This is a genomic window from Paraburkholderia diazotrophica (assembly GCF_900108945.1).
GTDB lineage: Bacteria > Pseudomonadota > Gammaproteobacteria > Burkholderiales > Burkholderiaceae > Paraburkholderia > Paraburkholderia diazotrophica.
This window is the reverse complement of sequence record NZ_FNYE01000020.1, coordinates 56,043-111,642: the sequence shown is the minus strand read 5'-3', so window position 1 is coordinate 111,642 and position 55,600 is coordinate 56,043. Positions and strand designations below refer to the sequence as shown.

Sequence of the window (55,600 nt, the reverse complement as noted above, 5' to 3'; positions counted from 1 at the left end):
TCTTTGCACGGCAGCGACACGACCCGGAGTATGTTGTCGTCCGTAATCTTCCGCCGGGCGAGCAGGGTGCGGCGGTCGCATGAACGACGGTCACACGCAAATAATAAGGAGCAGCCAATGCAGATCATCGAATGGCATCGGGTTTGTGCCTGTGAGGACATCGACGAAGAAGATGTGCGCGAGTTCCAGCATGAAGGGAACCTCTATGCGGTTTATCACACCCCGACGGGCTTCTACGCGACGGCCGGCGTGTGTACGCACGAGACCGCCCGGCTCGCGGATGGTTTTGTTTTCGGCGATGTAATCGAATGTCCGATGCACATGGGGCGGTTCGATATCCCGAGCGGCAAGGCGCAGGGCGCGCCCGTGTGCGTAAATCTCACGGTCCATCCCGTAAAGACCGACAACGGAGCCGTATTCATCGGATTGGAAGGCCGCCGATCGCACGAGAGGTGAGGTACTAGTCGCGGCGCGTAAGATGGAGGCAATGTGCATCAACGACAATCTGACGACCAGACTATCAGTTTCCATCCGCTACGATCATAGGTCCGAACGGCGTAGATCGTAGTCGACAAGTATCCAAGCTGCGTGAAATCACGATTCACTCGCAGAGCCAGGCTGCTTAATGGGAGCCGAAACGACGGTGAACGTCTTACGTTCACGGAAATATAACCACCCGTGCCGTAACGCATAGATTCAACCGCGTCGAGTGCCTGTTTCTTCGCATCGTCCACGGTGAGGGTGCGCTGTTGGGCCAGGGAGTGGTAGCGGCTAACAACATGGTAAGCCTGGTCGATCAAAGAGGTCAGCTGATTGCGACGATCGGCGATCATCGATTCCCGGTTCTGCCATGCGCCAAAGGCGCCGATCAGGAACAGGCCCACCCAGAGGACGGCAATCATTGAGCCGAGCTTCTTGTTCAAAGTCATAGTATCGGAGTGTCCACTCGGCCTGGTTCGTATATTGCCTACCCAGACGGCAGGGTCGCCGCAAGCTAGGTTTCTACGCAGATTCGAATCTGCTTTAAGCCTTTACGCACTGGCCATCCGATTCGAAAACCTCTCGAGCCCGCCTGATGGCCGCGTCGAAATCATTCTCGGTAGCAAGGTGTCTATGGTCGACGGTCACCAACCACCCTCGGGCCGATGGACACCACCGTAGTCGACGGTCCTCGTACATGAGACAGAACCACCGCCACAGACCAGCGTCCTCGCGGTCTGCACAACGTGCCGCGGCTGCTCGCAGCTCGACGTTCATGCGAACTCCTACGATTGCTTGATTAGCGCCGGAAGTCAGCTTCGCACAATGCGCGACTATGCTATCGGGCGCCAACATCGCCAGGCGGTGAAACAGGCGGAATCCTGATTCCACCCATTGCCTGCGGCCTAGACCTTCAAGACGCCGCGGGCGACCTGATCCCGCTCAAGCGACTCAAACAGCGCTTTGAAATTTCCTTCACCAAAGCCTTCATCGCCAGCGCGTTGAATGAACTCGAAGAAGACAGGCCCAAATAGCGGCTGAGAGAATATCTGCAGCAGCAACCGCTTTTGGCCGCCTTGTGTCGTGCCGTCGAGCAGGATGCCGCGTGCCTGAAGTTCAGGCACCGGCTGGCTGTGGGCTGGCAAGCGCGTTTCGATCGCCTCGTAGTAGTAATCGTTCGGCGCGGTCATTAGGGGAACGCCAGCCATTTGCAGACTGTCAACGGTCGAGATGAGGTCATCGGTCAGCAGCGCCACGTGCTGGATCCCCTCGCCGTTGAACTGCATGAGAAACTCTTCGATCTGGCCGCCGCCCTTCGCCGATTCTTCATTCAGCGGGATACGGATCTTCCCGTCGGGCGCGGTCATCGCCTTGGACGTAAGGCCGGTGTACTCGCCCGAAATATCGAAATAGCGAATCTCGCGGAAGTTGAAGAGCGTCTCGTAGAACTTCGCCCAATGTGCCATCCGGCCGCGATAAACATTGTGCGTGAGGTGATCAATGAGCTTAAGGCCGTGTCCTTTCGGGCGACGCTCGACATCCGGGAGAAACTCAAAATCAATGTCGTAGATGGATTGACCGTCTTCGAATCGATCAATCAGATAGAGCGGCGCTCCTCCGATGCCTCTGATTGCGGGAAGTCGCAGTTCCATCGGTCCTGTCGGCGTCTCAAGTGGTTGTGCACCGAGTTCCAGCGCACGCTCATACGCCTTGTGCGAGTCTTTCACCCGAAATGCAAGGCCACAGGCGGACGCGCCATGTTCTGCCGAAAAGTACGCAGCCGGGCTCTTTGGCTCGCGGTTGACGATGAAATTAATGTCTCCCTGCCGATACAGCAGTACGTCTTTTGAACGATGCTTTGCCACTAGCACAAAGCCGAGTTTTTCGAACATAGGTTCAAGCACGCTGGGCGATGGCGACGCGAACTCAACGAATTCGAACCCCATAAGGCCCATTGGATTATCGAAGAGGTCTGTCATTGTGATTCTCCATTTTGAGGGTCAACGTTTATGCGATTTCAGGCGTCAGTTCGGGTACGACGGTGAACAGATCCCCGACGAGACCATAGTCCGCGACGCTGAAGATGGGCGCCTCTTCGTCCTTGTTGATCGCGACGATGACCTTCGAGTCCCTCATGCCCGCGAGGTGCTGGATCGCACCTGAGATGCCCACCGCGATATACAGCTGCGGCGCGACGATCTTGCCCGTCTGGCCGACCTGATAGTCGTTGGGCACGTAGCCCGCATCCACGGCTGCGCGCGATGCACCCATTGCTGCACCGAGCTTGTCCGCGAGCGGCTCGAGAATCTTCGTGTAGTTCTCGCCGCTGCCGAGACCCCGGCCGCCCGACACAATGATGTTCGCCGACGTCAGTTCCGGACGGTCCAGCTTCGTCACTTCACGGCTCACGAACTGCGAGATGCCTGCGTCGGCCGCCGCTTCGATCTTCTCGACCGACGCGCTGCCGCCTTCCGCTGCGACCGGGTCGATGCCCGTCGCACGCACCGTGATGACCTTGACCGGATCAGCCGATTGCACGATCGCAATCGCGTTGCCTGCATAGATTGGGCGCTCGAACGTATCGGCGGAATCGACAGCCGTGATGTCGCTGATCTGCGCGACGTCGAGCTTCGCGGCGATGCGCGGCGCGATGTTCTTGCCGTAGGCCGTCGCGGGCGCGAGGATGTGCGAGTAGTCCTTCGCCGGGTCTTGCACAATCGTCAGCACCGTCGCCTCGACGTTTTCTGCGAGACCCGCTTCGAGTTGCGGCGCATCGGCGAGCAGCACCTTTGCGGCGCCTGCAATCTTCGCAGCGGCGTCCGCAGCCGCCTGTGCGTTGTGGCCAGCAACCAGCACGTGAATGTCGCCACCGATCTTCTGTGCGGCGGCCACCGTGTTCAGCGTCGCGGCCCTGAGCGCCACGTTGTCGTGTTCAGCAATTACCAGAATCGTCATTTCATTCGTCTCCGTGTGCCCGTAAAAATCAAAGCACCTTGGCTTCCGTCTTGAGCTTCTCGACCAGCGTCTTCACGTCCGGCACCTTGACGCCGGCGGAACGCTTCGGCGGCTCGCTCACTTTCAGCGTCTTCAGACGCGGCGTCACATCGACGCCCAGCTCTTCGGGCTTCACGGTTTCCAGCGGCTTCTTCTTCGCCTTCATGATGTTTGGCAGCGTCACATAGCGCGGCTCGTTCAGGCGCAGATCCGTCGTCACGACAGCGGGTAGCGTGAGAGACAGCGTTTCCGCACCGCCATCCACTTCACGCGACACCGTCGCCTTGCCATCAGCCACGACGACCTTCGACGCAAACGTCGCCTGCGGCAGGCCCGCCAGCGCAGCCAGCATCTGACCGGTCTGGTTGGAATCGTCGTCGATCGCCTGCTTGCCGAGAATCACCAGCTGCGGCTGCTCCTTGTCGACCAGCGCCTTCAGCAGCTTGGCGACGGCCAGCGGCTGCAGGTCTTCATTCGATTCGATCAGGATCGCGCGATCCGCGCCGATCGCCAGCGCCGTGCGCAGCGTTTCCTGGCACTGCGCGACGCCTGCCGACACCGCGATCACTTCCGTCGCGACGCCCGCTTCCTTCAGGCGCACGGCCTCTTCGACGGCGATTTCGTCGAACGGATTCATCGACATCTTCACATTGGCAATGTCGACGCCCGTGTTGTCCGACTTCACGCGGACCTTCACGTTGTAGTCAATCACTCTCTTGACAGCGACGATAATCTTCACGGCATTTCCCAAAAGTCACAGAATCCGGCCCGCATTCAGCACGCCCGCCGGGTCGAGCAAGTTTTTCACCTCTCGCATCAACGCGATTTCGTCCGCAGAACGACTTTGATGCAGGAAGTCCCGCTTGATGACTCCGATACCATGCTCGGCGGAAATTGAACCTCCCGCCTTTCCAACTGCGCGATACACGAGGTCTTCGACGCGATGCAAATCGTCGGAAGTCTCGTGCGGACCCGACAGCACATGTAAATTTCCGTCGCCTATGTGTCCAAAGAAAAGGTGGCGTTGGTTCGGGAACTGCTGTGCTAATGCATCGCGTGTTGAGCTTACAAATCGGTCCATTGCTGCCATCGGAACCCCCACGTCAAACGCGGCATGTGGCTTAAGATGAGACAACAGTTCGGCGACCGTCTCTCGATAGGCCCAGAGTCGCTGTGCATCATCCATCGACTGCGCGACCACTGCATCGGCCACAAGGCCGCTCTCAAGTACATCAGCCAGGAAGTTCTCGAGCAGAGCACGCTCGTTGGCTTCGTCGGTGCCCAGCGTTTCTATCAGTACATAGACCGGCGCGGACGCGGCAAAGGGCGGACGCAAAGCGTGAATCTCTTGCGCGGCAACCATGAAGTCCTCCCACATGACCTCGAATGCGGAGAGACTCGGCAATCTCGCGCGGCCTTCACGGATGAGCCGCGTCGCTGCATCGAATGACGGTAACGCGCAGAGGGCTGTACACGCATACGTTGGCTTGGGGGACAGCTTCACTACGAGTCTGGTGATCACCCCCAGCGTTCCCTCGCTACCGATGAAGAGATGCTTAAGGTCTACGCCAGTGGTGTTCTTGGTCACGCGGTTCATCATGCTCAGCAGGCGTCCATCAGGTAACGCTACTTCGAGGCCCAATACCATGTCGCGCATAGTGCCGAACCGGATCACCCGGTTCCCGCCCGCGTTGACGGCTGCGTTGCCGCCGACCTGGCATGAGCCGCGAGCCCCGAGATCAAGCGGGAAGTACCAGTCTTTCTCTTCTACCCGTCGTTGCAATTCTTCGAGGACGACACCCGCCTGGACGGTAGCAGTGCCACCAACGTTGTCGATGTCCTCGATCGCATTGAGCCTGGACAGGGAGAGAGCAATTTCGCCATCACGCGGCGTGGCGCCGCCGGCCAATCCTGTCAAACCACCTTGCACAACGACTTGATGGCGAAAACGGGCACAGATTTCAAGTGTTGCTGCCACTTGTTGAGGCGTGCGTGGGAAGACAACGATGCAGGGCGTGCTGCGGGTTGCTTCGCTCCAGTCACCGGCGTGGTTAGATGCGATCGACGGATCGCGGACGACACCCGCGTCGCCAAGTATTTCCGTGAGTGCCGAGAAGAAAGGGTCGACGGATTGATTACGGATCGCGCTCATTGCTTGATTCAGGTGGTGGATTGTTGACTGCGTTCGGTGCTATGCGGCAGGGCGAAGACGACCACAGCCGACAGCAGGAGAAACGCGGCGATAACGTAGAGAGCGAAGTTCGTACTGCCGGTGCGATCTACGATCCAGCCGATCATGTAGGGACTAACGAAGCCGGCGAGGTTGGCGATCGAATTGATGAGTGCGATTCCCGCGGCGGCCGCGACCCCGCCTAGTAGCGAAGTCGGAATGCGCCAAAACACCGGGGCAAGGCACTGCAAACCCATACATGCCACTGTCAATGCGCCGAAAGAGAACGCCTGCTGGTGACTGAACAACGCGCTTGCTACGAGCCCCAGCGCAGCGGCAGCACAAGGCAAAAGGTAATGCCACCGATGTTCGCCGCTTCGGTCGGCGCTACGTCCGACCGCCAGCATTGCGACGATGCCGAAAACGTATGGAACTGCGGACAGCAGACCAACATGCATAGTGGAGGAAACGCCCATGTGCTTGATGATCGAAGGTAGCCAGAACCCGAAGCCGTACTGTCCCATCGCTGCGCCGAAGTACGCCAGCGCCAGGACCCATACAGCCGGGCGGCGTACCGCGGCGGCAACCGACACCGCCTGCTTGCTCTTTGCTTCCGCTTCGATATTCGCAATCAGTCGGGAACGTGCTTCCTCGTTCAGCCATTTTGCATTGCGGATTCCATCGTCGAGGTAGAAGAGCGCCGCGATGCCGACGATTAGAGATGGCACGCATTCGAGCAGAAACAGCCATTGCCACCCCGAGAGTCCGGCCTCCCCGTGAAACGTGGACAGAATCCATCCTGAAAGAATGCCACCGCTGACGCCAGCGATCGGGATGGCTGTCATGAATGTCGCGATGACGCGGCTCCGACGCTTCGCCGGATACCAGTACGTGAGATAGAGGATGATTCCGGGAAAGAAGCCAGCCTCAGCGGCGCCGATCAGGAACCGGATCACGTAAAAGGCCGTCGTCGAGTGCACGAACGCCATCATGCCCGTGAGCACAGCCCAGGAAATCATGATCCGGGCGATCCAGCGGCGCGCGCCCACCCGATGCATGATCAGGTTGCTCGGCACCTCGCAAATGAAGTAGGCGAGGAAGAAGATGCCGGCTCCGAAGCCATAAATTTGCTCGCTCCAGCCCAATTCCGAAACCATCTGGAGTTTCGCGAACGCGATGTTCACGCGATCAAGGAACGCGATGACGAAACACAGGCAGAGGAACGGTACTAGCCGCCAGGTCACTTTTACATATGCGCGCTCTTCGAGTTCGTCCTCCTGCTGCAGATGCGCGGTAAGTTGGTGCGCCACAGTGTGCCTCCTGAGTTGGAATGTCAATCGTTGTGGCTTGAGTTTGCGGGTGGGCATTGAATAAAACAAACGATGTTTTCTGGGCTATTATTGAGAAATGCTGTTTAATGCCAGAACACATGAGCAATCCCCGATTTACCCCGCGGCAGCTCGCTGCGTTTTTGACCGTTGCTGACGTTCGCAACTTCGGGAAAGCAGGGGAGCGTCTGAATCTCTCGCCCTCTGCAGTGAGTTTGCTAATCTCGGAACTCGAAACCGGCGTAGGTTTTCGGCTCTTCGACCGGACAACGCGAAGCGTCGCGCTTTCGCCGGCCGGGCGGGAATTCGTCGTGCACGCGAAGAGCGTGCTAAGGAATATAGAGTTGGCTCAGGCGGCGGCGGATGACATACGGAACCGGGCGGCTGGAATAGTTCGAATTGCGGCTTCGCTCGTGATCGCGACCACGATGTTGCCGGCTGCAATAAGAGCCTACGCGAAGACTCATCCAAAAGTGGTCATCAGGATTCGGGATGCTGCCGTAGATAACCTCGTTGATATGGTAGCCAATGCAGACGTCGATCTGGCTATCGGTCCAGATCAGTCTGTCGGTGATGAGGTGACACGCGTTGGGCTGTTCAAAAGTCCATGGGTGCTCTGGTGCCCGCCTGAGCATCCGTTCGCGAAGCGTGCACGTATTACATGGGCGGACTTACGAAAGCAACCGTTGGTTGCGGCAGGCCGGGACTATGAACGTAACGTGTCGCTTATGCAGGCTGGCGCAGCCGACGACGAACGTATTGCACCGATGGACGTGGTAGACAACATCACTACCGCTCTTGGCATGGCAGCCGCAGGCTTGGCATTGACACTTGCCCCGGGTTACGTTGGTTTGCTGGCGAGGCCGCTCGGTCTTGCTATGCGCCGGATCGTAGAACCGGAAGTGATGCGCGAGGTTTGCCTCTATCATTCGTCGAACCGCGCGGTCTCGCCAGCAGCAGAAGGGTTCCGTGAGCACCTTGTGGAGCGGCTGGGCGGCAAGGATACACTCGGAATGCAAGGGCGGCGAGCGGGTTTCTGACTGGGGCGAACGGGCGCGGAGTTCGTCCACCTTGCTGCCACGAAACACGGCATGCCACCTCGCAACGCAGCCGCAGAACGGCTGCTTACGGAGTGCGGACGACGAATAAATGCCGGCGCGAGCGAATGACGCTTTTGGCCGCTTCCTCATCAAAAGAACAGTTTATGCGGTGATGCCACCGCATGCGGAGTATGAGTTGACGCCGCTCGGTCGTCCGCTCACGGAGCCGGTAATCGCATTGGGAACCTGGGCCAGCGACCCCATTCGCGATATTGATGTCGCCAGAGAAGCGTTCGATGCGCAGGAGCGCATCCAAGGCGATTCGCCGGTCCCATTTAAGTAAACGTGCTTCGGCAGATTTATCCATATCAGTCATAGTCGGCAACTGCCAACGAAGAAATCGCCGCCCTGGACTGCCTCGATTGTTTTTAATCCCCTGGCTTGTTGCGTAACAGGCGCGCCCATTCTGTCAGCGCCAGGAAAATCGGTTTCAGCGCACGGGCATGATCTGTCAGCGCATATTCCACTCTAGGCGGAATCTCCGCATAGGAAGTCCGGCTGACCAGCCTATCCGCTTCAAGCGCACGGAGTTGCGCCGTAAGCATGTGCTGGGTGATACCTGGCAGCGCCTTGCGTATCTGGCCGAACCGTAGCGGCCCGTCCAGTAACACCCACAGTATTTCAACCTTCCATTTGCCGATGATTGTACCGATGGCTTGGCGAAATTCGTCCAGTTCTGCTTTCGTCGGCGCGCAGCGCTGCACCCTTGGGGGATTGGTATGGGATTCCATACCGGTATTGTTTTTCATCCTACTTGTTCAATTTCATGGAGCAGTCGATATTCATACTATCAAGACATTTGTATTGCATGCTATGAACTTGAGAACAATCGTCGTGCTGGGGGCAACAGGACAGCAGGGCGGCGCGGTAGCCCGCTCACTCATCGCCGATGGCCGCTGGAAGGTTCGTGCCCTGTCACGCAATCCCGACTCTGATACAGCACGCCGACTGGCTGCCAGCGGCATGGAAGTCGTCGCCGCAGACATGGACAACCCCGCTTCGTTGCGAGCCGCCTTCGCTGGTGCGTATGGCGTGTTTTCCGTGCAGGGAACCGACCAAGGGGGCGAGGTCGAAAGCCGGCGCGGCATCGCCGTGGCTGATGCGGCACGAGCTGCCGAAGTTACGCACTTCATCTACTCGTCCGTCGGCGGTGCCGACCGGCGTTCGGGCGTGCCGCATTTCGACAGCAAATGGCGTGTCGAGGAGCACATTCTTCACCTTGACCTGCCCACTAGCATCGTTCGTCCCGTCTTCTTTATGGAGAACTTCATAAAGTCGTCCCTGCGCGTGGTGCTGCTGGCCCTGCTGCGTAGTTATGTCTCTGCGAGCAAGCCGGTGCAAATGATTGCCACGGCCGACATTGGCAAATGGGTGGCGCACGCTTTCACTCACCCCGAAGTGTTCATCGGCAAGGCCGAGGAAATCGCGGGCGACGAATTGACCCATTCAGAGATCGTCGCGGCTTTCAAACGCCACGGCTGGACGGCCGGACTTCCATTTCCCGTTCCCCGACTGCTATTGCGGCCGCTTCCCTATGACATTCGCAGGATGTTCGAGTGGTTCGGCGAAGCCGGCTATACGGCCGATATTCCTGCGCTGAAGGTAAGGCATCCCGATCTGCTGACCTTGGACGCTTGGCTAGAAGAACAGGATGGCGCGCAAGCGAAGTCGTGACGCGCCAGTTTCGGGAAAGGATCAAACCATGCACAAGAACGTATTCACGCCTGAAAACGCCGCGTTGCTGCTGATCGACCACCAGATTGGCACGATGTCCTGGACGCGCTCGCACGATGTCGAGGAAATAAAAAAGAACGCCGTGCTGCTGGCGAAGGTCGCCACGGCTACCGGACTTCCGCTGGTATTCACCTCCAGTATGGAGGAACGCGCCCAGGGGCCGTTGCTCACTGAACTGGAAGAAGCAGCGCCGGAGGCGTTCGCCAATCGGGTCAAGCGCGCTGGCATCGTAAACGCCATGCATGACCCGAACTTCAACAATGCAGTCAAGGCAACCGGCCGCGAGAAGGTGTTCGTAGCAGGGATCTCTACCGAGATCTGCGTGGTGTTCCCGGTTCTGCAGCTGCTCGACGAAGGCTACGAGGTCCAGGTAGTGACCGATGCTTCGGCTTCGTCTACCAAGCTTGGCAACGACGCCGCCCTGCGCCGATTGGAGCAGGCCGGTGCCGTCATCACGTCGACGCCGCAGGTCGTCTCCGGATTGGCGGTGGATTGGACGACGCCGAAGGGACAGGCGCTCAGCAAGCTGCTGAATCCCGGAGTCCAAGTCAAACAGTGGGAAAAAAAGGAGAAGACAAGCTTGCTGATGGGATGACGCCTGCGTGACCCAAATATCGGATCGCCGCGCAGCCCGAGTCCGCGCGCCAACCCGTCATCCGTTCGCTACGCTGACGAGCCGATGGCTGAAATCGCCCGTCCAGCGCTTGACGGTGCCCGTGTCGATGTCGAACAGATCGAGCACGCGCCCGAGCGTGTGATCGATCATGGATTCGAGACTGTCCGGCCGTGCGTAAAACGCGGGCACGGGCGGATAGATAATCGCGCCTGCTTCCGTTACGGACGTCATATTGCGCAAATGTCCGAGATGCAGCGGTGTTTCGCGCGCCATCAGAACGACCCGCTTACGCTCCTTCAGCATGACGTCCGCGGCGCGCGACAACAAAGAGCCTGTGTTGCCCGTCGCGATCTCCGCAAGCGTCTTCATCGAGCAAGGCGCGACGATCATGCCGTCCACACGAAACGAACCGCTCGAAATGGCGGCGCCGATATCGGCATTCGGATAGTGCTCGTGAGCGAGCGCCTGTACGTCGGCCGTGCGCAAATCCGTCTCGTACGCGAGTGTCATCTGCGCTGAGCGGCTCATGACGAGATGCGATTCGACGTTCAGCTCGCGCAGCATCTCGAGTAGCCGCACGCCATAGATGACGCCCGAGGCGCCGCTGATTCCCACCACGATACGTTTGCGTCGTTCCATGTCCATCGTCTCTCGTTGAACCGAAGTGCCCGCGATGCATTGCTTCGCGTCGCGATGAATCGGATATCACGCGTCCGCATGAAGAATCCTTACGCACCTCAGATGGCATACGGCTACGTGAAGGTTGCATGACGCAGGCGGGACGCTTCAAACGAAATCTGTTCATGCGTGGCATGAAGTCTTTTCATCGTCTGCACGCGGATGTGGCGCGCGACGCCACGCCGTGCCGCGGATGAAATCCGTTCATGACGCACATGAGAAATCACCGTTTGCGAGGGAGGGCGTTCTGGCTCAGTCTGCGCTCACAGTCACGCATGTCAGGCCGCGAGACTCGACGAGCAACGTCTGCCGAACAGCAGCATCTGTCTGCCGCCGTGCTGCCCGGACACGTCATATCGAAGCGACGTGGCTCGACTCACACCAATGCAATCCGACAGGCGAATCCGTGAGGCTGGCCGGTTTGCGATGCATTCCCTTTGATCATTCACCGGACAACCATGAAAAACTTCCCTTCCTTCCAGACACATTTGCAGGCCTTGGAAGAAAAAGGCCTCGTCGTCCACGTACATCGCGAGATCAACAAGGACACCGAGCTTCATCCGCTCGTGCGTTGGCAGTTGCGCGGCGGCATTCCCGAATCGGATCGCAAGGCGTTCGTATTCCATAACGTCGTCGACAGCAAGGGACGCCGGTATGAGCTGCCCGTCGTCGTGGGCGCGCTGTCGATCAACCGGGAGGTGTACTCGATCGGCATGGGCGTGTCCGTCGACGCGATCGGCAAAAAGTGGCAGCAGGCGAAGGGCAATCCGATCGCGCCCGTCGTCGTCGACGAAGCGCCGTGCCAGGAGGTGTGCTTCATCGGCGACGATCTCGATGTCGATGGACAAGGGCTCGAACACTTGCCGATTCCCATTTCCACGCCGGGTTTCGACAATGCGCCGTATACGACCTGTTCACAGTACATCTCGGTCGACCCGGAAAACGGCATTCAGAACATGGGCACATATCGCGGGCAGATCAAGGGCAAGCGTCGGGTCGGCTGCAACCCTTCTATCGAAATGGGCCAGGGCATCTATCAGCATTGGCTCAAGTACAAGGCGATGGGCAAACCGATGCCCGCCGCGCTCGTGATCGGCGGGCATCCTGCCGTGTCGTTCTGTTCGGTGCAGAAACTGCCTATCGATGTGGACGAGCTCGGCGTTGCGGGTGCGATTCTGGGCGAGCCGCTGCGCGTCGTGAAGTGCAAGACGAACGATCTGCTCGTGCCCGCCGACGCTGAGATCGTCATCGAAGGCTTCGTGCCGACGGATACGCTAGAACCGGAAGGTCCGTTCGGCGAGTCGCACGGGCATGTGAACCTTCAGGAATTCAACCCGTATATGAACGTCACGGCGATCACGCGCCGCAAGAATGCCCATCTTGTGTCGATCATCAGCCAGGTCACGCCGAGCGAAAGCTCGCTGGTCAAGAAGGTGGCATTCGAGCCGCTGTTCCTCGATCACCTGAGGAACTCGCTGCGTATCGCGAGCGTTGAGAAGGTCGTGATGCACGAACCGCTCACGAATCTGCGCAAGCTCGTGATCGTCGTATTCAGCGAGAAGGCGACCGAAACGGAGATCTGGCGCGCACTGATGGGCGCCGCATCGCTGCAGCCGGCCGTCGGCAAGCTCGTCGTCGCCGTCAGCAACGACATCAACCCCGAGAACAGCGACGCCATCTTCTGGTCGATGAGCTACCGGATGAATGCAATCAAGGACGTGCAGATCCTGCACGGCCGCGACACGGGGCATGGTCCGCGAACGTCGGGTGCGCAGCGCGGCGACGACGCAGTGGACGGCGTGATCCTGATGAACGCGACGCGCAAGGAAAAACTGCCGCCGCTGTCGTTGCCGACGAGGCCCTACATGGAGAACGCCAAGGTCATCTGGGAAGAGCTCGGCTTGCCGGCGCTGCGTCCCGAATGGCCGTGGTACGGCGTCTCGATGGGCGACTGGGACGAGCGCAACGAAGCGATGGCGCAACGCGCGGTGAACAGCGAGTACTTCAAGACGGGTGAGGAGCAGACGCGTCAGCGTGTCGGTCCCGAATGGATCAACAAGGACTCGGACTGGTACTTCGCGGAGAAGAAGGACATGTAAGCGGCCGTCGAAAGCGGCCACACCACAGCAGCAACGGAGCGTCTCACGCGATGGTTCACGGTTTGCCGTCTGCAAGCGGCAGAACGCTGGACCGCGGTTCAAGTGGGACGCTCTCGCACATCCACGGTAGACGACGCGGGAAGCGTCCGGTCCCGCACGTTCTCCCACATGAATAAAACGACATTGATGGAGGAGATATGCACGAAAAAGAAGGAACAGTTTCCATAGCGCGCGTGAGCAGCCTCAGGCGTTCGCTGACGGCGTTGACCTTGCTAGGCCTTTCGGGCGGCGCGGTTCATGCCCAGAGCAGCGTCACGTTGTACGGTTCTCTCGACGGCGGTTTGCGCAATCTCGTGAACGGAACCAAAGCGGGCGGCGCGGCGCTGTCGATGGCTTCGAACGGCGTCTATAACTCGAACCGCTGGGGCTTCGAGGGGAAGGAGGACATCGGCGGCGGCTACTACGTGCGCTTCAATCTCGAAGCGGGCTATGTGCTCTCGACGGGTGCGAACAACAACACGAACAACCAGCTTTTCCAGCGGACGTCGACGGTGGGATTCGGCGGTCCGTTCGGACAGGTCGACATGGGCCGTCAGTTCACGCTGCAGCACTTTCTGATCAAGGACTTCGAGCCGTTCGACTTCCATTACCTGAGCATCACCGAATCGACGGCGGTTTCGGGCGGCAACACGGGACGCGACGACAACGACATCAACTATCGCGGCATCTTCGGCCCGTGGGTGATTCGCGGCGAGTACGCGCTCGGGGGTGTGCCTGGGAACGCCGCGCATGGCTCGACGCTGGCGGGCGGCCTGAACTATCGCACGAAGCTGATCAAGCTGGGCGCAGGCTACACGCATAAATCCAATCCGCTATCGGCGACGTCGAGCCAGTACTTCGGCAACGACCAGTACACGGCAGGCGGCACGGTGACAGTGGGCCCGGTCGACGTGATGGCGGGGTATTCCCTCAATCTGCAGGACGTGCCGGCCAACGTGCACAGCATGACACGCAATCAGTATCTGTGGGGCGGCGTGCGGTATCAGATGTCGCCCTTCTTCAACGTCACGGCGGCGTATTACGACAACAAGAACAAGACGAACGGCGTCGATGGCCGCAAGGATGTCGCGATCCTCGGGATCACTTATCTGCTGTCGAAACGGACTGAGCTGTATGCGGATATCGACTATACGCATTTCACGGGCGTATACGTGACGAATGCGACGCTCAGTCCGTCGCAGCACGAGAAGCAGACGGGCGTATCGTTCGGCATCAACCACTGGTTCTAGTCGTGCGCAGGCGCGTCGGAGCGGTTTTATCCGCTCTGCGACGCGCCTGACTGTTTGTGTGGGTGTTTTGCGTCCTGATGCTGGCATCCGCATTGGCGAGGATGTTTCGCGGATGCCAGCCGACCTGAAAAACTGAAGGCGTTGCAGACGACGGCAGGATATCAATGATCGTCCAGCGACCCTTGAGCATTGAAGTGTGCACGAATCGTCTTCGTGTAGTGAAGGAAGGCCGGCGTCGCCATCACCTCCAGCGGCCTCGGACGAGGCAGATCGATATCGTAGATGGCCGCGATCGAGCCGGGCCGCTCCGACATCACGAGCACCCGATCCGACAGAAACACCGCTTCGGGAATGCTATGCGTGATCAGCAGCACGGTCTTCTTCGATTCGAGCCAGATACGCTGCAATTCCATGTTCATGTTTTCGCGCGTCATCGCATCGAGCGCGCCGAATGGCTCGTCCATCAACAGCACCGAGGGGTCATGCAGCAGCGCGCGGCAGATCGAAACCCGCTGCTGCATGCCGCCCGAAAGTTGCCACGGGTACTTCTCCTCGAATCCCGTCAGCCCCGCCATGCCGATCAGGTTCATCGCCTTCTCGCGTGCTTCGCGTTTCGGCATATGGCGCATTTCGGCTTGCAGAAGGATGTTGTCGAGCACATTGCGCCATGCGAGCAGCACGGCGCTCTGAAACACAATGCCGACGTTCTTCTGCGGCCCGCGAATCGGCTGTCCCGACAGCATCATCGTTCCGGACGAAATCCCTTCGAGCCCCGCGACCATCTTCAGTAAGGTGCTCTTGCCGCATCCGGACGGTCCAACGATCGCCACGAATTCCTGCTCGCGGATGTCGAAATCGAGTGGCCTGAGCGCCTGCATCATGCCTTGGGCGCTGCGGTAGCTCTTGGTTACGCCGCGCAACTCGATCAGCGGTTTCGACGGCGCGTGAGCGGGCGATCGGTAGTGCTTTTCATCAAGCTTCAGTACAGTGGTCATAGCGGTGCCGGATTCAGATGAACGGATAGAGAAGGGCGCGGTGTTTCAAGCGCTGCTCAGGGCACGAATGCGCTCGTGTAGTACTTTGCGGGCACATTCGCCGACGGATCGAGCTTGCTGTATTGCACGATCGCGGCAACGGAATCGTCGATGTTCTTCGTGCTGACATGGAAAATGGGCGCCTGCCCGGTTTCAGGCGTGCGATAGAACGGTATCGTCGCCTTGAGCGTGCGGATCATCGTGTCGCGCGAGCCGGCTGCAGGCAGCGTCTTCAGCAACGCGTCGACGGCGGCGGCCGGATCTTTCTCGCTCTCGTTCACGGCCTTTGCGGTCGCGCGCATGAAGCGTTTGAGCAGGTCGGCGTTGTCCTTGATCATGTCGTCGCGCGCGATGATGCTCAGCGTCGCGACGTTGACCTTGTAGTCGGCGAACAGAATCGCGCGCGCGGGCTTCTTCGTGGCCTGCTCGACGGAGATCAGCGGAATGGTCGCGAAGCCGACGAGCAGATCGGCCTGGCCGGTGATGACGGCGTTGATGGTTGTCTGCGGATTGCCGGTGATGGTCTTGAAGTCCGAATCCTTGAGACCGACCTTGTTCATGAACATCGTCCATAGCTGCGACGATGCATCGCCCGGCGCGACGGCCACGGTTTTGCCCTTGATGTCCTGCGGCGTCTTGATGTTCTTCTCTGCAAGACCGACCACGGAGGTCGGATTCTCCTGCATCAGCACGCCGATCGCCTTGACGGGTGCGCCCATCGCGGCGACCTTCACCATCGTGCTGAAATCGGCGTAGCCAATGTCGACGTTATGCGTCGCGACAGCCTGCACGGTCGGCCCCGAACCGTGTCCTTCCATCAGCTTCAGATCGATTCCCTCGGCGTCGTAATAGCCTTTCGCCTTGCCGAGATAGAACGGTGCCACGGCGCCGTTGACCGTGTAGTTGAGCATCATCGTCAGCGAATCTTTTGCATGGCTCGCTGTGCTGCCACAACAACAGATGGCAGCGATACTCAGCGCGGCCGCCAGGCGCGATAACCTTCTGGACTTCATGTCGTCCCCTGCGTGGTTTTAATTGGGTAGTCGATGCGCGCGGCGCATCATCGCGCACGTCACGCGCGACCGAGTGCGCGTGCGCGGTGCGATGCATGCCACGGAATCGCAATGCGTTCCAGCATGTCGATCACGACGAAAAGCAGCGCGCCGATTACCGACAGCACCACGAGCGCGGAGAAGATCAGCGGCTGGTCGAAGTTGCCGTTGGCACGCTGCAAAACGAAGCCAAGTCCCGAGTTCGCACCGACGAACTCGCCGACCACGGCGCCCACCACGGCCAGCGTGATCGACACCTTCATGCTGGAGAAGATCGACGGCAACGCGTGCGGCAGGCTGATCTTGACGAACGTCTTCAGCGGTGAACTGCCCATCGACTTCGCGAGATCGATCAGGTCTTTTTCTACTGACTTGAAGCCCATCACCGTCGATACGACGACGGGAAAGAAGCCGAGCAGGAACGCGACCAGCACGCGCGGAAAGAGTCCGAAGCCGAACCAGACCACGAAGAGCGGCGCGATCGCGACTTTCGGAATGCTCTGCGAGAACACGACGAGTGGATACAGATAGCTTTCGATCAGCGGCGACGCGGCAACCAGCATCGCAATCGGCACACCGATCAGCACCGACAGCGCAAAGCCACCGAGCGTCGCGTAGAGCGTCGGCAGCGACTCCTGAAGCAGCATCGACCATTGCACGGCGATCTGACGCATGATCGCTTCGGGTGTCGGTACGAGGTAAGGCGGAATCTTGAAGATGCGGATCACGAGATCCCACGCGACGAGCATCGCTACGATCAGCAGCAGCGGACGGACCCACTGCGAGTTCAGCATTTTCCTGGTGAAGTTCACGGCATTCGACCTTTCTGGTTGAGCGGCTGGAAACGGACCGCAGGTTCGGCGAGAGGCCTCGCGTGTCGCGGCAGCGCGTGCGAGCGGGAAGCGGCGGCGCAGGCAGGCGCGGCGCGTGCACACGGAACGGCACGCTCTGGCAGCAAGATTGAAGGCGAGCCAGGCGACGGGCAAACGCTAATTGTTCATGCCGCATATGAGAGAAATTCATCCGCCATCGCACACGCCGGATGCGCGCGCAACGTTGCGCATGGCGTAGAACGCCCGTTCGCGGCCAATGAATAGTTTTCATGCGTTGCATGAAAGATCGTCGTTTGCCGCACCACCGGCTAGCCAGCAATATCCGTCTGCGGACTCGGAGAGCCGAGCTCGAATCCATTTCCGACAGCATTCGATAGCACCTCATTGGATAGAACCTGATAGCCAGCGGAGCACGCAATGAATCAACCGGGCAGTCCCGATGTCGTTTCGTCCCACGTCACCGCGCGAGACGGCACGCGCATCGGCTACAACCTCTACGGCGGAAAAGAGAACGCAGTACGCGTCGTTCTCTTGCATTCGCTCGCGATGGACCGTCACTTCTGGACTCCCGTCGTCGAGCGGCTGATGCCGCGCGCTTCCGTTCTTGCAATCGATGCGCGCGGCCACGGTGCATCGGACAAGCCGGCCGGACCCTACACGGTGTCGCTGTTTGCGCAGGACGTGTACGACGTGGTGCGCGCGACGGACTTTCGCAATGTGCTGATCGCGGGCGCGTCGATGGGCGGCTGCGTTGCACTCGAGTTCGCCGCAACCTTTCCCGATGCGATCGCCGCGGGTCTGATCGATACGACCGCGTGGTACGGCGAGACCGCGCCGCAAGACTGGAACGCCCGCGCTGAGAAGGCTGAAGCGGGCGGCCTCGCGCCGCTCGTCGAATTCCAGACGACGCGCTGGTTCAGCGATGCGTTTCGCGCCGAACATCCCGACGTCGTGCAGCGTTGCGTCGATACGTTCCTGCGCAACGAGGTCGCGCCGTTTGCGGCGACGGGCCGCATGCTCGGCTCGTTCGACGGACGCGCGCTGATGCGTCAAGTGAAGGTGCCGAGCTGCGTGATCGTCGGCGAAGAAGACTACGCGGCGACGCCCGCGATGGCGCGCGCACTGCACGAAGGCATCGCCGCTTCGACGTTCGTGGAGATTCCGAAAGCGCGGCACCTCACGCCGCTGGAGACCCCGGATATCGTGGCCCGCGAGCTGCATGCGCTGCTCGATCGCGCGGGTTGCGCGCGTTAGGCCCATTCAGAAACAAGGAGTGCATCAGATGATTCCGTTTGAGCTCGCCAGGCCACGGTCGCTCGAAGAGGCGATTGCGCTGCTCGATCCGGAAGATCCGGATATTCGCCCGATGGGCGGCGGCACGGCGGTGATGTTGATGATGAAGGCGGGTGTGCTGCGGCCGACGCGCCTCGTCAGCCTGTGCGATGTCGAGCCGCAGTATGCGCAGATTCGCGTCGGCGCAAGCGGAGAGCTGCATATCGGCGGGCTTACGCGTCTCGCGACACTCGAACATTCGCCGCTCGTGAAGAAAGGCTGGCCGCTGCTGTCGCGCACGTTGCGCACGCTGTCGAACGTGCGCGTACGCAACGTCGCGACGATCGGCGGCAACCTCGGCCATGCCGATCCGCACATGGACATGCCGCCCGTGCTCACGTCGCTCGGCGCAAGCGTGACGATCACCGGGCCGAGGGGCGAGCGGACAGTGCCCGTCGAAGAACTTTGCACAGGCTATTACGAAACGGTGCTGGACCGCGACGAACTGATCTCCGAAGTAATCGTGCCGCCGCAAGCAGGACGTCCTGCCGCCTACATGAAGGTCACGACGCGCGCGGCGCACGACTGGCCCGCGCTAGGTGTCGCTGTCGTGCTGGATATGAAAGGTCCGCAGATCGGCAGCGCGAGCGTGATCGTCGGCGCGGCCACGGATCGTCCGACTCGGCTTACGCAAGCCGAAGCGCTGCTGCGCGGCGCCTCGCCCGACGATACAGCACTCCTGCGCGACGCGGGCGAAGCCGGTGCGGCGCAGCTCGATATCGTCGGCGACCCTCACGGCTCGGCGAGCTACAAGAAACAACTGCTGAAGGTCTATCTGGGCCGCGCGGTACGCACGGCGATCGCTGCCGCTGATGGACGCGCCGCCCCATTCGAGGGTCATGCCTGATGAAAATCGAAACGACGCTGGAAGAACAGCCAGCACAAAAACAGGTGGGCCGCGCATTGAACCGGCTGGAAGCGCGCTCGAAGGTGACGGGCCGCGCGGAGTACATCCACAACCTCGTGCTGCCACGCATGCTGTACGGCAAGATCTTTCGCAGCACGGTGGCGCACGGCAGGATCATCAGCATCGACGCGAGCGCCGCGCGCGAGCTGGAAGGCGTGTTCGCCGTCTATACGGGTGAGGATGTCAGGACGGTGATTCCCGAGCCGTATTTCGGGCCGGCTTTTCACGATCAGCCGATTCTCGCGCTGGAGAAAGTGCGCTATATCGGCGAGCCGGTGGCCGTCGTGCTCGCTGCCGATCCGCACGTCGCCGAAGAAGCGACGCATCTGATCATCGCAGAGTATGAAGAACTGCCCGCCGTGTTCAACGAAGTCGAGGCCGCGCAATCGGACATCCTCGTGCACGAATTTCTGCGCCCGGCGGGTACGTTTCCCGACCTCAAGCATCTGGCGGGACGCAAGGGCACCAATGTCGCGCTCGACTTCCAGTTGCGGCGCGGCGACGTCGATGCCGCCTTCGAAAATGCGGCACATGTGTTCGAGGACACCTTCACGACGCAGCAGGTCATGCACACGCCGCTCGAACCGATGGTGTCGCTAGCGGAGCCCGACCTCGGCTCGGGAACGTTGACGGTGCACACGGCGTCGCAGAGTCCATCGTTCGTGCGCATCGAGATTGCGCGCCTGCTCGGCTGGGACGAAAACCGAGTGCGGGTGAAGTCGGCATTGCTCGGCGGCGGATTCGGCGCGAAGCTTTACATCAAGCTCGAAGCGCTCGTCGTCGCGCTCGCGTTGCTGTCGCGGCGCGCGGTAAAAGTGTCGCTGACGATGGAAGAGCAGTTCTTCACGATCACCAAGCACGCCACCACGTTCCGCATGAAGACGGCCGTGAACGAAGAAGGCCGCATCACCGCGCGCAAGTGCGAAGTGTGGTGGAACGGCGGCGCCTATGCGGATATCGGGCCGCGCGTCACGCAGAAATCCGGCTTCACCGCTTCAGGTCCGTACGATATCGAGAACGTGTGGATCGATTCGTATCAGGTCTACACGAATCTCCCGCCCGCTGGCGCATTTCGCGGCTTCGGCATTCCGCAAATGGTGTGGGCGTACGAGAGTCATGCGGACATGATCTCCCGCGCGCTGAGCATCGATCCGCTCGAATTCCGCAGGCGCAATATTTTGCGCGAAGGCCGTCCGCACGCGACAGGCACGCCTATGCACGACGCCGCGATCGACCTCGTGCTCGAACGCGTCGCGCAGCGAATGAACTGGACAGCGCCGTTCGAGCGAGGCACGGGCACCCTGCGGCGTGGACGCGGCATCGGCATTGGCTTCAAGGCGCTGGTCGCGCCGACCACTTCCGTCGCGATGGTGAGCATTGCGGGCGACGGCAGTTGCACGGTGTATTCGAGCACGGTCGACATGGGCCAGGCGTCGGAGACCGCGATCGCGCTGATGGCGGGCGACGTGCTCGGCATTCCCGCGGAGCGCATCAAGGTGATGCGCCCCGACACGGACGTGACGCCTTATGACATGGCGACGCTCGGCTCGCGCTCCACGTTTCATATGGGCCACGCCGTGCGTCTCGCTGCCGAGGACGCGAACCGCAAGCTACTGGAGCTCGCGAACGAGCTGGGCGTGCCGCCTGTGCCCGCGATCCGCGCGAGCGAACTGCTGCGCCGCAAGTACGGCATGCAGGCGGGCAATATCGTCGGCATCGGCAGTTTCATTCCCAGTTACAAGTCGCCCGAGCACGAGACCGGGCAGTCGGAAAACATCACGCCGAACTGGATGGTGGGCGGCTGCGGTGTCGAAGTCGAAGTGGATACGGAGACGGGCCACTTCAGGCTGCTGCGCTTCGAGAACGTCGTGGATTGCGGCACGCCGATCAATCCGAAGGTCGTCGATACGCAGATTTCCGGCGCGGCGATCATGCAGCTCGGCATCACGCTGTTCGAGCGGATGGAGTTCGACGAAGTCGGGCAATTGCGCAATGCGTCGTTTGCCGAGTACAAGATTCCGGGTATCCACGACATTCCGTCCGCGATCGGCCGCGAAACGGTGGACTCCGTGCAGAGCAACGGACCGTTCGGCGCAAAGGGCGTTGGCGAAAGTGCGACGTTCGGCGTCGCGTCGGCGATTGCCGATGCAATCGAAGATGCTGTCGGCGTGCGACTCAAGTCGCTGCCGTTGACGCCCGAGAGTGTCTACCGTGCACTGTGCGCCGCGCGCAATGAACCGTTATCCGAGGAATAGATCCATGAGCGCCACTTCCATCACGATTCATTTCACGCTGAACGGCGAACACGTGAGCGCCGAGATCGAGCCGCATCATACGATCCTCGAAGTGCTGCGCCAGCAGTTCGCGCTCTACGGCGCACGCGAAAGCTGCGGACAGGGCCTGTGCGGCTGCTGCACGGTGATCGTCAATGGCGAGAGCGTGTCGGGCTGCCTGTACCTCGCGGCGATGGCCGACGGCGGCGAAGTCACCACGGTCGAACATCTCGACGCGAGCGGCGAACTCGACGTCGTGCAGCGGGCCTTCATTGAATGCGGCGCGTTCCAGTGCGGCTTCTGCACATCGGGCTTCATCCTGATGAGCCGCCAGTTGCTCGACCGCAACCCCGATCCGACGGAAGCCGAAATCAGGCATTTCCTGTCGGGTAACCTCTGCCGTTGCGCCGCGTACCCCGAGATCATCGAGGCTGTGAAGCTCGCTGCGAGGATGCGCAGGTCGGAGGGCGCTGTGCCCGCGTAAATTCCAGGCGGCACGTGCGTCGGAAAAAGAACGTGCGACAACAAGGAGACAGTCGATGCAGCAACCTCTGGAGGAGAGGTCCGGCATGCGCGTGCAGTCACGCGACGCCGATGCGGACGTCGTGTGGTATCGCGCGATCAGCCGCAAGCAGTGGAGCGCGCTCGCCGCATCCAATCTCGGCTGGTTCTTCGACGGCTACGAGACCTATGCGCTCGTTCTCACCGTGGGCGTCGCGCTCGGGCAATTGCTGGAGCCGTCGGCGCATGCGCAGATTCCGTTCTACGCAGGGCTCGTGATCGCGCTGACGCTGCTGGGCTGGGGCTTAGGCGGTCTGGTCGGCGGCATATTGACCGACTATGTCGGCCGCAAGCGGATGATGATGCTCGCCATACTGGCGTACTCGCTCACGACAGGACTGAGCGCGTTGTCGTGGGACTGGGCGTCGTTCGCGGCGCTGCGCTTCGTCGTCGGTCTCGCGATGGGTTCGGAGTGGGCAACGGGCACGGCAATGACAGCCGAAATCTGGCCCGACCGTCATCGCGGCAAAGGCGCGGGGCTCATGCAATGCGGGCTCGGCACGGGCTTCTTCGTCGCGTCGCTTATCTGGCTCTTCGTAAGCGGAATGGGCGAGCACGCGTGGCGCTATATGTATGTGATCGGCGTGCTGCCTGGGCTCGCGACGTTGTGGATGCGCGCAGGCATCCCCGAATCGGAGCAATGGCAGCGCGTGAACGCGCGGCGCAAGGCGACGCTCGAGCGCAAGAAGGCGGGCGCGGTGCTCGACGACGGTGAACAGGCGCTCGCCCGCTTCACGCTGACCGAACTGCTCGCCGATCCAAAGCTACGCCGCCGCACGTGGATCGCGATACTGATGTCGCTCAGCACGACGCTGGGCTGGTGGGGCATCTCGACGTGGGTGCCGCCGTATATCGGCGCTGTCGCGGCGCGCGCCGGCCTGCATGCAGCGCAATGGGCGAGCTTCGCGGGGATGGCCTACAACGTCGGCGCGATCGCCGGTTATATCGGCCTCGGCTTTCTCGCCGATGCCTACGGCCGCAAGCGCGTCACCGCTCTGTTTTTCGCGGCGGCCTTCATCATTACACCCGTGCTTTTCATGTGGACTCACGATGTCGCGTTGCTGCTCGCGGTCGCGTGCGTGTCGGGCTTCTTCAGTCTCGGCCAGTACACGTGGATGCCGACGTGGCTACCCGAACTCTATCCCACGCGCGTGCGCGGAACTGCCATCGCACTGTGCTTCAACGTCCCGCGTTTTCTCGCGTGGACGGGGCCGCTCGTCGCCGGCACGCTGATCGCCCGCTTCGGCGGATATGGTCATGCGGCCGTCACGGTCGGCTTCATCTATCTCGGCGGTCTCGTGCTCGTGCCGTGGCTGCCGGAAACGCGCGGCAAACCCTTACCCGAACAGGTCTAACCATGAACTTCATCTTCACCGCGAAGGCGCCGTCCCCCGGTGGTCATTACTCGCAGGCCGTGCAGGCAGGCGGATTCACATTCGTCTCGGGCATGCTTCCCGGGCCCGGTGTCGCCACAGACGGCGCCGACAACTTCGAACGCCAGGTGCGCGCGACGCTCGCACACTGTACCAACGTGCTCGCGGAAGCAGGCTGCGAACTGACGGATGTCGTGCAGTGCACCGCGTATATCGTCGACGTGAAGAACTGGCCGGAATTCAACCGCCTGTACGCGGAGCACTTCGGCGCGCACAAGCCCGCGCGCGCGGTCGTACCCGTTCCGGAACTGCATCATGGCTTTCTCGTCGAGTTGCAGATGGTGGCGTACCGCGCCGCCTGAGCTCGCGGCTTCAGGAGGAGACGATGGACAGCATCGACGTGAACGTGCTGCATCACGCCGTCGACTGGCTCAAGGCGGGACGCCATGTCGTGCTGGTGACGGTGACGCGCACATGGGGTTCGAGCCCGCGCCCCGTCGGCGCGCTGCTCGCCATGCGCGACGACGGCGTGGTGAGCGGCTCGGTCTCCGGCGGCTGTATCGAAGACGATCTGATGGCGCGAGCCCGCGCGCAACTTGTTGCGGGCGAGCGGCCCGAAGTCGCGACCTACGGCGTCAGCGCCGAGGAAGCCCGCCGTTTTGGTCTGCCATGCGGCGGCACGATGCAACTCGTGCTCGAACCGCTGGCTGGCGATGCATCGCTGACGGCAATGATGGAACTGCTCGATCAGATCGCGGACGGCAATCTGATTGCGCGCGAACTGGATCTGGCAACCGGCCGCACGCGGCTGCGGGGAGCATCGCCTGACGAGCAGTTGCGCTTCGACGGCAAGACGCTGGTGAGCGTGCATGGTCCGCGCTATCGGCTGCTGATCATCGGTGCGGGCGATCTGTCGCGCTTCCTGGCCGTCATCGCGAGCGGTCTCGGTTATCAGGTGACCGTTTGCGATCCGCGCGAGGAATACGCCGACGCATGGGCGGTGCCGGGCGTGCGCGTCGTGCGGGCGATGCCCGACGATACGGTGCTGGACATGCGCCTCGACGGGCACAGCGCCGTCGTTGCGTTGACCCACGACCCGAAGCTCGACGATCTCGCGCTGATCGATGCGCTGCAGACCGACGCGTTCTATGTGGCGGCCATCGGCTCGCGCCGCAACAGCGACGCGCGGCGCGAACGGCTGAGGCTCTTCGATCTGAGCGACGCGCAGCTCGTGCGGCTTCATGGACCCGCGGGCATCTATATCGGCAGCAGGACACCGCCGGAAATCGCAGTGTCGATTGCCGCGGAAATGACGGCCGCGAAGAATGGCGTGAGACTGCCGCACGCGCTGGAGGTGGCACAGGGAAAGCGCGAGCAGGAACCGGGTGCGGTGTGCACGGCGGCGCTGGCCGCGTGAATTGCGAAAAGGCGGAGCGCGTCTACTCGCACTGCCGTTCGGACATGTTGCGCCGCGAATTGACGATCTGCCACCACTGCTGACGCAACGCATCGCGCAAGATCTTGCCGCGAGCGCTGCGCGGCAGCGACTGGATCGAGAAGATATCCTTGGGCACCTTTTCGCGCGCGAGGTGCTCACGGCAATGCGCGAGCAACGCTTCGGTGTCCGGCGCGGTGCCCGGCTGCGGGACCACGAAGCACACGGTTTCCTGTCCGTACAGCGGGTCCGGCACGCCCAATGCCGCGACGTCCTGAATCTGCGGATGCGAGCGCATCACCTCTTCGATTTCCTGCGGAACGATCTTGACGCCGCCGCGAATGATGAGATCGTCCATGCGTGCCGCCATCCGCACGAAGCCTTGTGCGTCGCGCGCGGCGATATCGCGCGTGAACAGCGGCGTGCCGCGTATAGGCAGCAGCGAGCCGTCCTGTTGCAGCATGCCCAGCGCGAGCTTTGCGCCGTCGACCACGACCTGGCCTTCGACATCGGGGGCGCACGACACGCCTTCAGGGTCGACGATATCGAATGTGATGTGCGCCGCCGGGTAGCCGACCGTGCCTACCTTGCGGCGATGCAGGCGGTTGCCGCACATCCATCCCGCTTCCGACGATCCATACAGATTCAGGATGCGGATGCCGTACAGCTGTTCGAATCGCCGCCATTGAACGGGCGAGAGCGGCGCCGTGCTGCATGTCATGGCGCGCAACGATGCGAACGTGCCGGCGGGCACGTCGAGCGGCGCTTCGAGCAGCATGTTGAGCACCGTCGGCACGCCAGCACACACCGTGATCCGATGATCGCGAATCCAGTCGACGAAGCGGCTGCGCGAGAAGCGCCGCGCGATGCACAGCGTCGAGCCCAGTTGCAGGAACGGAATGAAGCTCAGTATCTGCGCCGAATACCAGTCGAACGAACGGTACTCGAGCATGCGGTCGTCGCGATTCAGGCCGAGCAGATCGATGCTGTCGAGTCCGTTGAGCCAGTAGCACCCGTGGTCGTACACGACAATTTTCGGCACGCCCGTCGTGCCCGATGTGGCGCACATCGACGCGATATCGCTGGGCTCGGATATCGTCGCGCCGTCGGGCAGCGGCTGTGCGTCGTCGTGTTGTACGTCGGGTTCCGCGGCGAGGGCAATCGCGTCTCTGCCGGGGTTCGCGTTCATGCGATCCCCGAACGCCCATGAAGTAAAGCGGACGACAGATGCATTCACACCCGCTGCGGCCGAATCGGGCGCGTCTTCGGGAATCACGACGAGCTTCGGCTGGATCGTGTCGAGCAGCTTGCGCGCCGTTTCATTGCCGACGAAGAGCACGTCGAGCGGACACACGATCGCACCAAGACGCCATGCGCCGAGCCACAGCAGCAGTTTGTCGGGGGCCTCGCAATCGGCGAGCACGATACGCGCGCCTTTGGCGATGCCGCGCCGCGCGAATTGCCGGGCGATTGCGTCGACGCAATTCGCAAGCTGTTCGAAGGTCATGCTGACGCGACGGTCGACATCCACGATCGCGGGCTTGTTGGGGGTTTCCCGCCGGTGCTGTTCGATCAGAGCCGTAACGGAGCGCCAGGTCGGCTCGGCTACGGGATGTCGGGCACGCGTCGACATGAACTCAGCAAGGCTCCGGCACCGAGGGCGCCGTGACGCGACGTGCCGCCGCTGTGCGATCGGCGTCACCGTTTTCGCCGAGGCGCGCGAGCGCCCATTCGCGGAACAGTTCGACCTTTTTCGTGCGTGCCTTGTCGTTGGGTGACGAGACGAAATACGCGGAATTGGAAGGCACACGCACATCGAACGGCGCGACGAGCTTGCCGCTTGCCAGATCGCCGTTGACGAGCGGCGTGCGGCCGATCGCGATGCCGACGCCGTCGATAGCCGCAGCGAGCGATGTCAGTTGCAGGTGAAACACCGACTCGCCCGCGAACTCGACGGGCTCGCGCACGGCGGCTTCGAGCCACGCCGGCCAGTCGTCCTGATACATCGAATAGAAGTAGGTGCGAATCTGCCGCATGCGCGCGAGACCTTCCGCGACCGAGCCGAACTTGCCCGCTTCTGCGAGGATGGCGGGCGAGCACACGGGGAAGAACTCCTCGCCGTGTAGACGGTCCGAGCGCGCCGATGCCCAGCGTCCGGAACCGTAACGGATCGCGACGTCGTAGCTGTTGCGGTCGAACTCGTTGAACGTCGAGCTGGTGGCGATATGCACTGTGATGTCCGGGTACGCGCGCTGGAATTCGGGCAGCGCGGGAATCAGGCATTTGACCGCGTACGTGGGCAGACAGGTGACCGTGAGGACCGTGCTCGGCTTTTTCTTGCGCGCATGTGCGGTCGCGAGGGACAACAGATTGATTGCCTCGTGCACGGAATCCAGATACTCGCGTGCCGCAGGGGTCAACGTCAGGACATTGCGGCGTCGCACGAACAGCTTCACCTCGAGGCGTTCCTCGAGCGTCTTGATCTGATGACTGATCGCCGTTTGAGTCAGCTCAAGTTCCTGTGCTGCACGGGTGAAGCTGAGATGTCGCGATGCCGCCTCGAACGCGAGCAAGCTCTGCAGAGAGGGTATGTAGGGTCTCATCTGGATGTCAGCGCAACGCAAGTCACCTGGTAACGGATTGTAGCGGGTTTCATTCACGCGCTCCGAGGCTCTGCGCGGTGATGCAAGTCCACGCGGCGGGCAAGGTCGAAAGCCGGCGGATGCACGGATGATCGACCCGTTATGACCCTCGCGGAAATGAAACTTTTTCATGCCGGACATGAGAAAAGTTAGTTTGCGCGTGCCGAAAGCGCTCGGGCACTCTTGGTCCGGTCGAACGAAGCGTCCTCCATCGGCGCACATGAATCAATTGTTACAAACCCGGAACATCGAATGTTCAACGGCACGGCAATGGTCAGCTCTGCGCGCGAGGGAAACGCACGCCGGCAGTGCAAGGACAACAAGAAGCGATACGCAAAGGCGCCGCTGATCGCGGAAGGGGAGAAGAACGATGGACATCGATGTGCTGGAAAATCCGTTTCTTGCCAGCCTCGGCATGACGCGTACCGAATGGCGCGAGGGCTATGCGGAGTTTTGCCTCGACCTGCAGCCGGAGTTGCTCAATCGCCAGCGCGTGCTGCAGGGCGGTGTGGTGGCCACGTTGCTCGACGCAGCGTGCGGATACTCGGGACTGTATAGCGCCGACCCGCAACGTCCCATCCACGGCGTCACGCTGTCGTTGACGCTGAACTTCCTCGACAAGGGCGTGGGCACGACGTTGATCGGCAAAGGCTTTGTCGAACGGAAGGGCCGCTCGATCTTCTTCGCACGCGGCGAAGCATGGATCGATTCGAAAACGCTGATCGCCACGGCGCAAGGCACGTTCAAATACGCGGGCGGATATGGACGACGCGAACCGTCGAACGCGCGTGACGGCGAACTCGACTGACTCGCCGCGTCGCATGAATCCTTCTCATCCGTGACATGAACGATGGTCGTTTGCACGGCGTAACGCGTTGCTTCAATGTTGCAGTACGAGATCAACCACCTTGCCTGGAATCAGAGTAAGGCTCTGCTCGACAGGAGACACACGACGTGACACAGAGTTCGAACACACATTCGCTGGATCTGCGTGCATGGTTAGACGAGGCGCGCGCGCTCGGCGAACTGACCGACGTATCGGGCGCCGACTGGAACCTGGAACTGGGCGCGATCAGCGAGCTGAACGTGAAGAAGGAGCGGCCCGCCGCGCTGCTTTTCGACGATGTTCCTGGCTATCCGAAGGGACACCGCGCGCTGACGTGCAGCACCGCAAGTCCGGCGCGGCTTTCCTCGATTCTGCGCGTCGGACATCAGGCGAGTCATCGCGCGCTCGTGGAGACGCTGCGCGGCAAGCCGAAGCAATGGCAGGCGCACGCGCCCGAATACGCGCCCGTGACGGCTTCAGGCGGTCCTGTGTTCGACAACGTCCAGTCCGGCGCCGACGTCGATCTGTTCTCGTTTCCCGCGCCGCTGTGGCATGAGAAAGACGGTGGACGCTACATCGGCACGGGCTGCATGGTCGTCACGAAGGATCTCGACTCCGACTGGATCAACGTCGGCACCTATCGCGTGATGATTCACGACAGGAACCACGTCGGCCTCGACATGATTCCAGGCAAGCATGGTGCGATCCAGTATGACAAGCACATGAAAGCGGGCAAGCCGTTCCCCGTTGCGATCGTGATCGGCTGCGATCCCCTCGGCTATCTGATTTCAGGCATCGAAGTGCCGTTCGGCATGTGCGAGTACAACTATATCGGCGCGATATTGAAGCAGCCTGTTTCCGTGGTGAAGGGACAGCTGACGGATCTGCCGTTTCCGTCCGCATCGGAGATCGTGATCGAGGGCTATGCGCATCCCGGCGACGTCAGGATCGAAGGACCGTTCGGCGAATTTCACGGCTATTACCCGGGCAAGGCTGAGACCGCGCCCGTCGTGACGATCGAGCGCATTTACTACCGTAACAACCCGATCATCATGGGGAGTCCGCCCGCCAAGCCGCCGAACGACTATTCGTATTCGAAGGCCGTGATGCGCTCGGCGCTGCTCGTCGATGCGCTGCAGGCGGCGGGCGTGCCGGACGTCGCCGGCGTGTGGGCGCATGAAATAGGCGGCGCGCGCATGTTCAATGTCGTGGCGATCCGTCAGCGCTACGCGGGCCATGCGCGCCAGGCGGGACACATTCTTAGCCAGTGCGGCGTCGGCGCTTATATGTCGCGCTATTCGATCGTGGTCGACGACGATATCGATCCTGCCAATCTTCAGGAAGTGATGTGGGCCGTTGCAACACGCACCGATCCCGACATCGATATCGACATCGTCAAGCGCGGAATGGGTTCGAAGAACGATCCGATGTCGATTGCAAACCCGTACAAGGCGCCGTTCAACTCGAAGGCAGTCATCGACGCATGCCGTCCGTTCGATTTTCTGCACGAGTTTCCGCAAGTCGCGGAGGCGAGCAAGGAGTTGCAGGAAAAGACGCGCGCGAAATGGGAACACATTCTCGGCTGACGCTGAACGAAGCGGTACAAAGCGGCACAAAGCGGCGCGGCCACGCGCCGGATACACATCATCGCAAGCCGCTGTCTTTTGTAGCGCGCTGAATTGCGCGCTTCGATCGCGGCCGACAAGGAGAGTTGTACATGGAACTGACAGGCGAACAGATTCTGCCGCTGCCACGCGAACGCGTATGGGCTGCGTTGAACGATCCGGAGATTCTCAAGGCGTCGGTACCGGGATGCGAGTCTTTCGAACGCGTCGACGACAACCAGTTTCAGATGGTGATGGCGGCGACAGTCGGCCCGATCAAGGCGCGCTTCAGGGGCAAGATGATGCTGACCGATCTGCAGCCGCCGCAATCGTATTCGATGACCTTCGAAGGGTCGGGTGGCGCGGCCGGGTTCGGCAAGGGTGGGGCGCATGTCGATCTGCTGGCGGACGGCGGCGGCACGCGTCTCGTGTACCGGTCGCACGCACAGGTCGGCGGTCGTCTCGCACAGGTCGGCGCGCGCCTGATCGACGGTGTCGCGCGGAAGATGGCCGAAGACTTCTTTGGCCGCTTCACGGCGGCCGTCGTCGGTCCGCAGGAGCACGCAGCGCGCGACAACGGAGCGATGGCAGCCGATGCCGTATCGGGCGGCTCGACCTTGCATGCGGCTCCCGACGCGACACAGCACGCATCTGCGCAAAGATCCGAGGGCGCGAGCAGCAAGACCCTGACCTGGGCGTTGTGCCTCGTGGTCGTCATCGCGCTGGTCGCCGCGTACGCATTGCACTGACCAGAACGACGGGGAGAGGAGACGACAATGCAAGAAAGCAATGCGCTGCCTGGCGCGGTGAGGCAGGAAGCCGCGCAGAATGCGGCCGTTCATGCCACGGCAGACGCGGCGAAGGCGGCACTGATCCGGCGCATCGAGAGCGTGCCGTTCTCGCGATGGCATACGAAGGCTCGCATCATCATCGGTAGCGCGACGTTCTTCGACGCATTCGACGCGTTGTCGATCGCTTTCGTGCTGCCCGTGCTGATCGGCCTGTGGCATATCGAGCCGCTCGAAATCGGCGTTCTGATCGGAGCGAGTTACATCGGGCAATTCGTCGGTGCGCTGATCTTCGGCTGGTATGCGGAGCGGCGTGGGCGGATTCGCAGTGCGACCATCGCGATTGCGATCATGTCCGTGATGAGCATGGGCTGCGCGATGAGCGGCAGTTTCGCGATGCTGCTTGTGTGCCGCTTCGTGCAGGGCATTGGCGTCGGCGGAGAGATGCCCGTCGCTGCGACATACATCAGCGAGCTTTCGAATGCACACGGGCGCGGCAAGTACTTTCTGCTGTATGAGCTGATCTTTCCCGTTGGACTGATGGCGACGGGGCAGGTCGGCGCGTGGCTCGTCCCTGTCATCGGATGGAAGGTCATGTTCTGGATCGGCGCGGTGCCCGGCCTCGCGATCGCGTTGCTTGTTTCGCGATTGCCGGAATCGCCGCGCTGGCTGATTTCGAAAGGGCGTCTCGCGGAAGCGGAAACCGTCGTCAGGGATATGGAAGCGAGCACCGATCGTCGCATTACACCGAGTCAGAGAAAGCAGCCGGAAAACGCCACCGTGAATGCGCGCGCCGGCTGGCGCGAACTGCTGTCGCCGTTCTATCGCGGCCGCACGCTTGTCGTGTGGGCGCTTTGGGCGAGTGCGTTCTTCATTGCGAACAGCCTGAACAACTGGTTGCCGACGCTGTACCGGTCGCTCTATCACCTGCCGTTGCAGACGGCACTGCGCGCTGCATCGATGACGAATGTCGCGCAGGTTGCGTTGCTGCTCGTCTGCGCGTATGTGATCGATCGCGTAGGGCGCAGGAACTGGACAGTGGCGGCATTCTGTCTTGCAGCAGTCCTGTTCGCGTGCCTCGGTCTCTTCGGCGCGCATGACGTATGGAGCGCGATGGTACTCGGCACGCTCAGTTATGGACTCGTGGGCTCGATCGCGGCCGTGCTCTATCTGTACACGCCCGAGGTCTATCCGACCCGAATGCGCGCGACCAGCACCGGGCTCGCGACGTCGTGGCTGCGCCTGGCATCCGCCGTCGGGCCATCGCTTGCCGGGTTGCTGCTGCACAAGCGCGGTATCGCTTCCGTGTTCGTGATGTTCGCGATGGTGGCCGTGTTCGGCGCGCTCTGCGCGATGAAGATGACGGAGACCCGCGAGCGAAGCCTGGAAGAAATTGCGCCTTAGGCAAACGATCGGTTTTTCAGCGTGTTTTCCTGCAAGGAGCACTACGAAACAGCGAGCATGAATTGAAGGTGACACGCGCAATGCGTCTGTCATCGACTGTAACGAGTGCGCTTCGCAGTTGCGTCGCGTGTGGCGTGTCGTACCCGTTTCTGGGGGTAAGATGGGGTTTACGCTAAAGCCCTATCGGAGGCCACCATGAAGCTTATTGCCAATACCGCGGCGCTTTCTGCAGCCTTGCTGTTGCCGCTTGCCGCATATGCACAATCAACGGCACCGCTCACGCGCGAACAGGTCCGGCAGCAGGTCATCCAAATCGAGAATGCGGGCTATAACCCGTCGACGTCAGATTCCACTGCTTATCCCGAGAATATCCAGGCAGCACAGCGACGTCTCGATGCGCTCAAGACGAGTGACGGCTACGGCGGTGTCGCCACGACTTCAGTCAGTTCGGGCTCGGGGCGGAAGTTCTATCAGGGCGATGACTCTCAGTAAAACATGGTTCATGACGAGTCCGTGCCGTGTCCAAGGATCCAGTTCTTCACACAGCATCTCGGTCACGAACCAGCGCGTCGTTTGCGGTGCATCGGGTGACTGAAGATCCACGACACCGCGTTCAGCTCTGTCGTGATAGCGTCGTCACTCCGTGCGTGGTGCCAGATTGGACAAGCGCGGCCAATCGTCCGTGTGCGACTGATGGCCGCTTTCAGAGTGGGACCCGTCCGTGCTTTGATCGTCGACCAGTGCGAACTGAACAGCGGTTACGCCTCAGGCGCGACCGACGCCCCTGCGATCCCATGCCTGGCCAATGCATCGGCAACGAACCCTGAAGTCTTCATCTCCTCGACGAATGCATGAAGCGCCGCTGCGGCCGGCTGGCCACGGCTTTTCGGCGTGCCCATCGCCTGCTGGATCACCATAAACCGTTCATCGAGCAGCCGCAGGCCGGCCGTTTTCTTTGCATCCGCTTCGAGTTGCTGCTTCACGCCCGCTGCGACTTCGAGATTCTGTTCGAGGAACGTCTGCACGACAGCCGGCGAAGTGGGCGCGCGAACAATCTGCGCAGCCTTCAGTTCGCGTGTCAGGAACAGGTCATAAGCACTTCCTTTGCCGACGGCGACACGGTTATGCGGCTGATCCACATCTGCATTCGTTCTCACGGGCGAGTCATCGCGTACGAGATAGAAACCTTCGATCAACACATACGGTGCCGTGAAGGCAATCGTTTCCCCGCGCAACGGATCGACGGCGAAGAAGCCGAAATCCGCGCGCCCTTCGCTTACGGCTTGAACCGATTTGCCCGCCGCATCGAAGACAACCAGCTCCAGTTCGACGCCAAGCTTCCTGGCAAACGCACGTGCGAGATCGACGGACACGCCGAACGGTTCGCCCGTTTTGGGGTTGCTGTTCGCAAGAATCGGATTGCCGAGATTGATCGACGCGCGCAGCTTGCCGCTCGGCGTGAACGCGGTGATAACGGATTGATCGATAGTCATGGATGCTCTCGTCGCAACCTCGTTTTCAGGCTGCGGCCTTGGGGTTCAAGAATCTCGCTGATGCGCGAGAGGGCGTCGAGCGTATCAGCAAATGATGCTCGCGCATCGCCTCCGACGCTTCTTCATTACGCTAGTGTTCGGGTATTTCGAGCAGATGCAGGTACCGCTTCGCACGTTCGACGTAGCGCTCGCGATGCTGCGCCGAACGGTATGACAGCAGACGGCGTACGCGGTTGACCCGTTTGATCGTGTCGATAAAGAAACTACCCGATGCGGCGGAGAAAATGTGCGCTACTTCGAGGCGGCTTGCAGGAGTATATGCAGGATCATTATTGGCCGTATACAGGGAAGATGCCCAGTCACAGACCCTACATCGACGATGTGCTGTGATGATCGCAAGCCGTGCACTCATCGGCAGATTGACGCTGGTACCCGACGGCAGGCGGTGCAAGAACCACCGCTGGTATTGACGATCACGGCCGGTTTCACGTACGCATCGATGGCTGCGACAACGCCTTCGCCGAGGCAATCAGATCGTCGAGCATCGCGGCACGCCTGGCGGGATCAGTGTCGCGCCCCGTCATGAAGCACAGCGCCGCGATGGGCAGGCCGGTACGATCGCGCACAGGCGCGGCCATGCAAAGCCGGAACGACATCGAAAGGCCCTCCGTGCAGCAATAGCCCCGCGCACCCGCATCGCGAACGTCCCGCATGAAGTCGTCGAATCCGATGCGGCGGCCGTCATCCAGTACGTAGTCTTCATCCGGAATAAGCGCGTGGACGTCCGCGTCGGTCAGATGTCCGAGCAACAGGCGCCCCGTTGCCGTCCACGGGATCGGCACCTTCACGCCGATATCGGAGGTGATGTTGAACGGGCGCGCGCTGTTCTCCGACAGCACTACCGTGTACTTGTTGCCTTCGAGCATGCACAGTTGCGTGGTCTCGTCGTACTTGCGCACGAGACCGAGTATGGTTTGATGAGCGCGCGTGATGAGATCGTTGTGCATCGCGTAATCGGCGCCGTAGTAGTGCATCTCGCGTCCGAAAAACACGCTGCCGTCGGCGGCTGTTTCGAGCCAGCCCGCCTCCGTGAGTATCGTGACCAGCTCGTAGACGCTCGAACGCGGCGCACGCGTCGCCTCGATCAGCTCGCGCATCGTCAGTGGACGCCGCGCAACATGTAGCTCCCTGAAAATGCCGATCACGCGGTCCACCCCCCGGGCCCGTGACGATTCTGATGCAGACATTCCGTAGACTCCGTCGGCGATAGGGATCGCAGTTCGTTCTTCTGTTGTTGTCGTTCGTTCTTGTGCGATGGATGCGATGGATGCGATGCGTCAATGATCGAGTACGCGGTGCAGGAACTGCCTGGTCCGCTCGTTCTGCGGCGTGACGAAGATCTCCTCCGGCACGCCCTGTTCGGCGATCACGCCTTTGTCCATAAACACGACGCGGTCCGCCGTCTTGCGCGCAAAGCCCATTTCGTGCGTGACGACGACCATCGTCATGCCGTCGCGCGCCAGGCCGCGCATGACTTCCGTGACTTCGCCGACTAGTTCCGGGTCCAGTGCGGAGGTTGCTTCGTCGAAGAACATGATGCCGGGCTCGACGGCCAGCGCCCGCGCAATCGCGACACGCTGCTGCTGGCCGCCCGACAACTGGCTCGGATAATGTTCGGCGCGATCGGCGAGGCCCACGCGGTCGAGCACGTCCATTGCGCGTTTGCGCGCATCGGCGGGACTCATCTTGCGCGCCTTGATCAGCGCGAGCGTCACGTTGCCGAGCGCCGTCTTGTGCGGAAACAGATTGAACTGCTGGAACACCATGCCAACGTGACCGCGGATTTCCTTCGCGCGACGCACATCGTGGAGCGGTACTTCGTTGACCCAGACTTCGCCGGAATCGGCCGTTTCGAGACCGGCCATGATGCGCAGCACCGTGCTCTTGCCCGAACCGGACGCGCCGATCAGCACGAGCACTTCGCCGGGGCGCACTTCGAGATTGATTTCCTTCAGCACCTTCGTCGCGCCGAACGATTTGCTGACGCCGTTCAGGTTGATAACTGGCCTGGACCCGATGGATGTGGTCATGACAACACGCTCCTACGATCATGGTGGCGCACCCACTGCGACAGCGGGAAACACACGACGAAGTACAGCACGGCGACGAGTCCATAGATTTCGACCGGCTTGCCGACGCGGTCGACGATGGCCTGACCGCCATGCATCAGTTCCGACATGCCGATCATGCTGACGATCGAGGTGTCCTTGATCAGCGACAGGTACTGACCGATCAGCGGCGGCAACACGATCTTGCCCGTCTGCGGCAACACGACCGAGAAGAACGTCTGCGTCTTGCTGAGACCGAGAATCTGCGAAACTTCCCATTGCCCTTTGGGTACGGCTTCGATGCCCGAGCGGAACACCTCGGCGATATAGGCGCCCTGGTACACGCTCAAGCCGACGACGCCCGCCGCGAACACATCGATCGCATAGCCGAAGTACGACACGCCGAAATAGATGAACATCAGCGTGATGAGCACGGGCGTGCCGCGAAACAGTTCGGTGTAGAGCTTCGCGACGCGCGCGCTGCCCCACGGTCCGAACGAGCGCAGTACCGCGGCGAGCAGGCCGATCAGCGTGCCGCCGGCAATCGATGCCGCGGAGAGCAGCAAGGTCGCGACCAGTCCTTGCAGCAGGATCGACAGGCTGGTCGTCAGCAGTTCGGTTGACATGGACGGTTTCCCCTTCGATGGTTCACGTGCGGTTCGCCTGACGCGGCATCAGCAGAAGCCGCCGACGCGTGTGCTGCTTGAGCATGAGGGGCGGGTGGAACATGCGCGCGCCGATCTGCTCCGCGATCCATGACAGACAGTTGCTCAGTAGCAGATACGCGATCAGCGTCACCGAGAACGTCTGGATATAGAGCAGGGTTCGCGCATTGATCACGGTCGCCGTGCCCGTCAGTTCAGGCAACGCGATCGCGGACAGCAGCGACGTGCCTAGCAGCAACTGGATCAGGTTGTTGACGATGGCTGGATAGACGGCGCGCGCCGCTTGCGGCAATACGACTTCGATGAAGACCTGTGAACGGCCCAGGCCAAGAATGCCGGCCGCTTCGATCTGTCCGCGCGGCACTGACTGAATGCCAGCGCGGAAAACTTCCGCCATATACGCGCCCACATTCACGCCGAGCGCGATCACGCCCGCCGTGTACGCACTCAGGTTCAAACCCAGCGACGGCAAAGCGAAGAACACGATGAATATCTGCAGCAAGACAGGCGTGTTGCGGATCAGCTCGATATAGCAACGCGCGACGACGCGCAGCGGCGCGAGATGCGAAGCGCCCGCGAGCGCGGTCAGCAGACCGAGAATCAGCGCTACGCAAAATGCGAGCAGCGTGACCTGCAACGTGAGCCACGCGGCCTGAAAAAATTCGGGCACGTAGCCCCACAGGGTCAGCCATTGATAACTCATCGCCATTCCTTCGCAAAGGCGTACGGGCGCTTGCGTCGCGCGTTCGTGTTCAGAACTGTGGGTTGAGCGGATAGCGGGGCGCGGTGCCGAACCACTTCGTGTACAGCTGCGCGTTTTGTTTCGACGCGTTGATGTTGAACAGGAACAGATTCAGGTAGTTGAGCCAGACCTGATCGCCCGATTTCACACCGAACGCGTTGTATTCGAGCGGCACGAGGGCTTCGTTGGTGACGGTCAGTTCGGGGTCCAGCTTCGCCTGATAGGCGAGGAAGTTATTGTCCTCGATCATTGCGTCGGCCTGGCCCTGCTTGACAGCGAGAATGGCGGCTTCCGAGCTGTCGTATTCCTGGATCTTCACGGGGATACCCAGCGCGCGCACTTCGTCGCCGTTCGTCGAGCCCTTGACGGTTGCGATCGTATGGCCCGACATGTCCTTCACCGACTGAATGCCGCTGCTCTTCTTGACGAGCAGCGCCTCGCTCGCGACGACGTATGGCGTCGTGAACGTGATTTCCTTCGCACGTTCGAGGTTGCGCGTGAAGTTGCAGAAGACCACGTCGACCTTGGCAGTCTGCAGATTCGGAATGCGGTTCGCGCTCGTCGTGTTGACCATTTCGAGCTTCACGCCCATCTGCTTCGCCAGTTCTTTCGCGAGGTCGACGTCATAGCCGTCTGGTTGTCCGTTCTTGTCGTAGAAGCCGAATGGCGCGAAGGTCAGACAGTCGCCGACACGCAGCGTGCCGCGTTGCAGGACGGCCTGCAAGGTCGAGCCGGTCGCGGCATCCTGGCCGGGCGTCGCGACCTTGGTGCAGCCGGTGAGTGCCAGCAGGCCGACGACGGCGGACAAACAGGCGAACTTTACGCTTTCTTTGAACAGTCTCATTTTCGACCTTTGTGAAAGGAATTCCATTCTGGACGGAACTCGCGACCGTAGCGGTCATGGCTGCGCGCACGCGTGAACCGACGGATCGCGCACATCGTTGTGTCTGGTATATCGGAATCGAATCCGGCACAGCAGATGCGACCCAGTGTTTCATGGAAAAAAACGGCTGACAAGCGGGTTTACGCGCGCCTTCGATGTCGATTGAAGGCGCGGCGAAAGGTGGCCACGGCGTCACTGATGAGTTGCCTGAACGCCAATGCATGCATCGAAACCCTGTCGCACGATGGGGTGACCTTTCGCTTTGAGTCCGACAGACAGATTCACAGGCAACACGCCGTCTGCCTCGACCAGACCTTCGTCGATCACGCGATGTCCCTCTCCGCGCGGAGCGAGGCCCATTGCTTCGTAGATGAGCGGCTCTGCGAGCGTAAAGCAATCGTGGACTTCGGCGGCGCCGAAGCGCGCATCCCCGAAGCGACGCTCGCTGAATTGCGTCGCCGTGGGCACGCGAGCGGCTGCCTCTGTCGGGCTTTCACCGCAAGCTGCTCGTGATCGGCGGACTCGGCTACATGTTCGACGGACCCGATCCTTCGTCGCTCACGCTTCTGTGGCCCGTGGTCAGCAAGCTATGGCACCTGTCGAGGGTGCAAAGCGGGCTCGTCGCGAGCAGCACATAGACGGGGTACTTTTTTGGCGCGTTCCTGTCGGGCGTGCTCGTGGACATCATCGGCCGGCGCCGCATCATGATGTCCGCGCTTTCGATCTATTGCGTCGCGTCGTTTGCGAGCGGCATGGTCAACGACTGGCACGTCTTCTTTGCGCTTCGCATCCTGGCTGGATGCGGATCGGGCGCCGAGGCCGTCGTCATCGCGCCGTTCCTCGCCGAATTCATTCCGCAGCGCTATCGCGGCATGTTCTGCGGCGCGCTCGTCGGCTTCATGTCGTTCGGTTACGTGACCTCGTCGATTCCCGGCTATACGGTGATCGGCGAGTCCCCGATGGATGGCGGCGCGCAGCGTTCATCGCGGCGCCGCTCACGTTGCATCAGGCGGCGAGCGTTAGCACGAGCGGGGAGTCGTGAAAAGCGCCGTAGTCGCAAAGGACATTGGTCATCAGGCAAAACAACACGGCGCAAAACTGCCGCACGCGGCGATGAACGGTTGCGCCGCTTACAGAACAGCCTCGGCGACAAGCTGCAAGGCCGGCGCGAGCTTCATATACACCTCTGGACGCTCGAGCGCATAGGTCAGATTCCTTTGCGCGATCTGTACGTGTTCGGTCGCGAGCGCCTGCGCGCGCGTGCCTTCGCCGTGCTCCATCGCCTGCACGAGGCTGTGATGCTGCTGATGGGCCATGAAGAGCCATTGACGCCCTTCTTCGATGGCGGACTGCATCGGCAGCATCGCGCTGGCTGCGGCGAACGGCAGGCGGTTGTTCATTTCGATCGCACGAATCAGCGCCGCGTTGCCCGAGCCCTCGACGATCAGCTTGTGAAAACGGTTGTTCATGTCCGTATATGCGGCGTAGTCGTCGAGATCGAGTTCTGATTTTGCGAGCAGCCGGTCGCCCGCGCGCAGGCATTCGCTCAACGCGTTGGACAGTTGCCGCGGCACGCCATGTTCTGCGACCAGACGCGCAGCCATGCCTTCGAGGTGTCCGCGCACTGCGATCGCATCGGAGATTTCCGCGGACGTGATGCGCCGCATGACGTATCCGCCTGCCGGAGACGGCTCGACGAGCCCTTCCTGTTCGAGCGTCGTGAGGGCCAGCCGAACCGGCGTGCGCGACGCCTTGAGCCGCTCGGCGAGCGCCACCTCTCCCAGGCGTTCGCCCGGCGCAAATTCGCCCTTCAGTATCAGGTCGCGCAGGTACACCAACACACGTTCTTGCTGGGATTCCATTTCTTCTCTCCAGTGGCGCCCGGGCGGATGCGGGACGCCCTATGTGTCGCTGATTGTAGATCAGATGAGGCGGCGTCAACCGATGGCTCTGGCGAGATATCGCAAGTATGTTTTTGAATGCATACAATTCGTGGTGGTACGGCCGATTGCTTGCAAATACCCTACTCTAGGGAAAATCCTGGTGAGTGTAGATAATATAGATAAAAATCAAGCAGATAGATCGGACGATCCTCGTAAATTTGCCGATTTTCCGGCGAGCTGGGACGCTGTAGGTTGCATACATACATTGAACATCTGGATGCTTATGGCTATTCTTCGTGCTCATCAGCAGCCGGTTTGCATACACGAAACCGGTAGATGCATTCAACTCAACCGGAGACAAGCCATGATGAGTTCGCAGCAAAACGAGACGATCACGCGCGTCGGCCAAGGCACGCCAGCCGGCCGGTTGCTGCGCAATTACTGGCAGCCGGTAGCGCTGGTCGAGGAACTGCCCGCCGAGCGTCCCGTGAAAGCCGTGCGGCTGATGGGGCAAGACTTCGTCGTGTTCAAGGACGAACGGGGCCGCTACGGCATGCTGGACCGCGACTGCCCGCACCGTGGCGCCGACCTCGCAGCAGGACGGCTCGAAGCAGGCGGTCTGCGCTGCGCATTCCACGGCTGGCTCTTCGACGCCAACGGAGCCTGCCTGTCGACCCCCGGCGAGCCCGTCGGCAGCACGCTGTGCAAGATGGTCCGTCAGAGCGCGTACCCGGTCGTGGATCGCAGCGGCATCCTGTTCGCCTATATCGGCAACGGCGAGCCGCCCGCCTTCCCGAATTTCGACTGCTTCGCTGCACCGGGCGAATACACGTTCGCGTTCAAGGGCCTGTTCGAATGCAACTGGCTGCAGGCGCTCGAAGTCGGTATCGATCCGGCGCACGCGTCATTTCTGCATCGGTTCTTTGAGGACGAAGACGTGAGCGAAAGCTATGGCAAGCAGTTTCGCGGTGCGTCGGCGGACTCGGACATGCCGATCACGAAGGTGCTGCGTGAATACGAATCGCCGGAAATTCTCGTGAGTCCCGCCGACTATGGATTGCGTCTTATCGCGAAGCGCCCGCTCGACGACACGCAGACGCACGTGCGCGTGACCAACGTCGTATTCCCGCAGGCCTTCGTGATTCCGATGAACTCGGAGATGACGATCACACAGTGGCACGTGCCCGTCGACGACGAGAACTGCTATTGGTACGCGATATTTACGAGCTTCGGTGCGCCAACCAACAAGGAGCAGATGCGCGCGCAACGTCTCGAACTTTATGAACTGCCCGACTACACATCACGAAAGAACAAGCGTAACCACTACGGTTTCGATTCGAAGGAGCAGTTGACCCAGACCTACACGGGAATGGGCTTCGACATCAACGTGCACGACCAGTGGGCCGTCGAATCGCAAGGCCCGATTCAGGACCGCACGCGCGAGCATCTGGGCACGACCGACAAGGGGATCATCGCGTACCGCCGTCTGCTGGTGGACGCGATCGAGAAGACGCAAGCGGGCGAGAAGACGCTGATGATGCTGGACGAACACGAGGCCGCGCACCTGACGGGGCCCGCGTCGATCGACGGCATTGGACCGGCGCAAGGTTGGGACGAGTACTGGAAGGAGTCCGACCTGAAGCGCCGCAACGCTGCTCGTTGGCCCGCGCCCAAGGCTTGAACCCGCATCCTGCAAACCACAATGGAGCGCGTGGGCGCCCAGGCGCCGCGCGAATCGACATGTCATTCGTAGAAACCCACGGCTTATGGACGGACGACCAGCACGCTGCCTACGCCGAGTTGCTGGAACGCCTCAAGAAGCGCGACGTTCAGGTCGTTCGTTTTTCGTTTCCCGATCAGCATGGAGTGCTGCGCGGCAAGACGCTCGTCGTTGATGAAGCGATCAAGGCGTTCAGGAGCGGCGTAACGCTCACTACCACGCTGCTTGCCAAAGATACGTCGCATCGCACCGTGTTTCCTGTGTACACGACGGGCGGCGGCTTCGACATGCCCGAAATGCAAGGGGCCTGCGACACCATGATGATCGCGGACCCCGAAACCTTCCGCGTATTGCCGTGGGCGCCGCATACCGGCTGGGTACTGTGCGATGTCTACTTCAACAATGGCAGGCCGGTGCCGTTCGGCACGCGGCATCTGTTCCGACGCGCGCTGGAGCAACTCGGCAATCATGGCTTCGAGTTCTGCTCCGGACTCGAAGTCGAGTTCCATGTCTTCAAGGTCGCCAGTCCGAACATGAAGCCCGAGCACGCCGGACAACCAGGCGTGCCGCCCGACATCGAACTGTTATCGCACGGCTATCAGTATCTGACGGAGCTGCGCTATGACGCCGTCGATGAAGTAATGGAGATGCTGCGGCTTGGCATCGAAGGACTCGGGTTGCCTGTGCGCTCGCTCGAAGTCGAATATGGGCCGAGCCAGTTCGAGTTTACGTTCGCGCCGACGAAGGGCGTTCGGAGCGCCGACGACATGGTTCTGTTCCGCAGCGCCGTCAAGCAGATCTGTCAGCGCAACGGCTATCACGCGACGTTCATGTGTCGTCCGCGGATTCCGAATGTGGTGTCGAGCGGATGGCATCTGCATCAATCGCTCGTGCGCATGGCCGATGGAAAGAATGCATTCATGCCCGGCGACGACGACACGGCGCCACTTTCGGCAAGCGGCCAGCACTATCTCGCGGGTCTGCTTGCTCACGCGCAGGGCGCGACTGCGTTGTCGACGCCGACCATCAACGGCTACCGGCGCTACCGGCCGTACTCGAACGCGCCGGACCGCGCGAACTGGGGACGCGACAACCGCGGCGTGATGCTGCGCGTGCTAGGCGGCGCGAACGATCCCGCGACGCGCATCGAGAACCGCGTCGGTGAACCGACTGCCAATCCGTATCTGTACTTCGGCTCGCAGGTGCTATCGGGACTCGACGGTCTGCGGCGCAAGCTCGCGCTTCCTCCATCGGCCGACACGCCGTACGAAACGCAAGCCGATGCACTGCCTCGCACGCTGGGCGACGCAATCGCCGCGCTGCGCGGCGACGAATGTCTGCGCGAAGGCTGTGGCAGCGCGTTTATCGACTACTTCTGCAAGCTCAAGGAAGCGGAGATCGATCGCTTCAACCTGGAAGTCACCGAGTGGGAACACCGGGAGTATTTCGAAACGTTCTGATGGTGTTTCCATCGAAGGAGAGAAGCCATGCCTATCGTCACCTACATTCTGCGCGACGGCGAGCGCAGAGAAATCGATGTGCCCGCCGGCACCAGCGTGATGGAAGCCGCGATACACAACAACGTGCGCGGCATCGACGCCGAGTGCGGCGGCTGCCTGTCGTGCGCGACGTGCCATGTCTATGTCGATGCGTCGTCCGCTGCGGAGATTCCATCGCCCGACGACTCAGAGCTGGAATTGCTCGATGGCGTGGCCGCCGAACGTCGTCCCGAGAGCCGGCTGAGTTGCCAGCTTGTCGTCATGCCCGCGATGCACGGCCTCGTCGTGCAGATTCCGCCGAAGCAGGGCTGACATCATGAAACGTACGCTGGTGGTCGTCGGCGCGTCGTATGCGGGCGTGCAACTCGCGGCGTCCGCGCGGGAACTCGGATTCGACGGCGATATCGTGCTGCTCGGCGATGAGCCCGACGCGCCGTATCAACGTCCGCCGCTGTCGAAGGGATTTCTCACGGGCAGCTTTGCGGAGGAGCGCCTGCCGCTGCGTTCGCAGGCGTTCTTCGAAGAAGAGCGCATTCAATGGAGGCCGTCGACGCGCGCGATGCGCATCGATCGCGAGAGAAAAGCAGTCGAACTGCACGACGGCACCTGCGTCGCGTACGATCATCTCGCGCTGGCGACGGGCGCGCGCGTGCGCAAGCTCGATTGCCACGGCGCGTCGCACGATGCCGTTCACTATCTTCGCGATCTGCGCGATGCAAGACGGCTCGCCGAGTCCGCGCGTACGGCGCGGCGTGCCGTCGTGATCGGCGGCGGCTACATCGGGCTCGAAGCGGCAGCGTCGTTGCGTCAGAGCGGGTTGGAAGTCACTGTTGTCGAGACCGAGCCGCGTCTGCTCGCGCGTGTCGCGTCGCCGTGGATGTCCGCCTTCATGCAGCGCGCGCACGCCGCGCATGGCGTCTCGTTCGTATTCGGACGCAAGGTGGTGAAGCTGCACGACACCTACGATGTGGTTTCCGTCGAGCTCGACGATGGAACGCGTCTGCTCTGCGATCTCGTTGTCGTGGGCATTGGCGTGATCCCGAACACGGAACTCGCGGCGGAATGCGGATTGAAGGTCGCAGGCGGCATCGTCGTGGATACGCATGCGCGCACCAGCGACCCGGCGATCGTGGCCGCGGGCGATTGCGTGTCGTTCGTGCCTCATTGGGCCCCTGCCGGTTCGCCGGCACGCCGCATCGAGTCGGTGCAGAACGCAAACGATATGGCCAGAACGGCAGCCGCTTGCGTGGTCGGGCGCGCCGAGCCGTATCGTGCGCTGCCGTGGTTCTGGTCGGATCAATACGATCTGAAGCTGCAAATGGCGGGCGTGAACGCAGGCTTCACCGACTTCGCCGTGCGCGGCGCTGTTGAAGACAATCGGTTCTCGCTCTTTTATTTTCGCGGCGAAGCACTCATCGCAGTCGATAGCATCAATAGGCCACAGGATCACATGCTGGCTCGCAAGCTGCTCGCAAACGGCGCGCAGCTCTCACTGACGCAGGCCGGCGATCCGCAATTCGATCTGAAGACGCTCGCAAGCGGCGAACCACGCGTCACGCAAGGAGCGGCATGATGCACGACGCCAATCGAAACCGGCCGCTGGTGGGCGTCGTATGCGACCGCTTTTTCGTCGGCGAGCACGATCTGCATAGCGCGAAGCACAGCTATGTCCGCGCGTTGATGGCAGGCTCGTGCGTGAGCCCCGTTCTGATTCCCGCCTCTCAAGACATCGATTCGATCGAAGGGTATCTCGACGGCGTGAGCGGTTTGCTGTTTCCGGGCGGCGCATCGAATGTCGAGGCGAAGCGCTACGGCGGACCTGTCGATGCCGGCATGCTCGTCGATCCCGACCGCGATCACGTCGCGCTGGAACTGATGCGCGGCGCAGCCGCGTGCGGCATGCCCTTTCTCGCGATATGCAGGGGCTTCCAGGAAATGAACGTGGCCTTCGGCGGCACGTTGCACGCCGATATCCATGCGTCAGGGCACTCCGCAGACCATCTCGAAGATATCGATGAAGACCTGCACACTCGCTATCGATACCGGCACGACGTCGAGCTCATCGCGACGGGCACATTGTCCTCGCTCGCGGGAGGGCACCGCGTGCGCGTGAATTCGCTGCATCGGCAGGGCGTGGCGGCGCTCGCGCCATCGCTGACTATCGAGGCGCGCGCCTCTGACGGGCTGATCGAGGCGTATCGCCTGAGCGGCCACGACTTCGCGCTGGGTGTGCAGTGGCATCCGGAAGCGATGATGGAAAGCGATGCGCTATCACGCGCGCTCTTCGAAGCATTCGGCGCAAGCTGCCGCCGTTACGCCGCGCTACGCGCAGCCGCTCATCACGAGAGTTAGATCATGTCAGCAGACCGCATCGACCTCAACCTGTTGCGCGTGTTCGACGCGATATTCGAAGACCGCAATCTGGCGCTCGCGGGCAAGCGTCTGAACCTCAGTCAGTCGGCGATCAGTCACGCGTTGGCGCGGATGCGCGATGTGCTCGGCGATGACCTGTTCGTGCGCACAGGAAGGGGCATGGAGCCGACCGTGCGCGCAATCGGCATGGCGGTGCAGGTGCGAGGGGCGCTTGCGCAAATCAGGGCCGCGCTGGGCGTGGATGCGTTCGACCCGAGTGTCGCGCGGCGCAAGTTCGTCGTGGCCGCGAACGACTACATCACATCGCTCGTACTGGGACGGCTCAGTCAACGCCTGCGCGCCGATGCGCCGCTGGTGGACCTGGTCGTGCGGCCGTCGACGCGGCTCGATCTCGCGGGACAGATCGACGTCGGCAAGATCGATATCGCGGTCGGCATATTCGCCGATGTCCCGTCACGCTTTCGCTCGGCGAAGCTTTGGGAGCAGACGGACGTCGTTCTGCTTCATCGCGACCATCCGATCGCCGACCGGCCGATCACACGCGACGATCTGCTGACGTATCCGCTTGTTGCGATTTCACAGGGCGGCGAGGAGGAGGGCGCGGTGTGACCACCGCCTACGAGCTGGAGATCAAGGCGCAGTGTCCGCAGGCCGAGATCGTCTACGAACTGTTCCATGTGGTGGCCAAATACGGGCGTGAAGTCATTGACCGGGTGCGGGTCGATCAGGCCAACCAGCTTCGCCATGACCGGCCCGCGCGCAAGGTCCTGAAGTCCAGCCGCTGGCTGCTGCTGCGCAACCGCCACAACCTCGGGCCCGAACAGTCGGTGCATCTGAAGGAACTGCTGGCCGCCAACCAGCCGTTGTTATGCGTCTACGTGCTGCGCGACGAACTGAAGCGGCTCTGGTTCTATCGCAAACCGGCATGGGCGCAAAAGGCCTGGGAGCAATGGATCTAACAGGCCCGGCAAAGCGGGATAGCGGCCCTGCAGCTGTTTGCCCGGCGCCTGCAAGGCTACTGGCATGGAATCCTGGCGCGCTGTCGCCATCCACTCAACGCCAGCGTCGTTGAATCGCAATAGCGGCGCCGTGCTTACGGATACCGCGACGAGGAGTACTTCTTCCTCAAAATCCGCGCCGCGTTCCCCGGTAAGGCGCCGCGCACATGATGTTCGCCGGGCTGTCTTGTCGAACGTCGCATCGTTGCAGACGTTGAATGTATTGCTGTCAGGCGACCAGGATCGTCGTTGCTTGCTCTTTCAATAGCCGCAAACGGAATAGAATTGCGCGCAGAGCGCTGCGCGAACTGGCGCGCATTTCCCTGGAAGGAGGGATGTACCAGTGAACCGAATCTGGCAAAGGATGGAGTGGCTGACCTACATCACGATAGGAGAACTCGGCAGTTCTTCTCGTGGTGGCCTATGCGCCGGGAAGTGTTTCTTGAGCAGTGCGGTAACCTGCTCAATACCTCGTACGGCACCCGACTCGTATTTAGCGCACTGAAACTCCAACTCCATCATTCGGCAGACAGCTTCCCATTCATCACCCGAAACCCGCGAATGAATCCCTCTGTCCGCAACGATTTCAACATCGCGGTCTGCCAGCAGGAGGTAAATGAGAACGCCATTGTTGTCTTCAGTGTCCCAGACCCGAAGCTGGGAAAACGCGTCTATCGCCCGTTCGCGTGCAGTCAATCCATCAAAAAGAGCGGCACTATGCAACGCGCCCTCGACGACGAACCGCACCTGGCCGACGTGGGCTTTATGACTTTCATGAATGGCTATCTCGATGACCGACAGGGTGCGCTGTGGAAACGCCACCTTGACCCGCCAATGCGTCATCATAAGATGCCGGACGATACGTTTCAGGTCCACGGTTTACCACCTTCCGGACGCGCCACCACCGCCAAAGCCGCCGCCACCGCCTCTGAAAATATCGCGGTTTGAGCGACTGCCGAACCCGCCTGACCCGCCACCAATGTACCGCCCGCCAACGGAGGCACCCATGCCGCTGCCGACAAGCGTCAATATGAGTGCAATTGCTCCGGTAACGACGGCGACGACGATTGCGCCGGAAAGAACCCACGCGAGCACGCCGATAATACCGCCCGTCACAACGGCGCCGGGCAACCGGCCGAGCAAGGCGCGCAGCAAGCCACCAGCGACGACTGCCATCACGAACAATACCGGCAGTAGCCGTCGAATACCCTCGGACTCACCGTGACGTGGTGCCGGTTCTGGTAACGGTTCGCCATTGACGACACGGATAATGCTGTCAACGCCGGCGGCGATGCCGCCGTAGAAGTCGCCCTGCTTGAACCTGGGAACAATCACCTCACGGATAATCCGGCTGCTGGTCGCATCGTTCAGCGGACCTTCAAGGCCGTATCCCACCTCGATGCGCAGCGAGCGGTCGTTCTTAGCGACAATCAGCAACGCGCCGTCATCAACCTTTTGCCGCCCGAGCTTCCATTGCTCAACCACACGCATTGAATACTGCTCGATTGTCTCGGGCTGCGTGGTTGGGACGATGAGAACTGAAATCTGGGTTCCCTTACGGGCCTCAAAGTCTTTGAGCGTTTGCTCGAGTGCAGAGCGCTGGTCGCTTGTCAGAGTGTCCGTCTCGTCCGTAACGCGGGCAGTCAGCGACGGGATGGGTACTTCGGCACGTACGTCGGCTCCGGTGCAGGCAAAAGCAGCAGCGAGCAACACGAACAGTATGCGAACGAAGGTCAATTGTTCGCCCCACCCGCCGATGCCGGCGTCGCCCCGAATTCGACACGTGGCGGCCTTGAAATCTCAGCTTCATTTGCAACGGAAAAGTTCGGCTTATCCTGATAGCCGAACGCCTTTGCCGTCAGGTTGTTCGGGAATGACCTGACGGTGGAGTTGTACTGCTGCACGGCCCTGATATAGCGGGTCCGTGCGACCGCAATCCGGTTCTCTGTTCCTTCAAGCTGGGCCTGCAAATCCCTGAAATTCGCGTCGGACTTGAGTTGCGGGTAGTTTTCCGACACCACCAGCAAACGGGAGAGCGACGATGTGAGCTGGCCCTGAGCCGATTCGAATCGCGCAAACGCCTGAGGGTCGGACAGTAGCTCCGGAGTGGTCCGGATAGAGCCGACCTGGGCGCGAGCCTCAGTCACCTTCGTCAGAACTTCCTTCTCCTGATTGGCGTACCCCTTCACTGTGTTGACGAGATTAGGCACGAGGTCAGCGCGGCGCTGGTACTGGTTCAAAACCTCCGACCAGCTTGCCTTGACCTGTTCGTCTTCAGTCTGGATGGCGTTGTAGCCGCACCCGGTGAGCAGGAACGCCATGGCAACGAGGACGACGTTCGCTAGAACCCACACCGGTCCCCGTTCACCGATAGCGCATATCCGTACGTTGCTCATGCGAAATCTCCTTCGCCCTGGTATACGCCTTCGCCTATTGACGGTGCCGGATGGCACACGACAGCTATTTCATGCTATCGGCGGTGGCTGATAACCGATTGACGCAAGTCAAGGGAGCGGGAAGCGAATGGCACTGAGTGCGCCGCGACAACTGGAACTCTGCGCGCATTGAAAAGCACGCCCGCTTTCAATCGTGCGGTTGAGCCACGTCAAATAGCGCTGCATCGCGGGGAATACAGTTTGTGCGAGCAATTGCATGAATCCCGTCAAACCGCGCTTACGGAGACCGACATGAGTTTCTTCAAAAGCCTGGCGCCTGTCACTGCGATTTCTGTCGCTTGCAGCGTCGGCAATGCGGTCGCTGCTGAACAGAAGGCGAGCGACGCAGAACACAAGGCGCATCACCCGGCGGCCACCAAGCCCGCCGTTAAATCCAACAGAAGCTTCGTGACATTGACGAACAGATGAAGCAAATGCAGGCGATGCACGAAAAAATGATGGACGCGAAGACGCCGGAGCAACGCGCAGCACTGATGGACGAACAGATGAAGTCCATGCAAAGCAGCATGCACATGATGGACATGATGAAACAGGATTCGGAGGCTAGGCCGATGTCCGGGCAAGCTGACGAACTGATGATGAGGCGCATGGACATGATGCAGATGATGATGCAGGCAATGATGGACCGTCAGTCCACACAGGACCAGGTACCGGCCAAGTGACGCCCGACCCTTCATGGAGATGACGATGAACGACGCTCCACATACTTCGCGCCCCTTCTGGAAATCGCGGTCAGCAATTGCGCTGCTGGTGTTCGCGGCTGTCGCGCTGTTCCTGCTTTTCTCAGAGCATCGGGCGCACTTTCTGGGCGTGTTGCCATACCTGCTGTTGCTGTCTTGTCCGTTGATGCATCTGTTCATGCATCACGGTCACGGACACAGTCACACCGGTACGACAAGAAAGGACGGAGCGTCTGATTCAGGAGGCAACCATGAACAGCATAGGTAATGGCTACGGCCTGTGGGGCCTTGTGCTCATCAATTCGCTGGTGTTCATCATCTTCGCCTTCAGCTTCTTCAAACCGGCGACCAGGCGTGACTGGCGCACCTTCGGTGGATTTTCGGCTTTTGTCGTTGCGCTCTTTGCGGAAATGTACGGATTTCCGCTCACCATCTATCTTCTGTCCGGCTGGTTGCAGGCCCGTTTCCCGCAGGCAAATCTGTTGTCGCACGACTCGGGACATCTCTGGTGGATGATGACGGGCCGACATGGCGACCCGCATTTCGGGCTTCCGCACATCCTGAGTCTCGTCTTTATATTGGGCGGGTTTTATCTGCTGTCGACAGCCTGGCATGTCCTGTACGAGGCGCAACGCATCGGACAACTCGCCACAACGGGCGCTTACGCGAAAATCCGGCATCCGCAGTACGTTGCATTTGTGCTCATCATGTTCGGTTTCCTGCTGCAGTGGCCAACGCTTGTCACGCTCGTGATGTTCCCGGTGCTGGTGTTCATGTATGTGAGGCTCGCAATCCAGGAAGAACGGGATTCGGAAGCACGTTTCGGTCAAGCCTGGCGAGAGTACGCATCACACACGCCGCGATTCGTCCCGCGACTGTCTGGCAACGGCACTGTGCAGGCTCATTGAGCTAATACGGGACGCACACGATGACTTCGACGCCCACACATGTTCACGGCGGTGCCCCTGGGGCGAGTGGGCACGCTGACCGTACGCAGGAAACGACGGACGCGGTCGACCCGGTTTGCGGCATGCGTCTGGCGAGCGCATCGGCGCGACATTCCGACTACCCGGGACAACCGTATTACTTCTGCAGCAGCAAATGCCTGGAAACGTTCCGCGCAGCACCGGACAAGTACGTCCGGCCAGTCGGGACGAGCACCGTTCCTGGGCCCGAGACGGGGGTTATCTACTCGTGTCCGATGCATCCACAAATACGCGCGTCTGCGCCTGGCAACTGTCCGATTTGTGGCATGGCACTCGAGCCCATCGTCCCGACAGGTGCAGAAGAGCGCAATGTCGAGCTTGAATCAATGACCCGGCGGTTCTGGGTTGGGCTTGTTCTGTCGATTCCTCTGCTCCTGATGACGATGGGCAAGATGATTTTGCCGTTCGACATCGATTCAGGAATCGACGGGCTGTTTTCGAATGTCCCACACTGGATGACGGCATCATGGTCCCAATGCATCCAGGCGTTGCTGGCTACGCCCGTGGTGTTGTGGGGCGGTTGGCCGTTCCTTGAGCGAGGATGGAAATCATTTGTGACCCGGCGGCTGAACATGTTCAGCCTCATCGGACTGGGTGTCGCTGCCGCTTATGTGTTCAGCGTGTTCGCGCTGTTTTTCCCGGACGCGTTGCCGCATGCGTTTCGGCGGGGACACGAACTGCCGCTTTACTTCGAGGCAGCCGCCGTCATCGTGACCCTGGTTCTGCTAGGCCAGGTGCTCGAACTACGAGCGCGTTCGCGCACGTCGAGCGCGATACGTGACCTGCTGAAGCTTGCTCCGCAAACGGCGGTACGCGTCAGGCCGGACGGCGTCGACGAGAGCGTTCCTCTCGAAGCGGTCGTCTCGGGCGACATTTTGCGGGTCAAACCTGGCTCTAAGATTCCGGTGGATGGCGTCGTGACGGAAGGCCGTTCGAGCGTCGACGAATCGATGATTACCGGCGAATCGATTCCTGCGGAAAAAGTAGCGGGAAGCAAGGTGACGGGTGCAACGGTCAATCAGACAGGGACCTTCCTGATGCGCGCGGAGAAGGTCGGCTCCGACACCTTGCTCGCGCGAATCGTGCAGATGGTCGCAGAGGCAGGCCGTTCCCGTGCGCCTATCCAGAAACTTGCCGACCAGGTGTCGGGCTGGTTTGTGCTCGCGGTCATTGGCATAGCCGCCGCCGCGTTCCTCGTCTGGGCTGTCGCCGGGCCTGCACCGGCACTGGCAAACGCTCTTGTTGTCGCCATCAGCGTGCTTATCATTGCCTGTCCCTGTGCATTGGGCCTGGCTACTCCCGTGTCGATTATCGTTGGCGTCGGCCGGGGCGCGCAGGAAGGCGTGCTCATCAAGGATGCGGAAGCACTCGAACTGATGGAGAAAGTTGACACCGTCGTCGTCGACAAGACAGGGACGCTGACCGAGGGCAAACCGCGCGTTCAGAAAGTGGTCGCGGTCAGTCCCGCGCAGGAATCCCGCGTTCTAGGCTATGCAGCAAGCCTGGAAGGGGCGAGCGAGCATCCGCTCGCTCAGGCAATCACGACATTCGCGAAAGAAACGGGAGCCGCGACATCTCAGGTCGACGCGTTCGACTCCGTGCCGGGCAAAGGTGTGACGGGAAAAATCGATGGACACGCGGCGTCGTTGGGTAACGCTCGATTGATGGCGGACCTGGGCGTTGATTGTGGGTCAGTGGAGCGCGAGGCGGACCGCTTGCGCGAAGATGGACAAACCATCATGTATCTCGCGATTGACGGAGAACTGGCAGGCTATATCGGTGTCGCCGACACGGTCAAAGGCACGACGCCGGAGGCCGTGCGGCAGTTGAAAGCGTCCGGCGTCCGGATTGTGATGCTGACGGGCGACAATGAGGTTACGGCTCGCGCTGTTGCAAGTTCGCTGGCTCTCGATGACGTGAAGGCCGGCGTCCTGCCAGAAGATAAGTACAGGCACGTTCAGGAACTGCAAAAGTCGGGGCGCATCGTGGCCATGGCAGGCGACGGCGTGAACGACGCACCCGCTCTCGCTCAGGCGAATGTTGGCATCGCAATGGGAACGGGCACGGACGTCGCCATGAACAGTGCTCGCGTGGTGCTCGTGAAAGGCGACCTTCGAGGCATCGCACGGGCGCGCTCGCTGAGTATGGCGACGATGAAGAACATTCGCCAGAACCTGTTTTTCGCATTTGCCTACAACGCCGTCGGCATACCCATTGCCGCGGGAGTTCTCTATCCGTGGCTCGGCATCTTGTTGAGTCCGATTATCGCGAGTGCCGCGATGGCGCTGAGTTCAGTGTCTGTTATCGGGAACGCACTGCGTCTTCGAACGGTTCACACATGATGTTGCTGCGTAACGCTTTCCTGGAAGAGTTCTCCGTTCTCGCCGCAAGCTTCCCCCAGACAGATGAACGAGGCAGAAGCGGGTGCGGCGAGCGCATCCTGTGAGGTGGATTCTGCACGAGTGACCATCAATCGACCCTTGGGTAAATGACGCCTATTTGCCACCATGTTTGGCCTGCCATCGCTGCATCAGCGCAATTTCTTCTTTTTGCGCCTTGACAATATTGCGCGCCAGCTTTTTCATCTCAGGGTCATTGCCGTACTTGAGCTCGACCTCAGCCATGTCGATGGCGCCCTGATGGTGCGGAATCATGTGCGCGACGAAGTCCTTGTCGGCGTTACCGGTGTAGGTCGGCGCCTGCATCCCGTGCATCATTTTCTGGTCTGCATCCTTGAATGCCTGCGTGGAACCGGACGACCCGGCGTCCGAGGCGCTACCCATGTTCATGCCTGGCATGGACGCTGCCTGCTGGGCACTCGCGGGACCAGCTGTTAGACCGAGCGTCAATGCTGCGCAGACGGCCCGTGACAGTACTGCAGTTCGCGTTTGCATGTCCACCTCCTTGTTCAGGGGTCAATGTTGGCGATGGGAGTGGCGGCCCTGTGCAGGGGAACGATGCCCATGGGAAGGAGCGTCGTGTCCAGTACCGTGATGGTCATGTTTACCGTCTTCCATCATCCGCATCATCTCGGGCCCACCGGTTCTGAAGAATACTGTCGTCAATATCACGAACACGACACCAAAGATGATGTTCAGTACTGTCGTGTAGTTGAATGAAATCTCGGCATCGATAACTGCGGTCTGCCGTTGATGGGGTACCCAACCGAACAGCTGAAAGAGTGCCTCGACGATAAGCGCTGCGACAACCATCGCGATGTAGAACGTAATGGTCATGAACGCAGTCATTCTCCTGCCGTAGTACTTCCGGTAGATATTGAGGATTGGGAGGATGATGAGGTCGCCGAATATGAACGAGGCGACGCCTCCGAAGCTGATGCCACCTTTCCACAGAACGGCCGCCAGTGGCACGTTGCCGACCGAACAGGTGAATGAAGCGACCGCGATGAGTGGCCCGACGAAGGCGCCCCATATCATGGCGAGGGTCGGATGACTGACCAGAAAGAATTTCTGCCAGAAGCTGTCCGGTACCCATGCCGCGAGGGCGCCGGCAACGAGCAATCCAACGCCAATGTCTCGCCATAGCATGACCCAGTTCATCACGTAGCTATGGCTGATGGCAGTCCAGCCATCTCTCGATGTGAGGCGTTGTTTCCAGGTGCCGTTCTGTTCGCTCATCGACATCGCGGCATGTCCTTCCATGCTGCCGGCGATACCTTTTTCCGCCTGTTCGATAGCCTGCTTCCTCAGTGAGTCTCGCACAAGGAAACGGAACAGCAGGGCAAGCACCACAATCATGATAGGGCCGCCAAGAAATTCGGCAGCGGCGAACTGCCATGCAATCAGCACCCACATGAGTACACCCAACTCAAGCACCAGATTGGTTGCGGCAAACTGGAATGCCATGGCAGCCGTGAAGTCGGCCCCCTTTCGAATCATGGAACGCGCCATCGCAACAGCTGCATACGAGCAGGATGATGACGCAGCACCAAGCAGGCTCGCGAACGTTATGGAGCGCGGGGAGTCATCCGGCAGAAGCTTTGACATCTCGGACTTCGAAACCATCACTTCGATGACAGCGGAGAAGAGGAATCCCAGGCTGAGTCCCCAGAATATCTGCCAGAACATGGTGAAGGACATCCACAGGGCGTGACCCAGTGCACTGAGAATGTACATCACGACCTCCCTGATGTGCGTTCCTATAACAATGGCGCGCGATTGTAGAAATAAATGCCGTGGGGTGACTTTCCGACCTTGATGGTGTTGACGAGTTTCAGTGTCTTCATGTCAATGACGCCGACGTAGCGGGTAAAGCGGAACGTGACCCACAGATATCGCCGGTCTGGAGTCAGCTCCATGTCGTCTGGCCCTGGCAGCAACCCCGTAATGGTTCCGACGTTCATCAGGGTGTTCTGGTCGAGGATGCTGGTGGTATTGCCTACGCGATTAGTCACGAGCACGTGCTGGCCATCGGCGAGCGACCGGAAGTTGTGCGCTCCTTTGTCGGTGTGAATGGTTTTCACGACCTTGCGTGCGCGCCAGTCGATAACGGCGACATAGTCAGCACCCGTCATGCCCACCAGGAGATATTTGTCGCCAGGG

The 55,600-nt window shown here is 60.9% G+C and carries 57 protein-coding genes and 5 pseudogenes (2 of these 62 only partly in view); 34 read left to right on the top strand and 28 right to left on the bottom strand.

From position 1 onward, the window contains the following. On the top strand, positions 1–83 hold the 3' portion of the coding sequence (locus BMW76_RS23860; protein WP_090869602.1) for a fatty acid desaturase. It extends 916 nt beyond the left edge of the window; 83 of the gene's 999 nt are visible here — the last part of the coding sequence; the start codon falls outside the window, past its left edge; it ends in the stop codon at positions 81–83. A gap of 34 nt (positions 84–117) precedes the next feature. Continuing rightward, positions 118–456: a non-heme iron oxygenase ferredoxin subunit gene (locus tag BMW76_RS23855; protein ID WP_090869600.1), complete on the top strand. Its 339-nt coding sequence runs from the start codon at positions 118–120 to the stop codon at positions 454–456. A gap of 200 nt (positions 457–656) precedes the next feature. Here the strand turns inward: BMW76_RS23855 and BMW76_RS41970 are convergent. The 6 genes and pseudogenes from BMW76_RS41970 to BMW76_RS23820 all read right to left on the bottom strand — a co-directional run. Further along, a pseudogene (locus BMW76_RS41970) lies at positions 657–929 on the bottom strand (cache domain-containing protein); the annotation flags it as partial. Between the two features lie 456 nt (positions 930–1,385). Further along, on the bottom strand, positions 1,386–2,459 hold the full coding sequence (hppD, locus tag BMW76_RS23840; protein WP_090869592.1) for a 4-hydroxyphenylpyruvate dioxygenase: 1,074 nt from the start codon (positions 2,457–2,459) through the stop codon (positions 1,386–1,388). Positions 2,460–2,487: 28 nt separating this feature from the next. Further along, a complete protein-coding gene (locus BMW76_RS23835; protein WP_090869590.1) occupies positions 2,488–3,435 on the bottom strand; it encodes an electron transfer flavoprotein subunit alpha/FixB family protein in 948 nt (315 codons plus the stop codon). A gap of 28 nt (positions 3,436–3,463) precedes the next feature. Then, a complete protein-coding gene (locus BMW76_RS23830) occupies positions 3,464–4,213 on the bottom strand; it encodes an electron transfer flavoprotein subunit beta/FixA family protein (protein ID WP_090869700.1) in 750 nt (249 codons plus the stop codon). Between the two features lie 15 nt (positions 4,214–4,228). Further along, positions 4,229–5,626, bottom strand: a complete 1,398-nt coding sequence (locus tag BMW76_RS23825) for an FAD-binding oxidoreductase (protein ID WP_090869587.1) — start codon at positions 5,624–5,626, stop codon at positions 4,229–4,231. Between the two features lie 8 nt (positions 5,627–5,634). Continuing rightward, the gene (locus BMW76_RS23820; RefSeq protein WP_090869585.1) at positions 5,635–6,954 is read right to left on the bottom strand and encodes an MFS transporter; all 1,320 of its coding nucleotides are present in this window, start codon (positions 6,952–6,954) and stop codon (positions 5,635–5,637) included. Between the two features lie 119 nt (positions 6,955–7,073). On the opposite strand from BMW76_RS23820, the gene BMW76_RS23815 reads away from it, so the two are divergent. Together BMW76_RS23815 and BMW76_RS23810 are read left to right on the top strand one after the other, a co-directional pair. Then, positions 7,074–8,012 carry a LysR family transcriptional regulator gene (locus BMW76_RS23815; protein ID WP_090869698.1) on the top strand — a complete coding sequence of 313 codons (939 nt, stop codon included), beginning with the start codon at positions 7,074–7,076 and terminating at the stop codon, positions 8,010–8,012. 109 nt (positions 8,013–8,121) lie between these two features. Next, a complete protein-coding gene (locus BMW76_RS23810; protein WP_090869582.1) occupies positions 8,122–8,355 on the top strand; it encodes a winged helix-turn-helix transcriptional regulator in 234 nt (77 codons plus the stop codon). Between the two features lie 85 nt (positions 8,356–8,440). On the opposite strand, the gene BMW76_RS23805 is transcribed toward BMW76_RS23810, so the two are convergent. Next, positions 8,441–8,821 carry a winged helix-turn-helix transcriptional regulator gene (locus BMW76_RS23805; protein ID WP_090869580.1) on the bottom strand — a complete coding sequence of 127 codons (381 nt, stop codon included), beginning with the start codon at positions 8,819–8,821 and terminating at the stop codon, positions 8,441–8,443. Between the two features lie 70 nt (positions 8,822–8,891). Here BMW76_RS23805 and BMW76_RS23800 point away from each other — a divergent pair, with 70 nt between their 5' ends. Then, the gene (locus BMW76_RS23800; RefSeq protein ID WP_218162550.1) at positions 8,892–9,746 is read left to right on the top strand and encodes an NmrA/HSCARG family protein; all 855 of its coding nucleotides are present in this window, start codon (positions 8,892–8,894) and stop codon (positions 9,744–9,746) included. Positions 9,747–9,774: 28 nt separating this feature from the next. Continuing rightward, positions 9,775–10,401, top strand: coding sequence for an isochorismatase family protein (locus BMW76_RS23795; RefSeq protein WP_090869575.1), 627 nt, complete (start codon positions 9,775–9,777; stop codon positions 10,399–10,401). Positions 10,402–10,458: 57 nt separating this feature from the next. Here the strand turns inward: BMW76_RS23795 and BMW76_RS23790 are convergent, their stop codons facing one another. Continuing rightward, complete coding sequence (locus tag BMW76_RS23790; RefSeq protein ID WP_090869697.1) at positions 10,459–11,061, bottom strand: UbiX family flavin prenyltransferase; 603 nt, start codon at positions 11,059–11,061, stop codon at positions 10,459–10,461. Between the two features lie 497 nt (positions 11,062–11,558). Here BMW76_RS23790 and BMW76_RS23785 point away from each other — a divergent pair, with 497 nt between their 5' ends. Both BMW76_RS23785 and BMW76_RS23780 read left to right on the top strand, forming a co-directional pair. Then, entirely contained in the window at positions 11,559–13,199 is a 1,641-nt protein-coding gene (locus tag BMW76_RS23785; RefSeq protein WP_090869573.1) for a UbiD family decarboxylase, read from the top strand. 197 nt (positions 13,200–13,396) lie between these two features. Next, the gene (locus BMW76_RS23780; RefSeq protein ID WP_090869572.1) at positions 13,397–14,488 is read left to right on the top strand and encodes a porin; all 1,092 of its coding nucleotides are present in this window, start codon (positions 13,397–13,399) and stop codon (positions 14,486–14,488) included. Between the two features lie 161 nt (positions 14,489–14,649). Here BMW76_RS23780 and BMW76_RS23775 read toward each other — a convergent pair whose 3' ends face one another. The 3 genes from BMW76_RS23775 to BMW76_RS23765 all read right to left on the bottom strand — a co-directional run bounded on the left by BMW76_RS23775 (position 14,650) and on the right by BMW76_RS23765 (position 17,386). After that, positions 14,650–15,483 (bottom strand): ABC transporter ATP-binding protein, encoded by an 834-nt coding sequence (locus tag BMW76_RS23775; protein WP_090869570.1) that lies wholly within the window; start codon positions 15,481–15,483, stop codon positions 14,650–14,652. Positions 15,484–15,539: 56 nt separating this feature from the next. Next, the gene (locus BMW76_RS23770) at positions 15,540–16,436 is read right to left on the bottom strand and encodes an ABC transporter substrate-binding protein (protein WP_245763346.1); all 897 of its coding nucleotides are present in this window, start codon (positions 16,434–16,436) and stop codon (positions 15,540–15,542) included. 158 nt (positions 16,437–16,594) lie between these two features. Next, entirely contained in the window at positions 16,595–17,386 is a 792-nt protein-coding gene (locus BMW76_RS23765; RefSeq protein WP_090869566.1) for an ABC transporter permease, read from the bottom strand. A 438-nt stretch (positions 17,387–17,824) separates the two neighbouring features. On the opposite strand from BMW76_RS23765, the gene BMW76_RS23760 reads away from it, so the two are divergent. From BMW76_RS23760 to BMW76_RS23730, 7 genes are read left to right on the top strand one after another with little or no spacing between them, the layout of a single operon-like run. Further along, the gene (locus BMW76_RS23760) at positions 17,825–18,661 is read left to right on the top strand and encodes an alpha/beta fold hydrolase (protein ID WP_090869564.1); all 837 of its coding nucleotides are present in this window, start codon (positions 17,825–17,827) and stop codon (positions 18,659–18,661) included. A 28-nt stretch (positions 18,662–18,689) separates the two neighbouring features. Further along, on the top strand, positions 18,690–19,586 hold the full coding sequence (locus BMW76_RS23755) for an FAD binding domain-containing protein (protein ID WP_090869695.1): 897 nt from the start codon (positions 18,690–18,692) through the stop codon (positions 19,584–19,586). Beyond that, positions 19,586–21,901, top strand: coding sequence for a xanthine dehydrogenase family protein molybdopterin-binding subunit (locus BMW76_RS23750; RefSeq protein WP_090869562.1), 2,316 nt, complete (start codon positions 19,586–19,588; stop codon positions 21,899–21,901). Before BMW76_RS23755 ends, BMW76_RS23750 begins: the two co-directional genes overlap by 1 nt. A 4-nt stretch (positions 21,902–21,905) precedes the next feature. Continuing rightward, a complete protein-coding gene (locus BMW76_RS23745; RefSeq protein ID WP_090869560.1) occupies positions 21,906–22,403 on the top strand; it encodes a (2Fe-2S)-binding protein in 498 nt (165 codons plus the stop codon). A 55-nt stretch (positions 22,404–22,458) separates the two neighbouring features. Continuing rightward, positions 22,459–23,835, top strand: coding sequence for an MFS transporter (locus BMW76_RS23740; RefSeq protein WP_090869558.1), 1,377 nt, complete (start codon positions 22,459–22,461; stop codon positions 23,833–23,835). Positions 23,836–23,837: 2 nt separating this feature from the next. Next, positions 23,838–24,215, top strand: coding sequence for a RidA family protein (locus tag BMW76_RS23735; protein WP_090869556.1), 378 nt, complete (start codon positions 23,838–23,840; stop codon positions 24,213–24,215). Positions 24,216–24,238: 23 nt separating this feature from the next. Continuing rightward, positions 24,239–25,270 (top strand): XdhC family protein, encoded by a 1,032-nt coding sequence (locus tag BMW76_RS23730; RefSeq protein ID WP_090869554.1) that lies wholly within the window; start codon positions 24,239–24,241, stop codon positions 25,268–25,270. Between the two features lie 22 nt (positions 25,271–25,292). Here BMW76_RS23730 and BMW76_RS23725 read toward each other — a convergent pair whose 3' ends face one another. Further along, positions 25,293–26,921: a class I adenylate-forming enzyme family protein gene (locus tag BMW76_RS23725; protein WP_090869552.1), complete on the bottom strand. Its 1,629-nt coding sequence runs from the start codon at positions 26,919–26,921 to the stop codon at positions 25,293–25,295. Positions 26,922–26,925: 4 nt separating this feature from the next. Beyond that, the gene (locus BMW76_RS23720) at positions 26,926–27,891 is read right to left on the bottom strand and encodes a LysR substrate-binding domain-containing protein (RefSeq protein WP_090869549.1); all 966 of its coding nucleotides are present in this window, start codon (positions 27,889–27,891) and stop codon (positions 26,926–26,928) included. 409 nt (positions 27,892–28,300) lie between these two features. On the opposite strand from BMW76_RS23720, the gene BMW76_RS23715 reads away from it, so the two are divergent. The 5 genes from BMW76_RS23715 to BMW76_RS23695 all read left to right on the top strand — a co-directional run bounded on the left by BMW76_RS23715 (position 28,301) and on the right by BMW76_RS23695 (position 33,044). Beyond that, positions 28,301–28,738 (top strand): PaaI family thioesterase, encoded by a 438-nt coding sequence (locus BMW76_RS23715; protein WP_090869546.1) that lies wholly within the window; start codon positions 28,301–28,303, stop codon positions 28,736–28,738. A 146-nt stretch (positions 28,739–28,884) separates the two neighbouring features. Beyond that, the gene (locus BMW76_RS23710) at positions 28,885–30,342 is read left to right on the top strand and encodes a UbiD family decarboxylase (protein ID WP_090869544.1); all 1,458 of its coding nucleotides are present in this window, start codon (positions 28,885–28,887) and stop codon (positions 30,340–30,342) included. A gap of 131 nt (positions 30,343–30,473) precedes the next feature. Then, a complete protein-coding gene (locus tag BMW76_RS23705) occupies positions 30,474–31,109 on the top strand; it encodes an SRPBCC family protein (RefSeq protein WP_090869541.1) in 636 nt (211 codons plus the stop codon). A gap of 27 nt (positions 31,110–31,136) precedes the next feature. Beyond that, on the top strand, positions 31,137–32,552 hold the full coding sequence (locus BMW76_RS23700) for an MFS transporter (RefSeq protein ID WP_090869538.1): 1,416 nt from the start codon (positions 31,137–31,139) through the stop codon (positions 32,550–32,552). Between the two features lie 195 nt (positions 32,553–32,747). Further along, positions 32,748–33,044, top strand: coding sequence for a DUF4148 domain-containing protein (locus tag BMW76_RS23695; RefSeq protein WP_090869536.1), 297 nt, complete (start codon positions 32,748–32,750; stop codon positions 33,042–33,044). A gap of 266 nt (positions 33,045–33,310) precedes the next feature. Here BMW76_RS23695 and BMW76_RS23690 read toward each other — a convergent pair whose 3' ends face one another. From BMW76_RS23690 to BMW76_RS41960, 8 genes and pseudogenes are all read right to left on the bottom strand, one after another. Beyond that, on the bottom strand, positions 33,311–34,045 hold the full coding sequence (locus BMW76_RS23690) for an ABC transporter substrate-binding protein (protein ID WP_090869534.1): 735 nt from the start codon (positions 34,043–34,045) through the stop codon (positions 33,311–33,313). Then, positions 34,042–34,316: pseudogene (locus BMW76_RS41965) on the bottom strand (hypothetical protein); the annotation flags it as partial. The pseudogene BMW76_RS41965 and the gene BMW76_RS23690, both read right to left, overlap by 4 nt. Before the next feature lie 214 nt (positions 34,317–34,530). After that, complete coding sequence (locus tag BMW76_RS23680; protein WP_090869532.1) at positions 34,531–35,292, bottom strand: IclR family transcriptional regulator; 762 nt, start codon at positions 35,290–35,292, stop codon at positions 34,531–34,533. A 90-nt stretch (positions 35,293–35,382) separates the two neighbouring features. Beyond that, on the bottom strand, positions 35,383–36,135 hold the full coding sequence (locus BMW76_RS23675) for an amino acid ABC transporter ATP-binding protein (protein ID WP_090869530.1): 753 nt from the start codon (positions 36,133–36,135) through the stop codon (positions 35,383–35,385). After that, the gene (locus BMW76_RS23670; RefSeq protein WP_090869527.1) at positions 36,132–36,779 is read right to left on the bottom strand and encodes an amino acid ABC transporter permease; all 648 of its coding nucleotides are present in this window, start codon (positions 36,777–36,779) and stop codon (positions 36,132–36,134) included. The genes BMW76_RS23675 and BMW76_RS23670 overlap by 4 nt, the downstream gene beginning before the upstream one ends. Before the next feature lie 22 nt (positions 36,780–36,801). Next, the gene (locus tag BMW76_RS23665; RefSeq protein WP_090869693.1) at positions 36,802–37,521 is read right to left on the bottom strand and encodes an amino acid ABC transporter permease; all 720 of its coding nucleotides are present in this window, start codon (positions 37,519–37,521) and stop codon (positions 36,802–36,804) included. Positions 37,522–37,570: 49 nt separating this feature from the next. Continuing rightward, positions 37,571–38,404: an ABC transporter substrate-binding protein gene (locus BMW76_RS23660; protein ID WP_090869524.1), complete on the bottom strand. Its 834-nt coding sequence runs from the start codon at positions 38,402–38,404 to the stop codon at positions 37,571–37,573. 231 nt (positions 38,405–38,635) lie between these two features. Further along, a complete protein-coding gene (locus tag BMW76_RS41960) occupies positions 38,636–38,911 on the bottom strand; it encodes a thiolase C-terminal domain-containing protein (RefSeq protein WP_407669016.1) in 276 nt (91 codons plus the stop codon). A gap of 41 nt (positions 38,912–38,952) precedes the next feature. Here BMW76_RS41960 and BMW76_RS42475 point away from each other — a divergent pair, with 41 nt between their 5' ends. Beyond that, positions 38,953–39,081, top strand: coding sequence for a hypothetical protein (locus tag BMW76_RS42475; RefSeq protein ID WP_281248544.1), 129 nt, complete (start codon positions 38,953–38,955; stop codon positions 39,079–39,081). 33 nt (positions 39,082–39,114) lie between these two features. Further along, a pseudogene (locus BMW76_RS41955) lies at positions 39,115–39,324 on the top strand (MFS transporter); the annotation flags it as partial. A gap of 249 nt (positions 39,325–39,573) precedes the next feature. On the opposite strand, the gene BMW76_RS23645 reads toward BMW76_RS41955, so the two are convergent. Next, positions 39,574–40,305 (bottom strand): GntR family transcriptional regulator, encoded by a 732-nt coding sequence (locus BMW76_RS23645; protein WP_087736104.1) that lies wholly within the window; start codon positions 40,303–40,305, stop codon positions 39,574–39,576. A gap of 385 nt (positions 40,306–40,690) precedes the next feature. Here BMW76_RS23645 and BMW76_RS23640 point away from each other — a divergent pair, with 385 nt between their 5' ends. The 7 genes and pseudogenes from BMW76_RS23640 to BMW76_RS23610 form a co-directional block, all read left to right on the top strand. Then, positions 40,691–42,007: an aromatic ring-hydroxylating dioxygenase subunit alpha gene (locus BMW76_RS23640; RefSeq protein WP_090869521.1), complete on the top strand. Its 1,317-nt coding sequence runs from the start codon at positions 40,691–40,693 to the stop codon at positions 42,005–42,007. 59 nt (positions 42,008–42,066) lie between these two features. Continuing rightward, positions 42,067–43,506 (top strand): glutamine synthetase family protein, encoded by a 1,440-nt coding sequence (locus BMW76_RS23635; RefSeq protein WP_090869519.1) that lies wholly within the window; start codon positions 42,067–42,069, stop codon positions 43,504–43,506. 27 nt (positions 43,507–43,533) lie between these two features. Next, complete coding sequence (locus tag BMW76_RS23630; RefSeq protein ID WP_090869518.1) at positions 43,534–43,857, top strand: 2Fe-2S iron-sulfur cluster-binding protein; 324 nt, start codon at positions 43,534–43,536, stop codon at positions 43,855–43,857. Between the two features lie 4 nt (positions 43,858–43,861). Then, positions 43,862–45,118, top strand: a complete 1,257-nt coding sequence (locus BMW76_RS23625; RefSeq protein WP_177200470.1) for an NAD(P)/FAD-dependent oxidoreductase — start codon at positions 43,862–43,864, stop codon at positions 45,116–45,118. Continuing rightward, complete coding sequence (locus tag BMW76_RS23620; RefSeq protein WP_407669015.1) at positions 45,115–45,897, top strand: gamma-glutamyl-gamma-aminobutyrate hydrolase family protein; 783 nt, start codon at positions 45,115–45,117, stop codon at positions 45,895–45,897. Before BMW76_RS23625 ends, BMW76_RS23620 begins: the two co-directional genes overlap by 4 nt. Positions 45,898–45,900: 3 nt before the next feature. Continuing rightward, positions 45,901–46,524, top strand: a pseudogene (locus BMW76_RS23615) (LysR family transcriptional regulator); the annotation flags it as partial. Next, positions 46,524–47,087 (top strand): annotated as a pseudogene (locus tag BMW76_RS23610) (ISL3 family transposase); the annotation flags it as partial. The pseudogenes BMW76_RS23615 and BMW76_RS23610, both read left to right, overlap by 1 nt. A gap of 207 nt (positions 47,088–47,294) precedes the next feature. On the opposite strand, the gene BMW76_RS23605 reads toward BMW76_RS23610, so the two are convergent. From BMW76_RS23605 to BMW76_RS23595, 3 genes are read right to left on the bottom strand one after another with little or no spacing between them, the layout of a single operon-like run. Further along, positions 47,295–47,792 (bottom strand): TPM domain-containing protein, encoded by a 498-nt coding sequence (locus BMW76_RS23605; protein WP_177200469.1) that lies wholly within the window; start codon positions 47,790–47,792, stop codon positions 47,295–47,297. Positions 47,793–47,795: 3 nt separating this feature from the next. Beyond that, a complete protein-coding gene (locus tag BMW76_RS23600; RefSeq protein WP_245763352.1) occupies positions 47,796–48,629 on the bottom strand; it encodes a TPM domain-containing protein in 834 nt (277 codons plus the stop codon). Between the two features lie 20 nt (positions 48,630–48,649). Then, the gene (locus tag BMW76_RS23595) at positions 48,650–49,237 is read right to left on the bottom strand and encodes a LemA family protein (protein WP_090869687.1); all 588 of its coding nucleotides are present in this window, start codon (positions 49,235–49,237) and stop codon (positions 48,650–48,652) included. 366 nt (positions 49,238–49,603) lie between these two features. Between BMW76_RS23595 and BMW76_RS41950 the strand changes: the two genes are divergently transcribed. From BMW76_RS41950 to BMW76_RS23575, 5 genes are read left to right on the top strand one after another with little or no spacing between them, the layout of a single operon-like run. Next, positions 49,604–49,780: a hypothetical protein gene (locus BMW76_RS41950; protein WP_245763345.1), complete on the top strand. Its 177-nt coding sequence runs from the start codon at positions 49,604–49,606 to the stop codon at positions 49,778–49,780. Next, positions 49,777–50,034 (top strand): hypothetical protein, encoded by a 258-nt coding sequence (locus BMW76_RS41945; protein WP_245763344.1) that lies wholly within the window; start codon positions 49,777–49,779, stop codon positions 50,032–50,034. Before BMW76_RS41950 ends, BMW76_RS41945 begins: the two co-directional genes overlap by 4 nt. A gap of 25 nt (positions 50,035–50,059) precedes the next feature. Beyond that, positions 50,060–50,320, top strand: a complete 261-nt coding sequence (locus BMW76_RS23585; protein WP_407669014.1) for a DUF2933 domain-containing protein — start codon at positions 50,060–50,062, stop codon at positions 50,318–50,320. After that, positions 50,304–50,960, top strand: coding sequence for a methyltransferase family protein (locus BMW76_RS23580; protein WP_090869508.1), 657 nt, complete (start codon positions 50,304–50,306; stop codon positions 50,958–50,960). The genes BMW76_RS23585 and BMW76_RS23580 overlap by 17 nt, the downstream gene beginning before the upstream one ends. A 20-nt stretch (positions 50,961–50,980) precedes the next feature. Then, positions 50,981–53,380, top strand: a complete 2,400-nt coding sequence (locus tag BMW76_RS23575; RefSeq protein WP_090869506.1) for a heavy metal translocating P-type ATPase — start codon at positions 50,981–50,983, stop codon at positions 53,378–53,380. Between the two features lie 153 nt (positions 53,381–53,533). Here BMW76_RS23575 and copM read toward each other — a convergent pair whose 3' ends face one another. The 3 genes in view from copM to BMW76_RS23560 are tightly spaced (at most 23 nt apart) and all read right to left on the bottom strand, a layout consistent with a single transcriptional unit that may run on beyond the window. After that, complete coding sequence (gene copM / locus BMW76_RS23570; protein WP_090869504.1) at positions 53,534–53,932, bottom strand: CopM family metallochaperone; 399 nt, start codon at positions 53,930–53,932, stop codon at positions 53,534–53,536. A 21-nt stretch (positions 53,933–53,953) separates the two neighbouring features. Beyond that, a complete protein-coding gene (locus tag BMW76_RS23565; RefSeq protein WP_090869501.1) occupies positions 53,954–55,174 on the bottom strand; it encodes a permease in 1,221 nt (406 codons plus the stop codon). Positions 55,175–55,197: 23 nt separating this feature from the next. After that, positions 55,198–55,600 carry the 3' portion of a YVTN family beta-propeller repeat protein gene (locus BMW76_RS23560; RefSeq protein WP_245763343.1) on the bottom strand. 581 nt of this gene lie beyond the right edge of the window, so only the last 403 of its 984 coding nucleotides appear in the window; its start codon lies beyond the right edge, outside the window; it ends in the stop codon at positions 55,198–55,200.

What these genes read in the sequence shown, in the direction of transcription:
- BMW76_RS23640 (WP_090869521.1), top strand. Translation starts at nt 40,691, where the DNA reads ATGATGAGTTCGCAGCAAAACGAGACGATCACGCGCGTCGGCCAAGGC.
- BMW76_RS23645 (WP_087736104.1), bottom strand. Translation starts at nt 40,305, where the DNA reads ATGGAATCCCAGCAAGAACGTGTGTTGGTGTACCTGCGCGACCTGATA.
- BMW76_RS23660 (WP_090869524.1), bottom strand. Translation starts at nt 38,404, where the DNA reads ATGAGACTGTTCAAAGAAAGCGTAAAGTTCGCCTGTTTGTCCGCCGTC.
- BMW76_RS23755 (WP_090869695.1), top strand. Translation starts at nt 18,690, where the DNA reads ATGATTCCGTTTGAGCTCGCCAGGCCACGGTCGCTCGAAGAGGCGATT.
- BMW76_RS23595 (WP_090869687.1), bottom strand. Translation starts at nt 49,237, where the DNA reads ATGGCGTTCCTGCTCACCGGGTGCGGCTACAACGCCATCCAGACTGAA.
- BMW76_RS23700 (WP_090869538.1), top strand. Translation starts at nt 31,137, where the DNA reads ATGCAAGAAAGCAATGCGCTGCCTGGCGCGGTGAGGCAGGAAGCCGCG.
- BMW76_RS23585 (WP_407669014.1), top strand. Translation starts at nt 50,060, where the DNA reads ATGAACGACGCTCCACATACTTCGCGCCCCTTCTGGAAATCGCGGTCA.
- BMW76_RS23730 (WP_090869554.1), top strand. Translation starts at nt 24,239, where the DNA reads ATGGACAGCATCGACGTGAACGTGCTGCATCACGCCGTCGACTGGCTC.
- BMW76_RS23720 (WP_090869549.1), bottom strand. Translation starts at nt 27,891, where the DNA reads ATGAGACCCTACATACCCTCTCTGCAGAGCTTGCTCGCGTTCGAGGCG.
- BMW76_RS23855 (WP_090869600.1), top strand. Translation starts at nt 118, where the DNA reads ATGCAGATCATCGAATGGCATCGGGTTTGTGCCTGTGAGGACATCGAC.
- BMW76_RS23815 (WP_090869698.1), top strand. Translation starts at nt 7,074, where the DNA reads ATGAGCAATCCCCGATTTACCCCGCGGCAGCTCGCTGCGTTTTTGACC.
- BMW76_RS23805 (WP_090869580.1), bottom strand. Translation starts at nt 8,821, where the DNA reads ATGAAAAACAATACCGGTATGGAATCCCATACCAATCCCCCAAGGGTG.
- BMW76_RS23810 (WP_090869582.1), top strand. Translation starts at nt 8,122, where the DNA reads ATGCCGGCGCGAGCGAATGACGCTTTTGGCCGCTTCCTCATCAAAAGA.
- BMW76_RS23750 (WP_090869562.1), top strand. Translation starts at nt 19,586, where the DNA reads ATGAAAATCGAAACGACGCTGGAAGAACAGCCAGCACAAAAACAGGTG.
- BMW76_RS23635 (WP_090869519.1), top strand. Translation starts at nt 42,067, where the DNA reads ATGTCATTCGTAGAAACCCACGGCTTATGGACGGACGACCAGCACGCT.
- BMW76_RS41950 (WP_245763345.1), top strand. Translation starts at nt 49,604, where the DNA reads ATGAGTTTCTTCAAAAGCCTGGCGCCTGTCACTGCGATTTCTGTCGCT.
- copM (WP_090869504.1), bottom strand. Translation starts at nt 53,932, where the DNA reads ATGCAAACGCGAACTGCAGTACTGTCACGGGCCGTCTGCGCAGCATTG.
- BMW76_RS23670 (WP_090869527.1), bottom strand. Translation starts at nt 36,779, where the DNA reads ATGTCAACCGAACTGCTGACGACCAGCCTGTCGATCCTGCTGCAAGGA.
- BMW76_RS23675 (WP_090869530.1), bottom strand. Translation starts at nt 36,135, where the DNA reads ATGACCACATCCATCGGGTCCAGGCCAGTTATCAACCTGAACGGCGTC.
- BMW76_RS23665 (WP_090869693.1), bottom strand. Translation starts at nt 37,521, where the DNA reads ATGAGTTATCAATGGCTGACCCTGTGGGGCTACGTGCCCGAATTTTTT.
- BMW76_RS23680 (WP_090869532.1), bottom strand. Translation starts at nt 35,292, where the DNA reads ATGTCTGCATCAGAATCGTCACGGGCCCGGGGGGTGGACCGCGTGATC.
- BMW76_RS23575 (WP_090869506.1), top strand. Translation starts at nt 50,981, where the DNA reads ATGACTTCGACGCCCACACATGTTCACGGCGGTGCCCCTGGGGCGAGT.
- BMW76_RS23620 (WP_407669015.1), top strand. Translation starts at nt 45,115, where the DNA reads ATGATGCACGACGCCAATCGAAACCGGCCGCTGGTGGGCGTCGTATGC.
- BMW76_RS23780 (WP_090869572.1), top strand. Translation starts at nt 13,397, where the DNA reads ATGCACGAAAAAGAAGGAACAGTTTCCATAGCGCGCGTGAGCAGCCTC.
- BMW76_RS23785 (WP_090869573.1), top strand. Translation starts at nt 11,559, where the DNA reads ATGAAAAACTTCCCTTCCTTCCAGACACATTTGCAGGCCTTGGAAGAA.
- BMW76_RS23775 (WP_090869570.1), bottom strand. Translation starts at nt 15,483, where the DNA reads ATGACCACTGTACTGAAGCTTGATGAAAAGCACTACCGATCGCCCGCT.
- BMW76_RS23760 (WP_090869564.1), top strand. Translation starts at nt 17,825, where the DNA reads ATGAATCAACCGGGCAGTCCCGATGTCGTTTCGTCCCACGTCACCGCG.
- BMW76_RS23740 (WP_090869558.1), top strand. Translation starts at nt 22,459, where the DNA reads ATGCAGCAACCTCTGGAGGAGAGGTCCGGCATGCGCGTGCAGTCACGC.
- BMW76_RS23725 (WP_090869552.1), bottom strand. Translation starts at nt 26,921, where the DNA reads ATGTCGACGCGTGCCCGACATCCCGTAGCCGAGCCGACCTGGCGCTCC.
- BMW76_RS23825 (WP_090869587.1), bottom strand. Translation starts at nt 5,626, where the DNA reads ATGAGCGCGATCCGTAATCAATCCGTCGACCCTTTCTTCTCGGCACTC.
- BMW76_RS23745 (WP_090869560.1), top strand. Translation starts at nt 21,906, where the DNA reads ATGAGCGCCACTTCCATCACGATTCATTTCACGCTGAACGGCGAACAC.
- BMW76_RS23695 (WP_090869536.1), top strand. Translation starts at nt 32,748, where the DNA reads ATGAAGCTTATTGCCAATACCGCGGCGCTTTCTGCAGCCTTGCTGTTG.
- BMW76_RS23630 (WP_090869518.1), top strand. Translation starts at nt 43,534, where the DNA reads ATGCCTATCGTCACCTACATTCTGCGCGACGGCGAGCGCAGAGAAATC.
- hppD (WP_090869592.1), bottom strand. Translation starts at nt 2,459, where the DNA reads ATGACAGACCTCTTCGATAATCCAATGGGCCTTATGGGGTTCGAATTC.
- BMW76_RS23835 (WP_090869590.1), bottom strand. Translation starts at nt 3,435, where the DNA reads ATGACGATTCTGGTAATTGCTGAACACGACAACGTGGCGCTCAGGGCC.
- BMW76_RS23565 (WP_090869501.1), bottom strand. Translation starts at nt 55,174, where the DNA reads ATGTACATTCTCAGTGCACTGGGTCACGCCCTGTGGATGTCCTTCACC.
- BMW76_RS23735 (WP_090869556.1), top strand. Translation starts at nt 23,838, where the DNA reads ATGAACTTCATCTTCACCGCGAAGGCGCCGTCCCCCGGTGGTCATTAC.
- BMW76_RS23790 (WP_090869697.1), bottom strand. Translation starts at nt 11,061, where the DNA reads ATGGAACGACGCAAACGTATCGTGGTGGGAATCAGCGGCGCCTCGGGC.
- BMW76_RS23715 (WP_090869546.1), top strand. Translation starts at nt 28,301, where the DNA reads ATGGACATCGATGTGCTGGAAAATCCGTTTCTTGCCAGCCTCGGCATG.
- BMW76_RS23580 (WP_090869508.1), top strand. Translation starts at nt 50,304, where the DNA reads ATGAACAGCATAGGTAATGGCTACGGCCTGTGGGGCCTTGTGCTCATC.
- BMW76_RS23705 (WP_090869541.1), top strand. Translation starts at nt 30,474, where the DNA reads ATGGAACTGACAGGCGAACAGATTCTGCCGCTGCCACGCGAACGCGTA.
- BMW76_RS23690 (WP_090869534.1), bottom strand. Translation starts at nt 34,045, where the DNA reads ATGACTATCGATCAATCCGTTATCACCGCGTTCACGCCGAGCGGCAAG.
- BMW76_RS23625 (WP_177200470.1), top strand. Translation starts at nt 43,862, where the DNA reads ATGAAACGTACGCTGGTGGTCGTCGGCGCGTCGTATGCGGGCGTGCAA.
- BMW76_RS23795 (WP_090869575.1), top strand. Translation starts at nt 9,775, where the DNA reads ATGCACAAGAACGTATTCACGCCTGAAAACGCCGCGTTGCTGCTGATC.
- BMW76_RS41945 (WP_245763344.1), top strand. Translation starts at nt 49,777, where the DNA reads ATGAAGCAAATGCAGGCGATGCACGAAAAAATGATGGACGCGAAGACG.
- BMW76_RS23770 (WP_245763346.1), bottom strand. Translation starts at nt 16,436, where the DNA reads ATGATGCTCAACTACACGGTCAACGGCGCCGTGGCACCGTTCTATCTC.